The following is a 57671-nucleotide window of genomic DNA, read 5'->3' as shown; positions in this document are numbered from 1 at the left end:
CTCGTCTACCACCACGTCGACACCCGCCGGAGCCGCCTCCCGAATCGAAAAGCAGACATCCGCCGGTTCTTTCGTGCCCGCCGCCAGCTGATGGAGCTGGGTGGACTGGTAGTGGTAGGGGTTCCTATTGATCAGGATGATACGTGCGCCGACCTTGGCATGGGCGAGTTTCCTGGCGGCACGCAGACCTGCATACCCGCCGCCTAATATGGCGATAGTCGTCATTGCTTCCACCTTTGCTCACGCTTCGCTGTCGCAGCAATCCGGCGCACTCCCGTAAGGCCGAGCCTGTACAGAAGCGGCACGGCCACTGTGAATACACACTCAGTATATAAGGAAGTGAAGGTTTTGAACAATGCCATACCCGCCGAAAACCCCGTAAAGCCGCTGTTTTGTGGCATATGCCACATTAGGGAGGGGCCGGCGGGCGAATACGACGAAGCCGCGAGCCCGATATATCAGACTCGCGGCTTCTATCTCCACCGCTGGGGTACCTGGACTCGAACCAAGAATGGATGAACCAGAATCACCTGTGTTGCCAATTACACCATACCCCAAAGGGCTTGTGGTAACCGCTTGGTACGGCTACGCACAGACCGTCGTACCCCCGACCGGATTTGGACCGGTGTTGGCGCCGTGAGAGGGCGTAGTCCTAGACCGCTAGACGACGGGGGCTTACCTATCCGCCGCGCCATGACCCGGTTCAATGGGTCACGAACACAACGAATAGAAGTATATGTTACCCGAGATGCTCACGCAAGTTATTCAGCCGTCGGAGTGTCGTCTCCTTACCGATGATTTCGAGCGATTCGAACAGGGGCGGCGAGACCCGGCGGCCTGAAATGGCCACCCGCACCGGGCCGAAGGCCAGGCGGGGCTTGTATCCGCCGTCGTCCACCAGCGCCTGGGTCAGCACCGAGTGGAGGTGGTCCGTGGACCACTCCCCCTCAGCCAGGGGCGAAAGGGCCCGGACCGCCATATCCAGGACCGCCCCGGCCGAATCCTTGAGCTGCTTACGGGCATCGGGCGCCGGTTCGATGTAACCATCCTCGCTCAGCAAAGCCCCGACCATGCCGGAAACCTCGCCCAGGAGCCTGACCCGGGGCTGGACCAGCGGTGCCGCTGCGGTCAGGATCCGCCGCTCGCGCTCGGTCAACCCCTCCCAGGAGGCCGCGGAGACCACGCCATCGCGCTTGAGGTATGGCAGGGAACGATTCAGGAAGTCCTGGGGCTCCAGCATGCGGATGTGCTCGGCGTTGATGGCCGTGGCCTTGTCGATGTCGAAGTGGGCCGGATTCGCTTTGACGTCGCGGATGTCGAAGCGATCCACCATCTCGTCCATGGAGAAGACATCGCGGTCCGGTCCGATTGACCAGCCCAGCAGGGCCAGATAATTGAGCAGGCCCTCGCGGATGAAGCCATGCTCGCGGTGGAGGAAGAGGTTGGATTCGGGGTCGCGCTTGGACAGCTTCTTCTTGCCTTGCCCCATGACATACGGCATGTGGCCGAAAAGGGGGGTCCCCTTGGCCACGCCCAACTCGGTCAGGTAGCGGTAGAGCACGAGCTGGCGGGGGGTGGAGCTTAGCAGGTCCTCCCCCCGCAGGACCACGTTGATCCTCATCAGCGCATCATCCACCGGATTGGTCAGCGTATAGAGCGGATCACCGTTCGGGCGCACTATGACATAGTCGGGCACCGAACCGGCCTTGAATTCAATGCGGCCGCGGATCAGGTCATCGAAAGCCAGGTCCTCGTCCGGCATCCTGATACGCAGGGCGGGCTTGCGGCCTTCGGCCTTGAAGGCATCCTTCTGCTCCTGCGTCAGACCACGGTCGTAGCCATCGTAGCCGAAGGCCTTGGGGCGGCCGGCGGCCAGGTTCCGGGCCTCTATCTCCTCAGCCGTGGAGTATGACTCATAAGCGTAGCCGGCCTGGAGCAGCTTGGCGGCGACATCTTTGTATATGTCGCCGCGCTCCGACTGGCGGTAGGGTGCATCCGGACCACCCACCTCCACACCCTCATCCCAATCCAGGCCCAACCAGCGCAGGGCATCCAGGATCTGCCGGTAGCTCTCCTCCGAATCGCGGGCGGCGTCGGTGTCCTCGATGCGGAAGACCATCGTCCCATGGCTGTGGCGGGCCTGGGCCCAGTTGAACAGCGCCGTGCGGACCATGCCCACGTGTGGGGTGCCGGTCGGCGAAGGGCAGAACCTGACGCGCAGGTCCTTGGGGAGCTCGGGTTTCGCGTTCTTGTCGTGCTCTTGACTCATAGCCTCCATTGTGCCCCGGCAACCCGACGTTGGCCGCTGCGGACAAACCCGGACTGCGACTCAGCCCCTGGCCTGCTCCTGCTCGCGCTCCTTGCTGTAATGCTCGGGGATAAAGCGGGTCTGGTCATGCAGTTTAGGCCACACCACGATCTCGCCGGTCTCCAGCGAGCGCTGCACGTCGATGATGCGCTGGTTGGCGGATCCACGGAATTGCAGGAGGGAGTTCTTCTCCGTCTCGATATATCGGCCGTCCACCAGTATGTCCACGTACGACAGGAGTTCGGCCTTGTCCGGCGTCTCCCCCGGGCGCATCAATTCCTCCCATGTGTAACCGGTCCAGCACCAGATGTCCTTGCTGTGCCCAAACTCCTGGCGCACCCTCTTGGCCAGCCTGATAAGGGTCGGGGTATTGAGCAGGGGCTCCCCACCCAGGAATGTGATGCCCTGCACGTAGGACAGGGAGAGGTCCTTGACGATCCTGTCCTCCAATTCCTGCGTGTAGGGGTGGCCGGCCTGGAAGTCCCAGATGGAGGCGTTGTAACAGTTCTCGCAGCGGAAAGGGCAGCCGGAGACATAGATGGAGCAGCGTATGCCTTCGCCGTCGGTCATCACCAGTCGCTTGTAATCGGCGACGATGCCCCGGCTCAGCTTGCGCCCGTCCCATTGGCCTGCCTTGGGGTTGTTGGTCAACGGACTTGGCACGCCCGGCCCACGGCCGGTCTCCTCGGGCGCGAAATCCCGATGCCCGCCCGTCGCCGCACCATTCGTCGAGATGAACCCCTGTGACATACAACCTTCTCCCCGCCCCTCACCCGCCGCATCCCGGCCCGGGTTGGGCTGCACATGGTGATCGCGGGCCGCCGTCCCCGGCCGCACCCGCGATCCCTGTTTCCTGAATCATCCTTCGAGCCCAGACCGGCGGTCACCGCCGGGGCCCGTTACGGTGGCGCTCACTCCTCGACGTCGTCGAACCACTCCTTGGTCGAGCCGTCTTTCAACACCACGTGGCCGGTCTGCCCCTCCATGTGCTTGACACGATGGGCAATCTCCTCGTGGCGGCCATGGACCATGGGCCGCTGGACCGGATTGCCCAGATAGCCGCAGGTCCGCTTGGTCACGTTGCACTTCTCGGGATCGTCATTGCCGCATTCAGGGCACTTGAAGCCCTCCTCCGTGGGCTCGAAATCGCCTTCGTAGCCGCAGACGAAGCAGTGGTCGATGGGCGTGTTGGTGCCCAGGTAGCCGATGCCGATGTCGTAGGCGTAGTCCCACACCGCCTCCAAAGCCTTTGGATTGGCCTGCAGGGAGGGGAACTCGCAGTAGTTGATGAACCCGCCAGAAGCCAGGTAGGGGAAGTCGCGCTCGTAGGAAAGCTTCTCCATGGGGGTGGGCCGCAGCCAGACCGGGTAGTGGAAGGAGTTGGTGTAGAAGTCATGGTCGGTCACGCCATCGACCTTGCCGAACTTCTCCTGGTCCAAACGGCAGAAGCGGTCGGTCAGGGACTCGGCCGGGGTGGAATAGACCGAGTAATGGTAGCGCTCGGCCTTCTCCCACTGCTGGCACAGCTGGTTCATGCGGCGCACGATCGAGAGGGCGAATTCCTTGCCTTCGGGGTCCCATGAATGGTCCTGCATCCAGTCCTTGCCATAGAAGACCGAGGTGGCCTCGTACAGGCCGATGTACCCCAGGGAGATGGTCGCCCGGGAGTTACGGAAGAGGGTGTCGACCGAATCCGTGGGCTTCAGGCGGCCGAAGGCACCGTACTGGTACAGGGTGGGAGCATTGATCGGCGTGGCCTGCTTGCAGCGCATGATACGGAACTGGAGGGCGTGATGGGCCACTTCCATCCGCTGGTCGAAGATCTTCCAGAACCGGTCCTTGTCGCCGCGCGACTCCAAGGCGATACGCGGGATGTTGACGGTGACGACGCCCAGGTTCATGCGACCGTCCTCCTCGTCCTCCCCGGTCTCTGGGTTGACCCATCCCTGGAGGAAGGAACGGCAGCCCATGGGAGCCTTGAAGGAACCGGTGATCTTGACCAGGTTCTCGTAGAAGACAACGTCCGGGTACATACGCTTGGTGGAGCACTCGAGCGCCAACTGCTTCATGTCGTAGTTGGGATCGCCATCGTCGGCGTTCAATCCGTGCTTGATCGTGAAGACCAGCTTGGGGAAGATGGCGGTGTGGCGGTCCTTGCCCAGCCCGCGGATGCGAATCAGGAGGATGGCGCGCTGGATCTCGCGGGCGAACCAGGAGGTGCCCAGCCCGAAGCCGACCGTGACGAACGGTGTCTGACCGTTGGATACGCGGTTGGAGTTTATCTGGTATTCCATGGTCTGCATGGCGTCATAGATGGCCTTGCGGGTCAGGATCTTGGCATAGACCTGACGGGCGCGCACAATGGCCGGCGCATCCAGGTCGAAGGGGGCGTCCTCACCCAGGGCGGGACGGTCATCCAGGTGGATCCAGTCGCCTTCGCGGGCCTTGAGCCCCTGTACCACCTCTTTGGCCAGTTCGATGGGCTCCTCGTCGGGCAGGACCGCTTCGGCCATCTTGTAGTTCTTCTCGTAGTCGAGCCTGGCGTACCGCTCCAGCATCTCATCGGCGCGGTTGACGGTCTGGCCTCCATACTGGGAACCGGCGATGTCCTTGATGATCTGCGTGATCTGGGTGGCCGCCGTGCCGATGGACTTGGGCGAATCCATCATCGCGTTGCCCAGCTCGAAGCCATTTGCCAGCATGTCGCCGAAATCGGGCAGGGAGCAGTTGGTCTCGGCGGTGAATGGCGAGTAGTCGGCATCATGGAAGTGGATGTCGCCCTTCAGGTGGGCGTTGGCCACATCCTTGGGAAGCATCTTCAGGGCCGAGGCCTTGGAGACCGCACCGGCCAGCAGGTCGCGCTGGGTGGCGTAGACATTGGCGTCCTTGTTGGCGTTCTCCCGCACCAGGGACTCATCCTTGGAGGTCAGACGGTGCACGGCCTCCGTCACATCCGTTGCCTTGGCGCGGGCGATGTCCCGATTGAGCCGATAGGAGGTGTAGGCGCGGGCGATCTCGTAATAGTGGGCGTTGACGAGGGCATGCTCCACCAGGGTCTGGATGTCCTCGATCTTGACCGGGTTGGTGTAGCGGTCATGAATCTCGGACTGGACCGCGAGGGCCATGTCCCGGATCTCCCGCTTGAGCTTGGGGTCGATTTCGGAGTCCACGTCCTTGAAAGCCGCTTCGACCGCATTCATGATGTTCACAGGATCGAAATCGACGATTCGGCCGTCCCGCTTCTCGACGAGGATGCCGTCGACACCGTCGGACTCCCCTAGGACCTTATCGTCCTGCGTCCGACCCGCCATCACCTGCGTATCCATATCCAGCTCCTCCAAGCGGGGGCCTGGCCCCCGCGCCAGCGAGCGTAACCACACCCGCGTCGTTTCCTTCAACACCCCTAGCCTAACACGAATAAACACAATATCTAGGGGTTTTCCGCAATTCCATCACTACATATAGTTGCATACCCAAAAACTGTGAACTAGCACACACTGATGCATCCGGAGGCCTCCGGCGAAACCGTGCGAAGACGGCGCAAGCCGGCGGCCGAGCCGCCGAGACCCACCTTGTGCGACACGCGAGCGCTCCGACACGCCGTACCCTATGTCGAGACCCCTCCCCTAATTCGGTCTCCGGAGCCTGATGCCGGGGCTGGTCGCCCCGGTCCTACCGCGCCCCTCTTACCACCGGCCTTTTATACTGGTCATCAGCTTCGCGCGGTTGGTGGCAGCAGCCGCGTCATAAGGATCCAGTTGAGGCGGTGGGCAGGTGCATGGCCCCCGCCGGCGATCCGGGTTTCGCGCGGGCTCCTCACCTTCCCGGCCAGCGGCCCGGCATCGCAAGCACGCGCAGCAAGCGCGGAAGGCAAGGTGATGAGCAGATGAGGACACTGAAAAACGCACGGGCCCGGGCGGCCAGCGGCACGACATACGGGAAGGCCGCGGCAAGGCTCCCCAGGCGGACGTTGGCTGCCATCTCCGCCTTGGCGGTGGCCCTGGGGATCGGACTGGCGGGTTGCGGTTCGGGCCATGCCGGTGGCGACAAAACCGGCGACAGCATCTCCTTCATGCTGGACTGGACGCCGAACACCAACCATGTAGGCATCTACGTGGCACAGGAACTGGGTTACTACAAGCAGGCCGGGGTTTCGGTCAGGATCCTGCCCACGGCCCAGGCCGGCGCCGAGACCTCTGTGGAGAACGGGGTGGCCGATGTGGGCTTCTCCAAGCTGAGCAACCTGGCGGCATTCAACACCAAGGGGTCGCACCTCAGGCAGGTCTTCGACATCGGGCAGGAACCCATCGCCCGCTGGTGCGCGCTTGCCTCCCGCACGGACATCAGGACCCCCAGGGATTTCGACGGCAAGACATTCGTCAGCTTCGGCTCCGCCGAACAGACCGCAGTGGTCAGGCAAATGATCAGGAACGCCGGCGGAAACGGCGACTTCAAACGCGCCACCTCCGGCACCTCCACCTTCGCCACCCTGTCCTCCGGCAAGGGCGATTTCGCCGGCTTCTATGTGACCTGGGAGGGGGTGCAGTCCGACCTCAAGGGCCCGAAGCTCAACTGCTTCGTCCAGTCAGACTGGGGGGTGCCCGGAAACCCCGACCAGACCGGGTTCGTGGTCAAGGACGGCTGGCTCAGGGGCCAGGACCACCGGACCGCCCTGCGCAAGTTCGTGCAGGCCAGCAAACGCGGCTACGACTGGGCCTTGGCCCACCCCGACCAGGCCGCCGACATCCTGGTCAGGCAGACCCCCACGGCCCACATCGACCCCGCCCAGGCGCACACCTCCATGGAACGCATCGTCAAGGAAGGGTATTGGACCAAGCAACCCGGCGGCACGAAGCTCACCGGCAAGGTGGACATGGGCGATGCCCAGACCTATCTGGACTTCCAACAGGCCGCCGGCTCCTACCAGGACGCGAAGGGCGCCAAACCGGATCGCGCGCCGCAGGCCAAGGACCTGTGGACCGACGAGTTCGTCAGATGAGCGCCCCCGCATCCTGGACACGCGAGGGCAGGGGCCGGAAGCGCCCGCTCTGGAAGCGAATTCTCCCACCGCTGCTGACCTTCGCAGCCCTGGTCCTCATCTGGCAGTTCGGGGTTGACCTGGGCGGAATCTCCGAGCACGCCCTACCCTCCCCCTGGCTGGTCATACAGTCCACCGCACGCAATTGGGCAGATCTGCTGACGGCCGCACGGATCACGGCCCTGGAGGGTTTCGCGGGATTCCTGCTGGCCGCTGTGATCGGCCTGCTGACCGGCCTTGCGCTCTACTGTTGGAAGCCGGCCCACGACGCCCTCTACCCCTTGGTCGCCGCCGCACAGATGGTGCCATTGATCACCATCGCCCCCCTGTTCATCATCTGGTTCGGCTTCGAGCCGGTCGGCAAGGTGGTGGTGGTCGCTGTGTTCGGCCTCTTTCCCGTCGCCGTCCAAACCTACCGGGGGCTCAAGTCGGTTCCCGGCTTCTATCAGGATGTGGCGCTCACCTGCGGCGCCGGCCGGGCCTGGACCTTGTGGCACGTGAAACTGCGTGTGGCCGCCGGTCAGGTCTTCTCGGGCCTACGGGTCTCGGCCGCCTATGTGTTCGCCACCGCCGCCACCGCGGAATACCTGGGCGCGCGCGATGGCCTGGGCATCTGGCTCCAGTCGGCCTTCAACTCCTTCCAGACACCGCTCATCTTCTCCGCCACCCTGGCGATCATAGCCCTGACCGCCGTTCTGCTGGCCCTGATCGCCCTGGTCGAACGGCTGACGATCGGCGGAAACGACGAGGCGGAGTTCACGGCCGAACTCGGAAGCTGAACCGGCCCGGAACGCAGCCACGGCTTCCATGCCGCAGTGGACGCACCCGGTGCCTTTCTGCCATACTGTAACAGTTGGGAAAACCGCCCGTCGCGAACAGGCCGGCGGCCAAGACGGCGACCGTAAAGGTCGCCAGGCAAGGAAGCGTACACATGACGGAATTCGGAAACGAACCGCAGACGGGAGATGGTGGGGGCCAGCATCCGGGGAACGGGCGGGGACCTTACGTTCCCTCCGGCGAGACGGCCCCCTATGGGGCAGCAGGACAATACAGCCAGGGACAGCCTTACGGGCGGACCGACCCGGACCCATACGGCCCATATGGCCAGCAAAGCCAGCCGGATCAAACACCGCAGGCTCCGCAACCGGTCCAAACGCCCCAACCGGGGTATGGTCAGACGGCCCCCGTCCACAACCAAGGTCCCGGCCAACCCTACGGACAGCAGCCGCAAGCGCCGCAATACGGCCAACCGCAGTACGGACAGCCCCAACCGGGGCAGCAGCAACAGTACGGGCAAACACCTGGACAGCCGCCCTACGGTCAGCCTGCCGGCCCATTCGTCCCCGGGCAGCCCACCCTGCCCCAGACCCCACCTATGTACTCGGGGCAAGCTGGTCCTGGCGGTGAGCCGCCATTGGGCCAACCCTGGTATGGCATCGGATTCGTCGCGGCCATCAAACGATTCTTCACCAAGTACGCCGACTTCTCCGGCCGCGCCTCACGGGGGGAATTCTGGTGGGCCTTCCTCTTCCTTTTCCTGGCCGGAGGTGCAATCAGCCTGCTGACCATGCCCATGGGGTCTGCAGGCACCTACATCGGCTACGTCTGGGACCTTGCCATCCTGATTCCGAACCTGGCCGTGACCGTGCGGCGCCTGCATGACACCAATCTCTCCGGATGCTGGGTGCTCCTGCCGTTCGGGCTGACATACGGGGGCGCCGGCATCGTATTAGCCACCGTGGCCTCCGTCGACACATCCGCCTTGATGTCCGAGGACGCGACCATATTCACCCCTTCCATGGTCATGAATATGGGCTGGGCCCTTATGGCCGTACTCGCCGGCGGCATCGTCTGGCTGGTGCTGACCGTGCGCGCCTCCAACCCGGCGGGCACCCGCTTCGACAAAGGCGGCCAGCCCCGCTGATCACAGCGCCGGCCAGCCGCCTTCGGGCAGAGACCCGGATAAGCCCTTTACAATTCCACGGGGGGCTTGTTCGGGTCTTCCGGTACGTGCGCGAACTTGGCCTTCAGGGCCTCACGGCTCTTCCGCTCATCCTCTTCCTTGGCCTGCCGCTTGGCCTCGTCCGGATCCCAGAGCAGATCCTCACGGTGTGAGTCCCATTCAGCCCGCACCAGTGGGCCGGCCGCCCGGGCCAGAGCCTGCGGCGACGACAAGCCCAACAGCTCCGACAGCTGCCCGGCACTGATATAGGACCGGGGAATCTCCAGGCGTTCATTGAGTTCGTTGGCGAACAGCAGAACAGGCAGAGCCTTGACCGGACGATCGGCACTCGCACCGACGGCCCGGATCAGATCGCCGGCGGCCAGCATGGATCCGGACAGGCGAGAGGCGATGACCTGCGGGTCGGCGGAGGCTTCCAATTCCTGCCCTGGGCACAGCGACGCGAGCGCAGTCTGGACCACTTCGGCGCCAGCATGGACCTCGTCCTCGCTCCATCCGGCATTCAGACGTTCGGCTGCGACCCTCACGCGTTCGAAATCGCCGTCCTGAGCGAAGCCGGACAGACCATCACACGCGTCGTTGGCAGCCAAAAGCGCGTCCACAATCGTTTGGGGACGGCCCGGGATCTGATCGGCGCCTTCGTAGACGAATTCGGCATCGGGGATGGTCACTTCCTCGCCCGTCATCACCTGCGCCAGGGTCTGTGACATTCTGACCTGCAGATTCTCACCGTATTTGGCATCGTTATCCATCTGCATGGCATCTGTCAGCGGCCACAGCCCGATCAGACGAGACCCGGCCTCAGCGGCCTGCACCACTTCGGGCAACACCGCCAGGGCGTCAACCTGCTTGCTGTCAAATGCGTATGCCATCTGCCCTCCTTGGCCTGTTGGACGAATCGGACACGCCGGTCACGGCGACTCCTCTGCCATCATAGGTCATCGGGCCGCCCGGCCCACCTCCGCCGCGGGATCCGCATACGCAATGCCCAGTACGTCACCGCTGACACAGTCGATGGTGATTGACGTGACCGAGGCCAGCGCCGTGCCGCGCAGCAGCATGTTGTGCTCCGGGTGTCCGGTCTCCAGCAGATGCCGGTAGGTCCAGATGGGCGACTCGTGGCTCACCACCACGATCTGCTCACCCGGCCGGTCCCTCACTTGCTCCTGGACGAAAGCGGCCATGCGCTCGGCGATGGAACGGTAGGACTCACCCCAGGATGGCTCCATCAGGTCGGTCAGCAGCCGCCAGTTGCTTCGACGCCACAAGGAGCCCTCTCCCCTGCCTATCCGCTTGCCCCGGAACTCATTGCCGGCCTCGATCAGGCGGGTGTCCAGCTCCAGCTTCAGAGGCTGCCCTCCGCGCTCGGCACGCTCGCGATTGAGGCGGTCGAGGATGATTCCTGCGGTCTCCCGTGCACGCTCCAAGGGTGAGGAATAGATGGCGGAGACACCCTGCGTGGCCGGGTTCAGCGCCAGGAAACGGGCGGTGGCCGCAGCCATCCGCGCCCCACGCTTGGACAGGTGGAAGCCGGGAAGCCGCTCGTACAGCACATGATCGGGGTTGTACACCTTCCCATGGCGGACGAAGTGAATCGTGGTCGCTGGCAAAATCGTGCCTCCTGCCGCCGCCCCGGAGCAGGGCAGCCATGGCGTGTCGTCAACTATGTCCACTAAAGTTTGACACGGAACGCCAGCTGCCACAAGTCGCCCGGACGGACCGTCAAACCCCACCCCATCTCTCGCAGTTTCACATACACAGAGGAAGCCCGATGCCTCAGCAGATCACCGCAGCCATCAGGGAAGCAGGCCGCCGCATCCTTGGAGGATACGCCGAACTCCTGCGCATGCCGGGCACGGCCCGCTTTGCAATAGGCGCCGTGATCGCCTCCATGCCCTTCCCCATGGTGGGCATGACCATCACCATCTCGGTCCAGCATTACTACGGCTCTTACTCATTGGCCGGGGCCCTGACCGCCACGCAGGCCATCTCACTGGCGGTCATGAGCCCGGTCCTGGGAAAACTGGTCGACAAGTTCGGCCAGCGCCAGGTTTCGATTCCCACAATTGCGGTGTGGGTCGTCGCAGCGGTCAGTCTGATCAGCGCCATCAGCGCCCATGCTCCGGCCTGGGTCCTATACTGCATCACCCCATTCATGGCAGCGATCCCACCGTGGGGCGCCATGAGCCGTCGGCGGTGGACCCTGTTACTCAAGGGCGACCATGTGCGCACCGAACGGGCCCTGTCCCTGTCCGGGGTGTTCGACGAAGCCATGTGGGTGGTGGGCAACCCTTTGGCCTCCATCCTGGCCGTCGCCTCAGGGGTTCTGGCCTTCTCGTTCACCGGCGTGTGCGTCATCATCGGTGCGCTGATGTTTCTGACCGAACTGTCCACCGAGCCGCCGTCGCAGACCGCACTCGCCCGGCAGGAGGGCGTCTCCCGCAAGGACTACCGCCGCAGGCAGGCCGAGCTCCAAGCACAGTTGGGCGGAGGGGGCGTCTCCTCGGGCTTCTGGAGCGCAGGCCTGATCGCGGTATGTGTCACCTGGTTCGGTTTGGGCGCCTTCCAATCCGCCGCCTCCATCTCCATCATCTCCTTCGCCAGCGAGCAGGGCATGAAGCAGATGACCGGGTTCGTCTTCGCTTGCTTCTCCTTCTCCTCGCTGATCGGCGCCCTCCTCTACGGCGCCAAGAGCTGGACCATCCCCCTATGGAAGCGCTTCTACTTCTGCCTATTGGTGGTCAATCTGGGTATCGCCTCCTTCATGTTCGCCCGCAACATCTGGACGATCATGGCCATCTATCTGGTCATCGGTGTCTGCCAGGCACCCACCTGGATCAACGGGAACCAGCTCATGCTCCACCTGGTCCCACCCATCCGCTTCACCGAAGGCATGGCCTGGCTGAACGCCATGAACTCCATCGGCTCCTCGGCCGGCTCGGCCATCGCCGGTGTCTTCATCGACCGCTACGGCTCCCGGGGCGGGTTCGGCGTAGTCACCGCCCTGGCCCTGACCAGCCTGGCCATCGCCTTCATCGGTTTCCGTCAGATCAAGGATTCCACCGAACGCCCGGACCTGACTGTCATGGCCACCTGATCCGTCCGAGCGCAGGAATAGGTATCGGTGATCGGGCGAACATCCGGCGGCGGGCTTCGGTCTGCCGTGGAATCGGGCCGGGCCATGCTGTATGGTTTCACTGTGCGAAAATTGATTGAGCAAGTGGCCAAGTTCGGTGTCGTGGGTATCATCGCCTTCCTCATCGACATCGGCGTGATGAACCTCCTTCTTCACTTCCACATCAACAATCTGGCGGCCTCCACGGCATCCTTCCTGATATCGCTGGCTTTCAACTACCTGGCGAGCATGAAGTATGTCTTCACCCATCGCGACGACATGGCCCGTTGGATGGAGATCCTGGTGTTCTTCGTCTCCGCCGCCATCGGCCTGGGCATCAACGAGCTCATCATCTGGGCCGGCACCTCCACGCTGCCAGCCGACGCGGCAACGGCCATGCACGCCAAGTACGTGCTTTACACCAACGCCAGCAAAATCGTGGCCACTGTCGTGGTCTCCATCTGGAACTTCATCATCCGCAAGTGGCTCCTGGACGCACCCGCTTCAGGCAGGCCCAAGGCGAAAGACTCCCTTGCCTGCCGCCTGGGCGCCTTCTCCCTGACCCACCGACCATTCGGCTGGCGGTAAGGACGGACCAGGACTATCCTGGAAGAACTATCGACCGGCTGCGGCGTCCCTGTTGGAGATGACAGGCCATTGCAGCAACCGGGGGACTTTTCCAGGAGGGATTCCATGCCTGTCATCCATACACACGTCTCAACCCCGCTCAGCGCCGAACAGCGTGAGCATATCAAGGCCGCGTACGGCCAAGCCATCACGGCGGTCCCCGGCAAATCGGAGGGCTGGCTCATGTGCCCGTTCGAATCGGACATGCCGATCTACTTCGGCGGCGACGATTCGAAGCCCGCCGCATATGTCGAGGTCAATGTCTTCGGCTCCGATGTGCCCCGCTCGTCCTGGGAGCAACTGACGGAATCCATCATGAAGGTCCTCGACCAGGAGCTGGGCATCCCTAACGACCGCACCTACATCCGCTATACAGCCACCACCGACTGGGGTTGGAACGGCTCCAACTTCTAACCCCATCGCCCGGGTCGCCCGGCTGCCGCAGGCAAGCAGGCATGGCGGGCCACCACGTGCACGTATAGGGAAAGGCTCCCGAACCCTTGCGGGTCGGGAGCCTTTCCCCTGTCCAGGAACGGTCTGGACCGTCCCTGAATCAGTTCATCACTTGTCTCCGGTCACCTTGACTGTGAAGGAGGCGGAAATCTCCGGGTGGAGGGCCACGGTGGCCGGATAATCGCCGGGCGTCTTGATGGTATCGACCGAAATGGTGCGCGGCTCTACCGCAGCCTTTGAGGACAGGGCCTCGGCGATCGCATCCAGGGAAACGGAGCCGAAGAGCTTGCCGGATTCGGAGACCTTCGCCTTGATCTCGACGACGGTACCCTCGATGGCTGCCTTGGCTGCAACGGCGTCCTCACGGGTCGCCATGAGCTTGGCCCGGCGGGCGCGGCGCATGGACTCGATCTGAGAGGCGGCACCCTTGGTCCAGGCGAAGGCCAGACCCTTGGGCAGCAGGAAGTTGCGTGCGTAGCCGGGCTTGACCTCGACCACATCGCCTGAGTTGCCCAGGTCGCCCACGGTCTTTGTCAGAATGACTTTGCTAGTCTTTGCCATTGTCTTGTCTCCCCTCAGCGACCGGTGGTCTGGTAAGGCAGGAGGGCCATCTCGCGGGCATTCTTGATGGCCTTGGAGATCTGACGCTGCTGCTGGACGGTGACACCGGTGATACGGCGGGAACGAATCTTGCCCCGGTCGGAAATGAACTTGCGCAGCAGGGCGACATCCTTGTAGTCGATTTCGTGAACCTTGGCTACGCTCAGCGGATTCGGCTTCTTCTTGATCGGCTTGACCGGCGCTTGCGGCCTTTTGCGTGACATATGTACTCCTTACAACACATTACGAATGATTGCGATTGGGGGGTCCGACCAGGAGCCGGACCACGGTGCTCAGAACTCCGGCTCGTCCCCGGAGCCACCGAAGTCGTCGGAGGAACCGAAAGAACCGAAGGAGTTGCCCGAGGAGGCCGGGGTGGACCATGGATCCTGGGCCGGGGCCTGCTGCTGCCGTGGGGCAGCCTGCTGGCCGCCCTGGGGCTGCCCGCCGGTGGCCGGGGCCGAAGCACCACCCTGGTAACCGCCTTGATAACCGCCGCCCTGGGAAGAGCCGGCGAAACCTCCGCGACCGCCACCACCGCCGTTGCCGCCACCCGAGTTGCGGGTGACCTGTGCGGTGTTGCGGGTCAGGGCCGGACCGATTTCGTCGACGCGCATCTCCATGACCGTACGATTATTGCCTTCACGGTCCTGGTAGGAACGTTGGGTCAGACGACCCTGGGCGATGACGCGCATGCCCTTGGTCAGGCTGGCCTGGATGTTCGAAGCCATCGGCGCATAGGTGGAATCCCAGGCCGAGCAACGTAGGAAGAGGGCTTCGCCGTCCTCCCACTGCCCCGAGTTGCGGTTGTACTGCCGCGGTGTCGAGGCGATCGTGAAATTGGCTACCGTACCGCCGTTGCCGGTGGTGCGCACCTCCGGGTCGGCGGTGAGATTACCCACCACCGTGATGATCGTATCCCCTGCCATCTTCGTGCCTTTCCCTGGTTGACCCCCGAATGAAATCCTGCGCGGCTCAACGTGGCCCGCTGGGGCTTACTTGACGTCCTTACGAAGGATCTTGGTCCTGATGATCGACTCGCTCAGGTTCAAGACGCGGTCAAGCTCGTCCGAAACGGCGGGTTCGCAGGTGTAGTTGATCACCGCGTAGTTTCCCTCGGTGTTGCCATCGATCTCGTATGCCAGCTTGCGACGACCCCAGAAATCGGTCTTGTCGATGGAGCCGCCTTCTTTTGTGACAATCTCCAGATACTGCTGGGCCATCTTTTCCAGGGCTCGTTCGTCGAGGGACGGATCAGCGATGAACATCAATTCATACTTGTGCGCAGACATCACCCACCTCCTTTGGACATGTCGGTCGCGGACCTTCCGCGACAGGAGGGTGTAGCACATCGCCCGCGGACCTCCCCTTCATGGGGAAGCCACATCAGACAAGTTTTAATGTTATCGCTCCCAGCCGACTTCTCACAAGCTCATCGAATCACGACCGCAAACTTGCGAGCATTATAGATGGTCTCGAAGGTGCTCCGGCTCAGCCAATAAGAGCCCGAGATTGGATCGGAAACATGGACCTGGCCCCCCGGGATGTTGTAGCCGTCCAGAGTAACGGCGTGGTTGTTGTTGACCGCCGCGCCGAAGCTCCACATGCCCCAGCGAGCGGTCTGAAAGTTGATGGTCACCCAGGTCACCACTGGATTGCCTGCCCTCACCTCATTAATCAGGGCGTCCATGGACGAACCGGTGATGTTACTTACGTTACCGTAGGCCTGCCCCCATGAGGCCAGCGGACCTGGATAGATGGCGGAGTACACATTCGGGCTCTCCGTATAGGGAGGGCCGACGAAGCCGTTGTTGGGACCGCCATTGCTGGAGTGCGGCATGGTGTCGAGGAACTGCCGCAGGCTCCAACCGCCCAGCCGGCCCTTGTATTGCAAGGCCTGGAGCAGGGAGGCACCTTCACATCCGCTTGGGGCTCCGGCAGCGTACTGGTTGTAGTTGGGCACGTTAAGCTGGCGTATGTCGTCGTATGATTCCTCGGCGGAGCCGACACCGAACCAGGAGACCCCCTCGTACCGCCAACCCACCGATTGGAGCTGGTCGCGCTCGTAGCTGTTGAGGGTGAAATGATGGGCACCAGGTCTGCGGTCGTGAGGGTTATAGAGCCGGTAGACCGGATAGCCGTTGGAGCCGGCCGCCTTCCATCCCACGCCCTCATACCGCCAGCCTTTCGAAACCACCATGTCGCGCTCATAGCTGTTCAGGCTGTAGAAGTGTTCGCCAGAGTTGGGATTATACATTCTGTAGACCGGAGCGCCTTCCAGGGGTACCCTCCAGCCCACGCCTTCGTAGTTCCAGCCTTTGCCGCGCAGAAAGTCCCGCTCGCAGCTGTTCTCAGTGTAGAACTGCTCGCCGGTGTTGTGGTTGTACATGCGAAAGAGATCGGCAGCGGGTTCTTCGGAGCGCAGTAGCTGGGACCGGTCAAGCTTCAGCTCCTCCTTGGGGAGCCCGGGTGGAGTCATCTTCTGCCTTGCCGGCCTTTTGAGGGGGCTTCCAAGGGCACTTCCTGCCCGTTGACGACCGTAGTGTCGGCGGAGGTCCCGTTCAGCGCGAGCGCCGTACCCGGCCACACCAACGCTGCCACCAACGTGGCACCGACCATCGAAATTCTGGCTTTCATGCTTATTTCTCCTAGCTGTTCCCTCCGTTCGCCGACAGTTCGACGACACTGCTGGCACCTGACCGGCACCGCTCATGGTACGACTCATCAAGCCCGCGCCCAGCCCATACATGTCTGATTTCCATCCTCTCGCCACAAGAGCGGAAAAGGCCCGCCAGGCCAGGGGGAACTCGCGTCCAACAGTTATGATGGTGGCATGCTTCCCCAGAACTCTCCGCAACAGCTGGTCTCTGTCATCGTCCCGGTCTACAACGCCGAGCGTTACCTGCCCGCCTGTCTGGACTCCATAGTCCATCAGACCTACACCGATTTGCAGGTGATTCTGGTGGACGATGGTTCCCGGGACGGCTCCGGCGCAATCTGTGACGAATATGCGGCTCGGGATGGCCGAATCAGCGTAATCCATCAGAGCAATGGGGGCATAGCCAAGGCCCAAAACGCCGGACTGGACGCAATTCTGGGGCGGTTCATCGCCTTCGTCGACAATGACGACATACTCGACAGCCGCAATATCGAGCTCCTCCTCCACGCCCTGGAGACCACCGGGGCCGACATGAGCAAGGGCCGCTGGCGGCAGTTCGGCGTCTCCCAGCTCGATGCGGTCGCCAAGCAGGCCGCAGTCGGAGCGCAGGCGCCGGGCCATATCACGGTCTTCAAGGACCCGCTCAAGGCCTACCAGAGTGTATTTTGTAAGAGCCTGCGCCTACTGGGGGACCGCCTGGGCCGCAAGAGCGAGGCCCGCTACTTCAACGAAGCCAACTGGTGCCGTCTCTACCGGGCCGAGCTGTGGGAGGGTGTGCGCTTCCCCGAGGGTAAATTCGCTCAGGATGTGATGGTCGCCGGTCAGCTCTATTCAGGCATGACCATGGTCGCTGACCTCGACGTCAACCTCTACAACTGGCTTCAGTCCCCCAGCTCGGTCACCCACGCCGAACGCAGCCTCGGCTTTTACCAGGACAACGCCAGGGCCGGCATGGCCAACTTCCGGCTGGCTCTTGAGCATGGCCTGATTCCCATGCGCAGCTACTACACCATGGCCGATGCCCTGGCTTCGGAGCGCGCACTCACCAAACGGGAACCAGCCTTAACCGACGACTACAAGGCCGACCGGCGGAACTGCAGGGCTCTCTTCCGTGCCCTAAGCTTTTGGCAACGGGCCGACTGCCAGGTCCACCGACTGATCCGCCTGGCCGAAAAACACTGCTACGATCGCCGAATCAAGTACATGCGTTGAGCGCACTCACCACTTGCGCACCCAGAAGTTCCCTGATGTCCGTGAGAGGTTGGGGTTGTAGTAGGGGTCGTCCTCAATCAATGCACTGTAGCGGGATTTGAAGGCTTCGGCCTCCCGTGTCAGCCGTTCTTTCTTCTCCTTGCTCGTGGTGTCGTAGCCGCGGGTGACCGACTCGTAATGGTAGAGTTCAGCTTCATGCGCCCAAACGTTATCACGGCCGAGCTGCTGGGAAACCCGCAAGCACAGGTCCACATCGTTATAGGCCACCGCCAGGTCCGCATCGAAACCACCGACGGCTTCGAAGTCCTCGGCCTTGACCATGCAGCAGGCTGCGGTGACCGCTGAGTAGTTGACATTTTCCACCAACCGCCCGAAATAGCCCAGATAGCTCCTAGGCGACCCGATCATGATGTGTCCTGCAGGCCCGCCCATACCAAGGACAATACCGGCGTGCTGTATGGTCTCATCAGGATAATAGAGTTTGGCACCCACCACTCCCACCCGATCCAGTTGGGCAAACGAGACCATGCGGGTCATCCAAGAGGCGCTGATGACTTCCGTGTCGTCGTTGAGGAAGAGCAGGTACTTGCCCTTGGCCTTCGCGGCGGCTATGTTGTTAATTAGTGAGAAGTTGAAGGGGATGTCAATCTTCTCAGCCCGGAAACGCTCTCCCAGCTTCCCCTCATACTCCCGGTAGAGGTCCCACATGTGCGGATTGCTACTGCCGTTGTCCGCGATAATGACTTCGTAATTAGGGTAATCGGTGCGCTCAATGAGGGAGTCCATGCAACGCTTGACGTTGTCGTAGCCGTTCTTAGTCGGAATGATGACCGAGACCAGGGCGGGGTCGTTCACTTGATAATGAACATCATAGATACCCGCAGGACCCTCGGAGACCACTTCCGCCGGTATCCTTCTCCGCTCCATGGCCGCTTGCAAGGCCCGTAGGCCCGCATCGGAAGCGTAGTCCTTGGCACTGCCGGAGGAGGCTGTGGATGTCGGCAGAGTACGCCAATGGTAGAGCACCTTTGCAATGTGCCTAATTCTGCGGGAATCGGTGCATTCGGTAAAGCGCAAGACCAAATCGTAGTCCTGGGAGCCCTCATAGCCCACCCGGAATCCGCCAATCTCCCGCACGATTGACGTTCGATAGAGCCCGAAGTGACTGATGTAGTTGGTGCTCAGGAGAAGGTCGGGGGCGTAGTCCGGCTTAAAATGTGGATCGGTACGGCATCCGCGCTCGTCAATCTTGTCTTCGTCACTGTAGATCAGGTCGGTGTCGGGGTGCTCATTTAGACATTTGACCATCTCGTACAAAGCCTGTGGGGCCAGCTCATCATCGTTGTCCAGAAGACCAACGAAATCTCCCTCAGCGACTTCCAACGCGGAATTGGTGGCCCTGGAGATGTGACCGTTTTCCTGGCGGAAGACCACTGTAATCCGCTCATCACTGGCTGCCAGTTCCTCCAGCAGCGGCTTGACATGCGGCTGCGAGGAGTGGTCATCCGCCAGACACAGCTGCCAGTTATCGTAGTACTGGCTCTTAATGGAGTCCACGCAAGCTTTAAGCCAGGTGGCATCGACATTGTAGACCGGTACCAGCAAAGAAATCAAGGGCTGCCAAGCAAACGAATTAATGTCCGCCTTTACGGCCGACAGCTGATAACGCTCTGTACGGTGTATCAGCTTTCGGTAGTCATGCTTTTGCAGGCGGGGTGAAATATACTTGTCAATCAGCCGCTTCAGCGTGCTCCTCGGATGGCGCAGGAGAGCTATTTTACGCAGAATATCCTTCAGTTTACCATACTCCTTGCCTTGCTGCCGAGGGTAACTTAGCTTTTCCCGATCTTGGGATGTTGAGACCAGCAGGACAGGCAACTGAGCGGACGGCCCTTCCTCACCGACAGCCAGTGATATCGATGCTTCAAAACCTAGGCGGGCATCGGCCGGAACAGGAAACATTCGGTTTACGTCAGGTCGAGAGAGGCGCTTGACTTTATCAAGTGTTGCTACGGACGAATCCGCCAACCCGATGTTGACCTCTTCATCTGCTTGCATATCGACGGCCCAGCCTGAGACCACCACGTTCTTGCCATCCGATGAGCCGGTGACCTCGTCTATAGCCGCCTCAATATAGGCCTCCTGGTCCATATTCGGAGGGAAGCACACCGAGGCAAAAGGATCGCTCAGGTCCTTGTGCTGCCTCAGATATTGGAAAATCATAGGCCGCAACATGATGAGCGGGTGACGTTTCGTATCCACAAACACGGAATATGGTTGCCATAGAGGCCTGCCCCCTACCTGGCGGAGCACCCTCTGGGAGAAGTCAACCCCCCTGATCCCTGCCGCCAGTTGCTCATTGAACCCCCCCAAGGTCACGAAAACCTTGCGATCGACCAGCATGCAGTCCTCTGTCACAGCGAACATATCCCGGGGCAGAATGTCGCGGAAATAATACCCTATGCCTTGGTCTGTCTGCCCCCGCATTTCGAAGGGCTCATGCCCACGCAAGGCCCGCAGGGTGATGCCAACGTTGACGACCCGATCGTGGCGGTCGAAGATCTTCCCTCCGACGACGCCCACGCCGGCGCCACGGCTGGCATTGACCATCTCCAGCAACCAGGAGGGGTCCTTAGGCAGAAGACCGTCCAGAAACACCAACTTATCCTCGCCACGCTCCTGGGCCACCTGATTGAGTGTTTCCTCCGTGACGGGCACGAACGCCACATCAGGATATTGAGTCGACTCCTGAAGCTTTCGCAGACGCCCAGCGCTGTATGAGGAGGCCAGGACGGCGATCGATGGCAACTTGCCTTCGTACTCAATCTTATAGGTGCCCAGGTTGTCTTGCATCTGCACCGAGCCGGCCAGCTGCCGCCGTTCCAGGGCCGCCTCCAGGGCCTTGCGCCCCGCTTCGTAAGCGTACATCTTGCTAGTCGGATCACCAGCCACCGAAGACGCCAGCGTACGCCAGTGGTAGAGGATCCTACCGATATGGTGGATTCGCACGGCCCGCTCGGTCGCTCGCAGGACGAAGTCATAATCCTGGCTACCGTCAAACTCCGGACGCAGGGGCCCCACCTTGGCCAGTAGCTCCTTGGAAACAACCACAAAATGAGTGATGTAGTTGTGGGCAAGTAAGAGGTCAGGCGAGAAACCGGGCTTGAAAAAGGGGTCGAAGCGGACCCCGTCCTCGCTCATCTTGTCCTCGTCAGTGTAGATGAGGTCGATGGTCGGATCCTCGTTCAGGACCTGGACCACGTGGAAGAGGGCATTCGGAGCCAACTCGTCGTCGTTGTCCATGAACCCGATGTAATCACCGGAGGCCTCGGTCAGGGCCGAATTCGTGGCTGCCGATATGCCGCCATTCTCCTCGCGGAACACGACCTTGATACGCTCGTCACTTGCAGCCAGTTCCTCTAGCAGGGGGCGCACATGCTCCGAGTGTGAATGGTCGTCGGCCAGGCATAGTTGCCACTTGGAATACCACTGGGCCTGTATCGACGCCACGCATTTACGCAGCCACTTCTCTTCCACGTCATATACAGGGATAACGATCGAAATCAAGGGGCGCTTGCTGAAGCCTCCCAACTGAGCGACGGCAGCGGGCTCAGACAGCACTTCGTGTTGAGCAATCCACTCCTGGTAATGGTCCTGCTCAGGGGACACGCGCCGCTTGGCGGCTGCTTTGAGGGCCCTAAAACCGGAGGGTGTCCCGGCATGAGTCAGGTAGCGCATCCGCTCTTTGCTTCGCTTGCGCCTGAAGTCCTTGCCGAGCCCGGCCACCAACTCATCGATACCAACCGTCCTGCTGATGGCCTCTCCATCCTGGGAGAGGTGGATAATCAACGTCCGGCAGCACGCAGGCAAGGTGATGGTGAAGCCTGCTTTGGCACCCGTATCCAGACCGAGCATGCTGGTGAGATCGCCCCGGCAGCTACGCTTGATCTCGGCACCCTCGCTACGAACGCTGAAGTCGAGGGCCTTTCTGGCGGAAGTATCCACGGCCCATCCCGATATAATCCGTACCGGGTCTGCCCCACTGCGACTTTCAATGACGCTGTCTATCTCGATGTGGCATTTCTCGTTCTTGATAAGCTCCAAAGCCCGACCTCACTCGTATGAACTGTTAATCTGTGAGCGGCGCTGATCTGGCGGCACATGCCTGAAGGGCAGGTGCAACAGCGCCCGAAGTCACTGCAATGTCATGCTGATCCTGGGGTGGGTCATACTCTCATCGAATCGCAGCGCATTCCTGATTTGGAATTGGTAGATGCCAATCTGTTTGAACAGCATCTTCTCGCCGGATTCTATGGCGGCATCGACGCGGTAGTCGCCGGAGGCGAAGATGTTCTCGATGTCGAAGACCATCCGATGCTCACCCTTAGTAAAAACCCTCTTTTCACCATCTAACGTGCTTGCCATAGCCAGGCTCAGCCGCCCTTGTCCGTCTATCAGGCTGAAGGAGAGCACTCCGTCCTCAATATCATGGTCACATTCGAAGGAAAAAGCCAGAGAGAAGTCCTGGTTGATAGCGAGCTGGATGTTCTTCACTCCTTCCACCTGCGTCTCCACATCAGTCAGTCTGACACCATCGCCGAGTTCCAGTCTGATAGCTTCGTTCTCCTTCTCCAGTTGCTTACCCTCCTGCTCAGCGAAAGAGCCGGAGTATGCATCCGCGACCTCATTGGGGGAACCGAATTCCGCGATGACACCATCCTGGATCAGCATGGCCTTGTTACAGAAACGGCGCACATCAGCCATGGAGTGGGTGACCAGAATGACGGTTTTCTTTTCACGCTTAGCCTGGAAGAAGTAATCCTGGCACTTTTTCTGGAAAGCTTCATCACCAACGGCCAGAACCTCATCCAGGACGAGAATGTCACCCTGGGATTTGATGGCCACTGAAAAAGCCAAACGTACCTGCATGCCGGAAGAGTAGTTCTTGAGCTTCTGTTCCATGAAGTCGCCGATTTCCGCGAAATCGACGATATCGTCGTACATACCATCAATTTCTGACTTGGTAAAGCCCAGCATGGCACCGTTCAGGTAGACATTTTCCCGGCCGGTGAGCTCAGGGTTGAAACCGACACCCAGCTCAATGAAGGGAACGAGCTTACCGTTGACCTCGACCGTACCCTGGTTCGGCGAATAAATCTGGGAGATGATTTTCAGGAGGGTCGATTTGCCCGAGCCGTTCTTGCCGACAATACCGAAAAAGTCGCCCTTTTTGATTTCGAAGGAGATGTCCTTGAGCACATGCTGCGTGGTGAAACCAGTTTTGTTATGACGCAATACATTAAAGAGGGCTCCCTTCAGGCTGCTGACCCGTTCGGTCGGCAAACGGAAGTCCTTGGAGACATGGCTCACCCGTAAAGCGACGTTGTCAGGCAACTCCTGCTTCGAATTGATGCTCATCTTCACTTAAATCAGCTCCGCGAAATACTGTGACTTAGTCGTGAAATACCAGACGCCACCAAGGAATATCAGAATGGTGACCATCACCGGCCAGCAAGCCAAAAAGAAGTTGCTCTCCCACTGCCACAGTGTGGGATTAGCCGGGGTTATCAGTACGTGCCGGGCATCTTGGATAATCTGGGCCATAGGGTTGAGCATCAGGTCAAGCTTGGCCAACAAAGGGCCATAGGCGCCGGCCCTACTGGAAATCATACTGATGGGATAGATGATGGGAGTGGCATAGAAACCTGCCTGCATGACCACTTCCCAAATCGGGTTGAGGTCGCGCAGGTTCACGTAAATCGCAGCCAGAAAGAAAGCAATGCCAAGTCCCAGCACATACAGCTGCAACACTATCGGGAAAATCAAGAGGTTCGACCATGATGGCCGGACCCCATTCACCAAGGCGAAGATGACGACCACAACAAAATTGAAGCCGAAGTTGATCAGAGCGCTCATGGAAGAGGCGATGACTACTACATACTTCGAGAAATGAATCTTCCTCAGGAGATCACCATGGCCGACAATCGACATCATGCCGCCGGTGGTCGTCTCATTGAAAAAGTTCCACAGAATTGTACCCAGCAATAGGGAAACAGCGAAATGAGGCACATCAGCCCCGAACCGCAGAAAGCGGATGAAGACCACATACATGACTGAAAACAGCAGCAGAGGCTTCAGAACCGACCATAAATGCCCCAGAACCGACTGCTGGTAGCGTAGTTTAAAATCAGTGCTAACCATTGCTCTGAGCAACAGACGATTCTTTTTGGTAAAGACCTCTGCGATTTCCAACGACGGCTCCTACTATAGGCAAACGACTCACAAATATTACCAGGACAGGCTTAAAGCAGTTAATCGCCCACAGTATAAGTCTTGAGCAATATTTTATTGTTGGCCACATCACGCAGATGCTGACCGTAAGGTGATTTGCCGAATTTTTCCGCCGCGCAGAGCAGCTGCTCACGGGTAATCCACCCGTTTTCGAAGGCGATTTCCTCGGCGACCGCAATGGGCAGCCCCTGCGCCCGCTGCACAGTGCGGACGAACTCACCCGCTTCAAACAGCGAATCCATGGTACCGGTATCCAACCATGCGTAACCACGCCCCAGCGTCTGGACGTTCAGGCTGCCGTCTTCCAGATACATGCGGTTCAAATCGGTGATCTCCAATTCACCCCTGGGCGACGGTTGGACCTGCTTGGCAAAGTCAGTGACTCTGTTGTCATAGAGATACAGGCCGGTCACCGCATAATTGCTCGCCGGATGTGCAGGTTTTTCATGAATGGATATCGCCCGGTGCCTATCATCGAACTCGACAACGCCATAGCGTTCGGGATCGTCGACGTAATAGCCGAAGACGGTGGCGCCCCGACCGACTTGGGCCGCCTTGCGTAGGGTACGCCCCAGTCCGTTGCCGAAGAAGATGTTGTCGCCCAGAACCAAGGCGCAGGGCTCACCCTCTATGAAACTCTCCCCCAGAATGAAAGCTTGGGCCAGACCATCAGGGCTGGGCTGCACCTTGTAGGAAAAGCTGACACCGTACTGCGAGCCGTCGCCCAGGAGTCGCTCGAAGTTGGGCAGATCATGCGGGGTGGAGATGATCAGGATGTCGCGGATGCCGGCCATCATCAGCACGCTGAGCGGATAGTAGATCATCGGCTTGTCGTAGACCGGCAGCAGCTGCTTGGAAGTGACTGTGGTCAGAGGGTAAAGCCTCGTGCCCGACCCCCCCGCAAGTATGATTCCCTTCATGGCTTGAGCCACCTGCCTTTCACATCACTATGGTCAAGACGTATACAACCTAGTCGCACTGAGCGGCCGATACGGGGATTGGGCACTTTCTCCTCCGTTTCCCCGCATCCGCCTAGCGGCTTATGCTTCCCTGCCGGCGGCGGTCACATACGCCGCCAAGCTATCCTCCCAATCCGCCGGCCGGTAACCGACCGCTTCGATTCTGTCCAGATTCAGCGCGCTGTAGGTGGGCCGGGGGGCGATCGGACCGTCGGCACTGGCGTAGTACTCCCGGGTTGAGACCGGCAGGACCTTGTCCCCGTTGCCGTTCGTCTGATCGAACACGCTTTTGGCGATATCCGCCCAGGATTTCACGGCCCCGGAACCGGTCAGGTTGTAGATGCCATATGGCGCACGCGTATCGAGCAGGTGGAAAATCGCCTCCGCCATGTCATCGGTGAAGGTGAGCCGACCATACTGATCATCGACCACGGTCACCTGGGCGAGATTGTCGGCCGGATCGGCGACACGATTCGACAGACCCATCATGGTCTTGACGAAGTTATGCCCTTTGCCGATCACCCAGCTGGAGCGCAGGATGTAGTGCCGGGGAGCATCGGCCACGGCGATGTCGCCCGCTGCTTTGGTCTGCCCGTACACACTAAGCGGGGCGAAGGGCTCATCCTCGCGGTGTTCCTCTTCGCTGCCATCTAAGACGTAGTCGCTGGAGATGTGCACCAGGGTCAGCTGATGCTCACTGGCGACCCGGGCCAAGAGGGCCGGCCCCTGGGCGTTGGCCTTCCATGCCGCCCGACGTCCCTGCTTGGTTTCAGCCTTGTCCACAGCCGTATAGGCACCGGCGTTGATGATGGTCCCATACAGGCTCCAATCGAACCTGTCGTATGCAGCCGGATCCGAGAAGTCGAACCCGTCGATGTCCTCGAACTCGAATCCTTCGAGCCCGTGAACCTCGACATACCGCCTGAGCGCCTGACCCAGCTGTCCGCGCGCGCCGGTCACCAAAGTCCGTTTGGGGGCCATGGGCTTGGCCTCCTTGAGCATGGGATGGTGGAGGTCGGCCTCACTGCGCTCGCTCTCCCCCAGGGGAATCGGCCACTCGATACCCAATTCGGGATCGGCCAGGTTGACGAAGGTGTACGTCTTCTTCTGCTCCAGGGACCAGTGGGCGTTGACCAAGTAGGTGTACACCGTGCCGTCCTGGAGGGCCTGGAAGCTGTTGCCTACGCCTCGGGGCACGTAGATGGCCTTGGAAGGGTCCAGCCGGGTGGTGTATACCTGACCGAAACTCTCACCCGGCCGTAGATCGACCCAGGCGCCGAAGATCTCACCCGAGGCGATGGAAATGTACTTGTCCCAGGGTTCGGCGTGTATACCCCGGGTCACGCCTTTCTTGGCGTTGAAGGAGATGTTGTTCTGCACCGGACCGAAATCCGGAAGCCCAAGGGCCGTCATCTTGGCCCGCTGCCAGTTCTCCTTGAACCAACCGCGGTTGTCGCCGTGGACCGGCAGGTCGAAGACCAGCAGACCAGGGATGTTGGTCCGCTCGACCCGCAGGTCCTTTTCAAAATCGAAAGTCATATCTTCCTTATTCCCCTAACTGGTTGCTGCACACTCGCATACAGGACTCGGGCGATGCCCGATCATTGTCCTTGCCGCTGGTACTTGGCTTCAGTCGCGGCCTTGGCCGGCTCCCACCAGTCACGGTTCTGCTTGTACCACTCTATGGTTTGGCGCAAGCCACTCTCGAAGTCCGTATGCTTCGGCTCCCATCCCAGCTCCGTACGCAGCTTGGTGGAGTCAATGGCGTACCGGCGGTCATGGCCCGGCCGATCCTTGACGTGGTCGAAATCATCCTCATCGCGCCCCATCACACGCAGGATGTCGCGCAGGACGGTGATGTTGTCACGCTCGCCGTTGGCGCCGATCAAGTAGGTCTGCCCCAGGCGACCTTTGGTCAGGATGGTCCAGACGGCTGACGAGTGGTCCTCGGTGTGAATCCAATCACGCACATTGAGCCCATCGCCGTAGAGCTTGGGCCTGATGCCTTCCAGAATGTTGGTGATCTGCCGGGGAATGAACTTCTCCACATGCTGATAGGGACCATAATTATTGGAACAGTTGGAGATGGTCATTCGCACGCCGAAGGTCCTGAACCAAGCACGCACCAGCAAGTCAGACGCAGCCTTGGTGGAAGAGTACGGGGATGAGGGCTTGTAAGGCGTTTCCTCCGTGAACTTGGCCGGATCATCCAGGGCCAGGTCACCGTAGACCTCGTCAGTGCTCACGTGATGGTAGCGCACGTCATACTTGCGAGCCGCCTCCAACAGACGGAAAGTGCCCTCCACGTTGGTCTTGACGAAGGGCTCGGGATTCTCGATGGAATTGTCGTTGTGGGATTCGGCGGCATAGTGCACAATCGCGTCATGACCGGGCACGATCTTGTCCAGAAGCTCGGCGTCACAGATGTCGCCGTGAATGAACTCCACCCGGTCCTCGGGCAGGCCCTTAATGTTGTCGATGTTGCCGGCGTATGTCAGCGCATCGAGCACAGTCACATGCGTCTGCGGATGATGATCCACCACATAGTGCACGAAATTCGATCCGATAAATCCGCACCCACCGGTCACAATGATGTTCTTAGGAGCAAAGTTTTCCGTCATATGGTTTATAGTACTTCGTATCGTGGAAAACCACTTAATTCACGACATTAATACCGCCCAACCGTTACCGGCCCAGAAACACTTGTGATTGGCAACCTGTGCACTAAGTATCGAGCGACGTCAGTTCACCCGGAACCCGGACCGTTCCAGAATTTCTGATGAATGGAACTCGTCATCGTGAAGATGCAAAACGATTTTTGGCAATCCACCAAGCATGGCCTAGACCAGTGCGTACATAGTTTTGCTTGGTCTGCCCATAACGCTTAAGCTGATGAATCTTGACTTCAGCAGCCTTCTTACCCAAAACGGAGAACGCATTAAGCTTAATTTGTGGAGAGAGGTTCCAGTCTCCTGCGCTTAAGCGCAAATCGGGTACCACAGACTTTTTGAATACCCACATGCCGGAAAGCGAATCCTGGATCCTGTACCCATATAACAGACGAATCTCTGCATTCAGCAACTTCACCCCGAGTTGGAGCATAGGCGCGATTCCAGAATCGGGGTATCTGCAACAGGAGACAAAAGACAGGCCCTGCTTATCCATGATGTCGACAATAAGCGCCACATCCTCTACAGGATAGGTCCCGTCACAATCAGCACATACAATTATTTCTCCAGTCGCTGCAGCGATACCAGTCATATGTGCATAGCCATAACCGATACCACCTATGGCTCTGTCATCTTGAAGCATTCGGAAGCACGGAATTTCCTTCTCGAGCACTGCTCCTACCTCCAAGGTGTTGTCCGTGGAACAATTGCTGACGCAGATTATCTCATCAAAGTCCTGGGGGGAGGGGGGTGAAACAATCTTCCTGATTAAACCGCTCAGGTGCTTACCCTCATTGCGGCACGGCATCACCAGAGATACGGACTTCCCTCTGAGAGCCATCGCCATTCCTTTTCCACGCTCTGTATGACAGAGGGTTCTTAAACTAATGCAACAATACGAACTATACCAAGTCTGTAAACTATCGCCGTTAGGTTAACATGCTGTCATGACCTCGATTGCGACCATAACCATCATAAGTTTTAAACACTTTCCTAAAACTAGGCAAGCTCTGCGGTTTATAATCGCTATGGCGCTTGTTGCAATTACAGCCGGACGCCTCGTCATGTCCCTGACTTTACATATGTGGTACCCGTTCACCCAGCGTGCCGATGACGCCCTCCTGATGAGTTACTCATTCCCGGAATATCCGAATTCGTCCGACCGTTATAAACTCGCCAAAAATCAAGGGTATGGCTGGTTTCTGCGCGCTGTCGGCTGGAGCCGCATCAATATTGACACAGTTTATTTTCTGTTATGGTTCCTGGCGGCAGTACTTGTAGCTTTCGCCACCTATCGCTTCTTCCACCGCACCTGGCTGGCTTTGTCCACTTATATATATGTCCTATGGAATCCACTGGCTTTCGAAAATTGGCAAGGCACCAGGGTATATCGTAATTCAATTTTTGCACCAACCTTGTTCATCCTTCTTGCCCTGCTTATGCTTTTCCTGACCTCCACACCCCCAAAGTCCAAATGCGTTCATGGCTCCACCCCCGGCCTTACAGCTGCACAGATACTGGCCTGGCTGGGAATGGGTTGCTTCTACTGTGTTCTCGGTCTTGTGTTCACAATAATTTATGACATGAAAGAGGACTCGATCTGGCTGGTCCCCATGTTCATCTTCGTTCTATCTTTGAAAGTCATCACAGTTGTGCGCAGCCATTCGGATATCATACGAAAAACACTCGCGGCGTCCCTGTGTCTGCTGCCCCTGATCAGTGCATACTCAGGCCTGGAGGCCATAAAGTCATACAATGCTCGGAACTTCGGCGTCCACATGCTCAATACCAGAACAACCGGTGAAATCGCTGGATTCATCTCCCGCATATACAAAATCAAGAGTCTCCACCAAACACCTGAAATCTGGTCACCGGCTGACTCCATAGTCGCTGCGGAGAAAGCCTCCCCGACCTTGCAAACCCAGCCCGGCATCATCGACTACGTTACCCATAGTGATTTTGCCGCACCTGACATTCTGGTCAAGCCCCTGACCGGTGACTACATTTCATGGCAGATGCTGGCTGCAATCGACGAAACTATCGGCATGGAAGACGAAAACGCTGTACAGCAGTTTTTCCGTAAGGTCAACATGGAAATCGATGCTGCTTTTTCCGATGGCAGTTTAACCAAAACCGATAAGATTTCAGTCTCTTCATCTCTGGTGCCTCGAAGCAAACACGAAATCATCGAGTTATTCGATCCGGCCTCGGATGTGTTCTCTGATACTTTTACGTTGCAGAGGTACTACCAGGTTTCCCACAATGTCAACATACCCGCAACCGGCAAGTACAATATCGTCAATAAACGCGGGCTCCAACAGCTGAACATTGATCCCCGCAACCCCAACCCGCGAATCTTTCCCCTATTTTCCTACCACAATGCCCAGGAAGTAGCAAGTACCGTAGTGACCATCTATATGATCGTGAATATACTGCTGCTGATAGTGCTGCTGATTAATCTGTTCTGCTGCGTGCGCGACCTGCACCACCGTAAGTGGATTCGGCCAGCCTTCACCGCTCTCAGCCTATGCCTTTTCCTCTATGCATATGCCTATGCCTTCTTCGCCATGTGGTATGCCCAATATTTGAAGAACACCTATGTACAGTTCTTTTACACCGCAGGTTTGCTTACGCCATTTGTGGCAATCGGACTCATTCTTGGCTTAGGTGCATTTTGCAGCGACGGCCATTATTGGGAAAGCCTGTTCGCTCGATTGAAAGAGTACCAAGCAAACAGGCTTTCCCCACCTCAAGAAGCCGTTAGCTTACATGACCAAAGATCTCAGTAACGGGCCGCATACCACGCAGTGCCTTCGTTCCGCCAGCCAAGCCCAACCAGATGATTGCGCTCATTACTGTTGATGGTAAAGAGGTGCTGGCCGGAGTTGGGGTTGTACACACGATAGACAGGGACGGCTCCGCCTGACCGCCAGCTCATTCCTTCCTGACGCCACCTATACCGCGTAAGTACGTTGTATTCATAGCTATTCATCGTGTATAGGTGATATCCCTCGTTCAGAGAGTACAAGCGGTATACAGGAGCACCGTCAGCAGGAGACACCCATGCTACCCCCTCGGCGTTCCAACCCCGCGCGGAAAGCTGATGGTACTCGACAGGATTGGAAGTCAGGAAGTGTTCGCCGGAATTGGGGTTGTAGACCCGGTAAATGTGTAGCTCGCCATTGGACGCGGTGGTTGCAACCCCACAGGCGTTCACATCCACATTACCGGATATGCCCTTCACCTGCCCATTATTCGCATACTGCCAGCAGCGATCGTTATTGGGGAAGGAAAACAGCGGCGTGGGGCCGTAGCTGGCCACCCAGTTCGTGCGCGAATGTATACCGCCCGTGTTGAGGGCCGTGTTCAGATAGTAGGGGAAGGAGTATACGGAGAGGTTGAGGTAGCCGGCGGCCTGGAGTTCGGTGTCCCAGGCGTTCACGATGCCGTCGTATACGACGGGGGTGGTCGGGTGTGCATGCCCTCTCCACACCCAGGGCTCGAGGTCGTAGTAGACCGGGTAGCTCAGGTCGGCAGGGCGTATCCCCGCCCTTTTGAGGAGGTCTACGGTCCCGCGCCCCTCTGCGCTGGCGGTGCCGGCATCGTAGGCGTAGGAGTAGAGGTAGATGCCAAAGGGGATGCCCAGGCGCTTGCATTCATTGATATTGCGGATGGCTTGGGTATCGAAGCCGTTGCCCCAGCCGTATCCGATGCGGATGATGGCGCCTTCGACGCCCGAGTTGCGGGCCGCCTCCCAGTTGATGTTGCCCTGCCACTGGGAGACATCGACGACGCCCTTGGCCTGCTGGGCGAACAGGGTGCCATCGGCCTGGAAGAAGGCCTGCGTACCGCTATAGGTGCCCCAGTGGGCCCCATACTGGCTGCTTTGCAGTGCCACGCTCCGCACGGGGGCAGCATTTGTACCCTGGCCGAGGGTTCCTCCCGCTTCCAGGTACCGTCCCGACTCGGTACGGGCACGGACCTGGTCATGACCGAAGCCGCGCAAGGTGGACTGTCTGGCGAATCCTTCACGCCCAGTTATGCCTGCGGAATCGGAATCCTTGCCTTCCACCTGCTGCTTGGCCTGGCTTTTGACTTCGCTCATCGGGGCGGGGATGAAGGAGCGGCCGTCCGTCTTGACCAACGGGTCGGCGGGCTTGCTGTCTGTGCCTATCACATTGGAGTCGGCGACGGTGCGCCCGGTCTTGACGTCCTTGGCTTCACCGGAATCGGTGACAGCGAGATCCTTGGACACCAATGTCGCGCTATCGGGAATCGCGTCAGAGACCGTATCCGGCAGTTTATCTGCGGACAAGCGCTCATCCGAAGAATCAGACGACGTGAATGCTCGACTGCCCTGCGTTACTGGAACGAGCGTATCGTTTAACGTCCCAGCCCAGACGGGATTCGCCTCAACACCCAGCAAGCACATACATACGGCAGCAGCCAACGCGCCAAATCTTCGTACAGCACTCATAGTTTCCTACACATTCCTCGGCCCAGCGGGCTCACTGATTATTGGGTTCCCCTTTGCACACTGTAATCGGCGCATACCCCGATATCACCAAGGAAGCGACATGAACCACACTTTTACCATAAGCCGTTCATACGATGGGCTTAACCTCGCCGTCATGTGCAGAAAGCCTTGATCGGAGCAATAAACAGTCATAATCTACCGGCAAGCGAATCGGTAGAGGGACCAAGATTGGTCCCTGGAAATCAATGAGTTGTAATCCTTTACCTTGATCAGGGTGCCAGAGTGTTCGTAGCTGTCTATAAGACTGCGATCATGGAAGGGATAGTACTGGGCCTTGTAGGTGAACATCTGCAGGCTCGGAGCCTGGGGGCCCATGGTCAGGAAGTACTTGGGGCTGGGAGTCCGACCGTCTGGGCGGGGGGCGTAGGTGGTTTCGACCGGGCAGACTGTATGCAGCAACAGGTCCGCGTCGCCGGAGGCGAAGGCACGCTCGACATCGCCGAACACCTTGCCCTTTTTCGTATCCATCGGATTGTAGACCGGGTAAAGCATGTCCATGCCATAGAGCGCCGAACCGTACATTGACCCGTTCATGGGGTCGGAGATGATCACCGCATCAGGCTCAACGCGCCGCTTCACATCCGTGAGCACCTGATACTTGGCCCGGGTCAGCTGTTCGCGCGGGTCCGCTTGGTCCAGCGACACGTTGGACTCGATGGTGGATGTCAACGCAGCACGGGTGGGGTCAGCGGTATTGGCCAACACTGCGAGCGCCGCCAGCACGCAGATCCCAGCAACAGCAATCACCCGCCGGAGCGAAGCGTTGGTACTTTGCCGGTATTCCTTCCATGCACTCGCATGCGCACACAAAGCCGCACCCGTATCTCCCCCGCCGTCATCCACTGTCTTGCCTGGAAGCATGCAAGACGCACCAAAGGCCAGGAGCGGTACGACCGCCAGCGGGATCATCGTGAGAGGCCGGGTCTCCCCCCGGTACCAGGCGGCGGTCACGATATTCGCGAATGGTCCCGTCACCGCTGCGCTGCACACAAACACCAGGCCGGTCAGCAAGTAGGAAGCCAGGAGAGCGATGCCGTCCTTGCGCCGATCCCCGCTCAGCAGGATGGTCGCTAGGACCGCCGCCACAATGCAAATCGCCATGATCACCCCGGGCAGGCCAGGCAGAAAATCCGTGACGACCACCCGCAGGGCGTCAGGAACGCTGCGGGTGGGCTCGAAGGTATGGAACCAGCTGGACGGGTTGAAGTAGTCCTTGCCGTGGTCCCTGCGCATCACATATGCCGCGAACATCAGGACGGCCAGGCACAGGGCGCCGGCGGCGGATGCGATGACCTTCCACGGCAGCTTGAGGATGATGAAGAAAGCGATGAACACCAGGTAGGTGAAAGCGATACGCGGATGGGCGAACAGGACCAGGAGGCCCAGTGCAATATTAACGAGCGCCCAGCATACGGCCGACCGGGGTGAACGCTCTTCCGGCTTGACCAAGGCATCAATCAGCCGCAGGCTCGCATACATAAGGTATGGCAGTAGGGAGGTGGCCAGTCCGTAGGCGATGAGCGGGCCGGCTGCCAGCATCCAGAAGGGATGAGCCGCACAGGACACTGCCAGCACCGGCAGTATGACAGAGAGGGCGGCCCGGTAAGGTGCGGCAACGCCGCGCAGGAAATAGGAGCACCACAGGAGCATGCCGGCTGGGAAGGCAATCCCCGAAGAGATGATCCACACGATGTTGAGACCGGTGAAGATGTTGAGTGTAAGCCCAAACAAGCCGCAGGCCTTGATCAGGAGACAGACCAGCAGATGGAAGAGCGGTGGGTAGTAGCTGTCGTTGGGGAGTAGGTGAAGGGCCGCCGGCAGGCCGTGTTTCAGGAGCTTGCGAATCGAATAGTAATGCGAGGGAGCGTCGATCTGGTGAATGGGTAGGGTCCACATGTCCTTCCCCCTGGGGAACCAGACAAGCACGATCGTGAAAGCCAAGGCGATGCCGAGCGCGGCGCAAGCGCGAAGCATCCACTTGGAGCAGGTAGCCGATTGCGTCGCTATCGACGGATGCCGCCCGGCGGCCTGGTGTGAATCGGCGGCACCTACAGCAGCGCTCACTGCCGACACTTGATGGGCTTTATCACTGTTACTTACGGCTTTGGGCATTCTGTTTCATCCTTATACTCGAATCGGCAACGCCAGGACTCATTTCGAGGGTACTCACCGCTGGAGAGCCACCCATCTGCCCGGCTGCCGGCGCTGCTGCGGAACGCGCAGCACATTAAGCCCTTGCAACGATCCGACAGACCCTGACCCGCTCGGCAGCCGCCGGTCCGAGCGCCAGGTCCGGGCTCACGGAAGCCTCGCCAGCCTCGTCCACCAACCGGACCATGACTGCATCGGAGTATGGCGCCTGGGGGCATACACGCAGGAGGGAACCGACGTGGATCTGCTCGCTCTGGAGGTAGCGCAGCATCTCGGAATCCTCGTCGGAGACGCGGTCCACACGCACCAAAGCGTCTTGCGGAGCCTGGGAGAGCGGGATCGAATCCGTCCGGTCGGGCAGGTCGCCTGTAGGTGTGGGGATCGAATCGCCGTGGGGATCGCGGTCGGGGTGACCCAGCAGTGCATCGATCCGGTCCACCAGGGTATCCGAGACCGCGTGCTCCAGGTTCTCCGCCTCCTCGTGCACCTCGTCCCAGCCATAGTTCAACGTCTTCACCAGGAAGGTCTCCAACAGCCGGTGGCGGCGGACCATCCGGACCGCGTATTGACGCCCCTGCACCGTCAAATCCACCCCCCCATAGGGTCGGTGCTCCACCAGGCCGGCGGCACCCAGGCGGTTCATGGCGCCTGACACAGTGGACAGTTTCACACCGGCCCTTTTAGCCAGGGCCGAAGGCTGCACCGGGCTATGTTCCCACTCCTGCAGGTCCCAAATCATTTTCAGGTAATCCTGTGAGTTCGCCGATAAGTCCTCCAAAGCCATAGGCCAAGTCTAGCAAGGCGCCGGAGGACCCGTATGCGTATGCCACCAGGGATCCAACGCATCCCCGCTGACCTTCGGCCGGCAATCTTCACATTTGGACAATGGAAATGCAACACAGGAACCACTAGACTTCGATGTATCGAAGATTGTTGTTTGATGGCTTACACCAAACGGCGGTCTGCGCAACAGAACCCGACACCGAGAGACGCACAGGAAGCGGAGCCGAAAACAGCATGCCGAGCACAGCACCAGCCGAATCCATGGTCGGACGGCCAATGAGCACGGCAGGGACCCATTCGACCAGACATGCTGAACCGCCGAACCGCTGGAACGTGCGCCCCCGCGCCACACAGGAAGCAGGCAGACAGCAGATATGACCGCCAGCACCGGCGCCGAACCGATCGCCACAGCCACCGGCAGCGTGAACCCGACCATCCACCACCGCAGATCCGCCCCGCTGATCCAGACCGCCAACGGCCGTTCGCTTGAGGAGGTCAACGCCTCAATCACAGTGCCGAAAGACAAGGCGCCCTTCTGGAAGAACCTGGCCGCCTTCTCCGGGCCGGGCGCATTGGTAGCCGTGGGCTATATGGACCCAGGCAATTGGATCACCTCGATCGGCGGGGGCGCGCAGTATGGTTACCTGCTCATGTCAGTGGTGCTCATCTCGTCCCTGATCGCGATGATGCTCCAATACATGTCCGCCAAACTTGGAATTGTCACCGGTCTGGACCTGGCACAGGCCACCCGCCTGCACGTTGGCCGCAAACCAGGCTTCGTCCTCTGGATCTGCACCGAGTTGGCGGTCATGGCGACGGACATCGCCGAAGTGATAGGTGGGGCCATAGCCCTGAAGCTCCTGTTCGGCATCCCGCTGATTGTGGGTGTGGCCCTGACCGTACTGGACGTGCTGATCCTCCTGCTCCTGACACACGTAGGCTTCCGCCGGATCGAAGCGATCGTCTCCGCACTGATCCTGATCATCATGGCGGTCTTCGTCTACGAAGTCGTGCTCGCCCGTCCGGACGTGCCTGCCGTGTTCGCCGGTTTTCTGCCGAACAAGCAGATACTGGGCAACGGACAGCTGACCATGGCCCTGGGAATCGTAGGGGCCACGGTCATGCCCCACAACCTCTATCTGCACTCCTCGATTGTGCAGACGCGCGACTTCGACCGCAAGGACGACAAGCAAGTGGCCAATGCCGTCCGTTTCGCCACTTGGGATTCCAACCTCCAACTGTCCGCAGCGTTCGTCGTCAACTGCCTGCTACTGGTATTGGGCGCCGCCATGTTCTTCGGCCATGGCGATGGTCTGGACACCTTCACGGCCCTCTACAACGCACTGGGCGACCAGAAGGTCGCGGGACCGGTCGCATCCGGCCTCCTAAGCACCCTCTTCGCCGTTGCCCTGCTCGCCTCCGGCCAGAATTCAACGATCACCGGCACCCTGACCGGGCAGATCGTGATGGAGGGATTCATCCGCATGCGCATCCCCATCTGGCTGCGCCGCTTGGTCACCCGCATCATCTCGATCATCCCGGTGCTGGCCTGCGCCATCATCTTCGGTGGTAAGGAGTCGGCCCTGGACAGCCTCCTGGTCTACTCGCAGGTCTTCCTGTGTGTGGCCCTGCCCATCTCGATGATCCCCCTGGTCTGGTTCACCTCGTCGCGCAAGATCATGGGCAAATACGCCAACGCCCGCTGGCTGGCCATCCTGGCCTGGATTGTCGTGGCGGCCCTGACGGGGCTCAACGCACAGCTGCTCATACAGGATGTGGGCGAGCTGGTCGCGCTCATCTGAATTCCGAACGGTTCATGGAGTCCTGCCATAGACGCCGCCTAGCCTGCGGGAAGCGGCCACTACGCTCTGAGGTGCGGAACATACCCCTGCCGCCCCAACGATGTTAGGGTCGGAAGTGAAGGCACATGGGAAGGTTTCCCATCAAACCGCGACAACACCGGCTCCGAACCGGACGTGGACGTCCGAGGCCAGCAAGAGCGGCGGCGATGCCCCCAGAAAGCGTGAATACGCCATGGATACCAGACTCACCACCGACCAGGGCCAGCCCTGGGGCGACAACACCCACAGTCAGACCGCAGGCACACGCGGCCCCATCCTCATGCAGGACTACCAGCTTCTGGAGAAACTGGCCCACTTCAATCGCGAGCGCATCCCCGAACGTGTGGTCCACGCCAAGGGGGCCGGCGCCAAAGGCAGTTTCAAGCTCACCCGCGACATGAGCCCGTACACCAAAGCCGACGTGTTCAACGGCGCCGGCAAGGAGACACCGGTTCTGATCCGCTTCTCCCAAGTGGCCGGCGAAACGGGCTACCCTGATACAATGCGCGACGTTCGCGGTTTCGCCCTGCGCTTCTACACGCAAGAGGGCAACTATGACGTGGTGGGCAACAACACGCCGGTGTTCTTCGTCAACGACCCGCTCAAGTTCCCCGACTTCATCCATTCGCAGAAACGTGATCCCGCAACCCACCTGCGCACCCAGGAAATGCAGTGGGACTTCTGGTCGCACTCGCCCGAGTCCGTCCACCAAGTCACCTACCTGATGGGCGACAGGGGCAACCCGGCCTCCTACCGCACCATGAACGGCTACGGATCGCACACTTTCAAGTGGGTCAACGCCTCCGGCGAACAGTTCTGGGTCAAATACCACTTCGTCAGCGCCCAGGGTGTCAGGAACATGACCAACGAGCAGGCCGCCAGGGCCGCCAGCGAGGACACGGACTACCTGCTCCACGACCTATATGACGCCATCGACCAAGGGAACCACCCCTCCTGGAAGGTCTGCGTGCAGATACTGCCCTACGACGAGGGACTGCACTACAGGACCGACATCTTCGACGTGACCAAGACCGTCTCCAAGAAGGACTACCCGCGCATCGAAATCGGCGAATTCACCCTCGACCGGAACCCGGACAACTACTTCGACGAGGTGGAGGAGGCGGCCTTCTCACCCGCCAACTTCGTGCCGGGCATCGAACCTTCGCCCGACAAACTCCTCCAGGGTCGCCTCTTCGGCTACAAGGACGCCGAACGCTACCGGCTGGGTGTCAACTATGAGAGCCTGCCTATCAACCGGCCGGTGAGCGAGGTGCATAATTACGAGCGCGACGGTTCCATGAGCCAGGGGCAGGACGGCTCCGTCAACTACGAGCCCAACTCCCACGACGGCCCGCTTGAGGACCATCAGGCAAGGATGCACGGCGATGCCGTGGAAGGCGAGACCGAGTATTCGCAACCCTACGAGGTCGACCACTTCTCCCAGGCCGGCGACCTTTACCGGCTGATGAGCCCGGAGGAGAAGGACCGTCTGATCGATACCATCGCAGGCACCCTGGGCACGGTGGATAGCCGCGAAATCAAGGTCCTGCAGACCAGGATCTTCTACCATGCCGACCACGGGTACGGCGAGCGCGTGGCCCAGGCCCTGGGATTGAGCATGGACGCGATCCTCTGATTGCATCCTGCCGCATCCCATTCTGACCGGACCGTCCTTCTGACCGGACCGTCCTTCGGGACGGACTGGCCATCCGGAGTTCTGGTCATGACACGCTGACCCTGTCACCAGCCCGCAAAGCGGCCACTGTGTGCTATTATGAAGCAGTTGTGACCTGGAGGATTCGCCTAGTGGTCTATGGCGCACGCTTGGAAAGCGTGTTGGGTTCACGCCCTCACGAGTTCGAATCTCGTATCCTCCGCCAGCTCAGACCCCTCACTGTTGAGGGGTTTCGTCATAATTGAGCCCAATCACTCTTGCACTAATGCAGCCAATACGCTGTCGACACCAGTCTGCCTGCAAACCGACCGGATGACGGGACCGCTCCTCCCCACCCGCATCGTACGAGACCCGGCTGTATCCTGGATCCAGGCGAGCGCGGAAAGCGAGGAATGCCATGGCACAGAACCACAGCGATCGGTGTTAAGGCATACGGTGGTTGGCACCGTGATAGTCAGCGATGGCGCGGTTCTGTGCGCCCAACGAGGAGCGGCACAATCACTCTCGGCGGGTATTGGTAGTTCCGCTGGATGCGGGAGGGCGCAGGAGAGCCGTCCTGGGAGGACAGCCACTTCATACCGGTCTTTGTGATGCGCAGGGAGGAGTCCCGAGCAGCCAGGTACTACTACGTCGGTCGGGTAGCGTCATTCGATGACTCGCGGCTGGTGGAGCGGACCGCGTCCAACACCAGCACGGGCATGAAAGCCACCGTCACCGACATACGTCTGGCCAAACCCGTGGACAGTGGACTATACCGGCACCTGACGGGGAACTCCGGCCTGTGAACCATACGATGGGGGGGGGGGCACAATCCAGCCTTTCGCCGTTTGACAGCGCGACGGCCGGCCGCACGGACGGATACGGCTATAATCGGCTAACAGGCAGGCACTGAAGTGCAAACCCCCAAGATATGGTGAATGGATAGATGGCATTATGCGCAATGGAGTGAGTGCCGGCAGCGTTACGAACGCCCGAAAAACCGCCGTTGCAGGGGATTGCAAGGTACGGCCGGGCATGGGGCTCAAATCCTGGCTGGACAGAATCCGGGCCTTTACTCCTTTGCTGATGGCTGTGTGTTCACTACTGGCCGGCTGCTTTTTCATCGCAACGACCAAGCCCGGGCACACCCCGGATGTATGGTCCCATGTCTACCGAATCAGCGGGATGACCAACGGTGATTGGCTGGCGAAGCCGGTCGGCTCCAGAAGCTTCCTGCACAACACCACCGGGAACGTCGGCGGGGATGTGGACCGCGCCTGGCTGGACTATTCCTGGCAGGTGTTCGACGGTTACGACTCATCCATAGCCCTGCCCGATTCCATCAGCCCCAGCGACCAGGGGAAAGCGACTGTTGCACTGCCATACAACAACACCGCCACGAATTCACCTGTCGCTTACCTACCGCAGCTGTTGGTCTTCGGATTCGGCAAGTTGGCGGGCCTGTCGGCCAACGCCACATTCTATGCGGCCGAAGTCGCCATGCTGCTGGTCTTCACCCTCTGCCTGCTCATGAGCCTGAGCGTCCTCCCCCGCTGGCGCATCGCCATGGGGCTGCTCCTATTGGTCCCCGTCCTGGCCTTCCACATGCGCACGGCTTTCACCATCTCTGCGGACTCGATGACTCAGGCCATCGCCCCCCTCTTCCTCTGCCTGGTCTTCAGTTCGCTCATCCAGCCGCCAACCAAACGCCGTTGCGCTTCCACCGCGGCAGTGGGACTCCTGCTCGCCATGTGCAAGTTCATATACGCCCCACTGGTCGCGCTGCTCCTGCTGCTCCCCCTGGCGCGGAAGGCAGGGAGGACAGCACCCGAAAACGGCGGCCGCGACCGGTTCGTACCTGCTGTATCCATCGCAGGGGTGGGGGCCTCCGCGGCCTGGCTCCTGGCCTGGATGAAACTGAATGGTTGGTACGCCACGGCTCCCATGTTCGTGTCGTATGACGCCATGCTTGCGAAGAAGCATGACCTGCTCACCAGGCCGGCGACCATCGCCGCTGTGCTGCGTTCCATCGCATGGTCCATAAGCCACGGGCAGACCAACAACAGCAGCCAGGGAGGCTCCCGCGCCCTTATCACCGTCTGGCTGGGGCTGACGCTCCTGTTTGCCCTCCTGCTGCTCGCCACGGCCGTACGCACCCTTGGCCGCTCCGAACTGTTGTTCTGCTGGTCCTCCTACCTGCTCAACCTCCTCATAATCCTGCTGACATATCTGGCCCTGTGGCTGCAGTACACCGGATCCGGTGCGGTCGGCGTCCTGGGCATGCAGTTGCGCTATTTCCTGCCTCTGGTGGCAGGCTGGGGCCTGTGCGCTCTCACCTGCATGCAGGCGCTATGGGACAGATGGCGAACCACGGGACAGATGCCCCCCTTCAGCCCATCCCACCACTGACACATCCAGCACCGCTGCCGGGGGAACGGCACGCCGCTTGGCTTCGCGGGTATTTGCACGAAGCGGAACAAAGGACACACTTCACCGTTTGCGCCGCGGCATACCTAGACTGGAAGCGATGGTACATAGGAGGCCGATCATGGTAGACAAGAACGATAAGACACCTTCGCCGCATGGTGACGCCAAACAGGACCCGCACCCGGGGGACGGTCAGGACCCACAGCCCAGGACCGAAGCGACCAAAACCAGGAACCGCAATCCGGGCAGCGGCCGGAAGCACGGCGGCGAACAAGCCGAGCACCGCACCCCAACCACCCATTCCAAGGCCAGCGATACCACTCAGAAGGACCGCACCGGAACCAAGGAAGGTGGCCGGCGCAAGGAGAAGGCATCCACAGCCCAATCCGACCACGGCAAGAGCCAGGACGGTCCATCCGTGGCGGAGCAGGCAGGACATCTGGCGGGCACGGCCATGCGGAACGTCAAGGAGCACAGTCGTTACAGCCCGCTCTACCTGGGCTTCGCCGTGGCTTTCGCGGTGGCCTCGCTGGGTTTGGCTTTCTCCACCTTCCCCATCTTCCTCTCCCTGCCGGTGGCGGGCGTCCTGCTGGGTGTGTCGGTCTGGCTCCTGGGGCACGTGGGCGTCATCAAGCTGGGCGGCGGTGAGGGCGAAGGTAACCGTGCCAAGCAACACCGCAAGTCGGTCAGACTGACCGTCATCAGCAGCCTGGTTGGCCTGCAGATAGCCGTCACCGACATCTTCCTGTTCACCCGCCTGGGCTCCGTAGGTCCCAGACAGAGCGGGATCGTAGTCGCCTGGCTGATCGCGACGGCCTTGGAAGCATTGGGGGCAGCGGTCATCGTCGCCGCCGACCTTCACCACCGTCGCTGATCCGAACCATTCCACACGGCTCCCCCCCCCCCCCACGTTCCGGGGCGGGAGACGGGCCTTGTATTGTCACACCTGACATCAGCGACCGTACGCGATGGACGACCATGGGCCAGCCTGTCGAACTCTCCCTCATGGGGGCAGCTGGTCTGTTCCAAGGTCCGCTTCCACAGCGGGTCCTTAATTCGTCGACATCTGCGGGGCTGGCGACAGCGGAAGCCCGATACGGTTTACCTCTCCTCTGTGAGCAAAATAACAAATGCCGGTCACTGTGCGTTTCTGTGAGATTCTGGTAGCGACAGGAGGCCGGGCAAACGGCGATTTCCCTGATCAGCAATCCCGCAATCACGCGGCAAAGCGAACACAAGCGGAAGCGACAGCACACCTGTTTCGATGATAGATTATGAGTACGGATGCACCGCGGTACCGTATGGCTCCACGGCCGCACACGGCGCCCCAGCGGGCGGCAGACGGGGATTACAGGCTGACCGGCAGCGATGCCGGCAGCAGGGTTCATAGGAAGGAACACGCATATGGCGAATCAGAAGGAAGACGATGCAATCGTTGTGGACGGCTCGCTCTTCGAAGAGGATGCCGAGACGAAGACCCGCGAGGCCAACAAGGTGGCCAAACGTTTCGGAATCAGCGATGAGGCCCTGCAGGGGGTCGAGGACTTCAAGAAGCAGCTGACCGAGCACAAGGCCTGGGACCTGCCGTTCATGGGATATGTGAACGAGGACGGCTACGGCTATGCCTATGTGCCTGACCAGGCGGTTGCACCCGGCGGTTGGGACGCGCACAAGGCTTTCGAGGAGCTGCCACCGGACGTGCAGACCGCTTTCGCCATCCGCATGCTCTTCACCCACCGCGACGTGGACCGTTATGGCGCCAATATGTTCCTGCACTATGATCGCGGACTGAATGTACGATTCAACATCCCCGTCTCCCAGAGCTACTGAGGCTCCCATCCCTGCCAGCACCCATTCAGAGATCCTGGCAGGATAAGGCCCAAGGGCCCCGTCCGGGTTGCTGCCGGCGGGGCCTTTCCGTTATCGTTCCGTCATGCGGTAGCTGCGGGCACCGGCACTTGCGTGTTCATCAGCGGGTAAGGCGGCCCCGCATATCCACCCAATCCAGCGGCTTCAGCCCATGCGAGGCGGCGAGCCCGGCCGCCCGGTCGAATCCGGCATGCCAGTTCCCCGCCGGGTGGCAGTCGGATCCCAGGCAGACCGGTACCGGCCGCCCACCGTCGTCCCGACCGGCGATGGTCTCAAGCAGCAAGTCGTAGAAGGTCTCCCTGCCGTATGTATACATGCTCTTGGTGTTCAGCTCCACCACCAGCCCCTGTCGGTCGCAAGCGTCGATGATGGCCCGGATGCGCCCGCCGAAGCGCCGGAATAACACGCGGCTGTCGATGGAGGGTCGGTAGCGGAAGGGGTAATCCAGGTGGGCCAGCACTTGCGCCTGCCCGCCCAGCCGTTCCACTCCCTCCAGCACCAGGTCGAAGTACGCCTTGGCATAGTCGTCATCCCCCATCGAAGCATGCGCCTCGGTCTCGATCCAGTCATGGCCCTGGTAGGCGTGGAAGCTCAGCAGCCGCAGGGCGATGCCGTCCGTGGCCACAAGCTCCTCCAACCGCCCCAGGTGCTCCCTGCAGTAGCCCACCTCGGCCCCCACGACCGTTTCGAGCCCAGCATCCCCGGACTCCTGGCGGATGAACTCCATCTGCCGGGCAATCTCAGCGAAGTCGGGAACATCATCGCGCCCGTCGTCAACCGAGTTCGCCAGTTCAAGATGGTCAGTCGTCAGCAGCAGGTGGTTCTCGCGGTCCAGATAGGCCGACAAGGGTGAATCGCTGTCGAACGAGTAGCTGGAATGCACATGGAAATCAGCCGGCATACCGCTCTCTTCCCCGTCCTGGGCTAATTGATGAGGCCGCCAAACAGGACGATCAGGATGGCGGCCAACTCGATCACGAAGAACATGGTCAGGGCCGACCAGGAATGGGTCAGTGTGTTGAGTGGCGAGTCCTTCCTGACACCGATCAGGATGGCCACGAACAGGACCGCAAAGACCGCGACGGACAGTCCGGCGGCAAGGATGCCCAGGTTGGCTGCGTTGGCCAGCACCGAGGACTGCTGGTAGATGACATAGGTCCCGTACCAGAAGTTGAATTTGAGAAGGCAAAGCCCGGCGATCAGCTGTTCTGCCGCTATGCCTACCACGAAGAGCACCCTCCAGAACCAGGATGAGGATTCGATGATCGACATGCCCAGGCCCACGAACGCCACCAGAGTGACTGTCCAGGCAATCAGGGCGATGCCACGCGGATCGAGACCCGAGACCAGCCGCAACACGCCAGCGGTATGGTGGATGGCCAGTGTCCGTCCCAGGCCATAGGGCACGACGATTGCCAGCAAAGCGGCCAGGATGAAGACCACCCAACGCATCGGCTTGGCCTGCTTGCGCTGGATGTCCGCCAGGGAGTATTCGGAGTCGGCAATCGTGGCCTCGGGATGGGCCGACACTTCCCGCCGTTTCATCGACCGCTCCCCCTGCGCCTCTACACCCGAACGGTAACGCGTGTCCGTCAATCCATGAACTCCCGGCCGTTGGCGTCCTGATGCCAGAAGGAGCCAGGATGCGAGCACAGGATCAGGATGCCCTCCACCAGGGCCCAGATGGAGGAGATGACCGGACCCACGATGACGATCCAGCCGACGACTGTCAGTACAAGCTGGCAGACGCCACGGCTGGTCCTGCCGAGATAGAAGTTATGGATGCCGAGACTGCCCAGGAAAATCGCCAGCAGGCCGGCCGCGACCTTGGACTTGGGCGAAACGACCTGCGGAGCCTGTTGGCCATATGGCCCGTACTGGCCATATGATCCTTGCCCGTAGGCACCATTCTGCCCGTACTGCTGCTGTCCGGGCTGGCCGTACTGCTGATAGGCGGCCTGTGCCTGGGTCCCTCCATAGGGTTCCTGGTACTGCCCCTGGTATTGATTCTGCTGGCCGGGACCGTAGGCCTGCCCGTTGTTCTGCGGAACGGCGGCTGGTTGAGCACTGTAGCCCTGGCCGTCATACTGCTGCCCACCGTAGGCCCCGCCGCCGTATCCCGCCTCCCCCGGCACCTGGTACTGCCCCTGGTAGGGAGCACCCTGGTAACCCGGCTGCGCAGCTCCTTGGCCGACCTGGCCGTAATCCGCCTGCCCGGCACCCTGCACCTGCTGCTGCTGGTCGTTATCCATCGCATCTCCCTAACCGAGCCTCGCGCCCCCCGCCACCGCTCATCCGAAGCGGAACCGATTGAATGCAGACGCTATGTGACACCAGTATATTCGATGAGCCAGCCAAGAGCTGGTTCACCCGCCATTGCCGCGTTTGTGGCAGCTGCGGGCTAGAATCATAGCGATGACCACCCGAACCTCCTCTCCCGCCCGAACCGGCCAGCCAGGTGCCGTGCACCAGGGCGCAACCAGCTATAGCGGCAAAAGCGGCAGGCTTTCACGGTGGGCGGGATGGATCCTGACCACGCTGGCCTGCACCTGGATGGCCCTATGCATAGCAGTAGGCCCGATTTACCGGGCCGATGGCGGCATCGCCGACTTCGGCCCCTTCAATTACGCACTTCTGCTGGCCTCGTTCGTGCTCACCATGGGTCTGGCCATCGGTTTCTCACGCCGGCCCGGTCATGGTCCAGGCACCCACCCGCTCACAGCCCAAGCGAGCGGACGGGGCCTTGCCCGGCTGATGGCCCGCTTGCATGACTGGCCCTGCCTGCGCCCGCTCCGACGCCTTCTGTGGCGGCTGACGCGGGGTTGGAAGCCGCTCCTGCTCCTTCTGCTGGCCGGCTGGTCCTGGATCTGGGTCACCCTACTGGCGGCTTATGGTGCCGATTTGGTCTCACAGACCCAGGAGGTCGCCTCATGGCTGGCTGAGCGGGGCGGGGCCCGGCTGCCCTACCTGCAGGGGCCTACCATCATGGATGTCTACCCCACGGCCCACTACCTGTGGCCGCAGACCCCGACCTACCTGACCGACCAGCACAACCTGCCGCTCACCCTGCTCTACGGCAGCTCGATAGCGCTCTCCCGGCGGCTGACCGGCGCCGGCGACCTGGCCGTCATCCTGCTGGCCGGACTCCAACTGGTGTTCGCGGCCTTCTGTTGCGCCGTCACCGCCGACCGTTTCTTCCAACCGGCCCGCGCCTGCCACCTGACCGCGCACCCCGAAGCCCAGGGCCTGCCCGAGGCGGGCACAATGGCCCGGGTGCTGACCCTGCTGGCTTTCCTGGCCGGGCCTCTGGCCATCCTCAGCACCATATCCCTGACAAAATCCCCGCTGTTCGCCTGGGCCTTCCTCTGGTGGACGGGCCTGGCCTACGAGCTGAGGGCCACGCGTCAAGCCGGCCTGCCCCTGCGCTGGCGAGCCCGGATGGCGTTTATGGTCTCCACACTCGTCATGCTTTGCTCAGCAAAATACGCGGTCTATATCGTTGCCATCCAGCTTCTGGTCCTGCTCCTGAGTGACCGGCGGCGCTGGAGGCTCCATCTCCTATGCCTCCTGACCCCGCTCCTCGTTTTTGAGGCGACCATGGGTATGCTGACCGGCTCCGGGACGGTGATCAAGGGGGATCCCATCGAAGGCAAGGGCATCCAGCTCCAGCAGATCGCCCGCGTGGCCCAGCGCAACCCGTCCGGCATCCCCGCAGACGCCAGGGCCGACCTGGTCCCGATCATGGACTTGGACGCAGCCGGTTTCGCCTACACCCCCAAGGACGCGGACAGGGTCAAATCCTCCGGCCCCGAAGGCAAGATCGTGGTCTACCGCTGGAAGACGGTCAGTGCATCGGACATGCGCGGCTTCAACAGGGCATGGGCACGGATCGGTGAACGGAATCCGGTCATCTACCTGGACGCCTTCCTGGCCAAGTCCTACGGCTATTTCGACCCGGCCGACCACGCCTATGTGCCGATGGCCTACTACGTCAACAACGGCTATGTGCAGGAGGACTCCGCCTGGATCCGTTACTGGTGCCACGGTTGGCGGGACTGGGTGGCCTGGTTCGCCCGGGCCTGGGCGGCCGTGCCGGTGCTTGGCTGGCCCGCCTCCGGCAACTGCTGGGTGCTGGCCGCGCTTATCCTCCTGTGCTGTGAGGCCTTGCGAGGCCGCTGGGGGGACATCCTGGACCAGCTGCCCCTGCTCCTCCTGATGGGCGTCATGATCGCTGCGCCCGCCAACAATTTCGAGCGTCACATGCTCCCCGTCGTCTTCGCCCTCCCCTTCCTCCTGATTGCCTTCCACCGCCGCAGTGTTGAGGAGGCAGCCCTATCGCCCGCCCGACAGCGGTAGGTCGGACCTGTCCCCACGCGAGGCAGGCCAACCTCTGCCGGCCGCAGTGATACGGCCTACCGCACCTCACTCAAGGCACGCGAAAGGGCCCGTCGCCAACCGAATCGGTTGTGCGACGGGCCCTCAATGGCTCCAGACAATCAGAGCATGGCCAGGTCCAGGGGGACACCCGGGCTCATAGTCGAGGCGACCGTGGCCTTGGTGATGTAACGGCCCTTGACCGTCGCCGGCTTCAGACGCTTGATCTCCTCGCTCACGGCGTGGAAGTTCTCGGCCAGCGCCTTCTCCTCGAAGGACGCCTTGCCGATCAGGAAGGACAGGTTGCCGTTCTTGTCGACACGGAACTCGATCCTGCCGCCCTTGATCTCCTTGACGGCCTTGGCGACATCCATGGTCACCGTGCCGGTCTTGGGGTTGGGCATGAGGCCACGCGGACCCAGGACACGACCCAGACGACCGACCTTGCCCATCATGTCGGGCGTGGCGACGACGGCATCGAAGTCCAGGTAGCCGCCGGCCACCTTGGTCACCAGATCGTCGTCACCGACCTCATCGGCTCCGGCCTCGGCGGCCGCCGTGGCCTGGGGGCCGCGGGCGAAGACCAGGACCTTGACGGTCTTGCCGGTGCCGTTGGGCAGGTTGACGGTGCCACGGATGAGCTGGTCCGCCTTACGCGGGTCCACGCTCAGCCGGTAGACGGCCTCGACGCTCTCATCGAATCCATACTTGGGCATGGACTTGATCAGGGCGATGGCCTCCTCCGGGGTGTAGAGGTTCGAGCGGTCGATCTTCTCGAGCGCTTCGCGGTACTTCTTGGAACGCTTTGTCATCTGCTTCTCCTATCAGCAGTCGCGGTGCGGGCTAGCGTCGCCCTGCCGCAGAACTTTCAGTCGGTGACGGTGATGCCCATGGAACGGGCGGTGCCTTCGACGATCTTCATGCCGGCCTCGACGTCACGCGCCGAAAGGTCGGGCATCTTGGTCTCGGCGATCTCACGCACCTGGGCCTTGGTGACCGAACCGACCTTGGTGGTCAGCGGGTTGCCGGCGCCCTTCTTGACGCCAGCGGCCTTGCGAAGCAGATCCGCAGCGGGAGGAGTCTTGGTGATGAAGGTGAAGGAGCGATCCTCGAAGACGGTGATCTCGACAGGGATGACCTGCCCCATCTTGTCCTTGGTCGCGTCGTTGTAGGCCTTGCAGAAGTCCATGATGTTGACGCCATGGGAACCCAGGGCCGGGCCCAGCGGCGGGGCCGGGTTGGCCTTGCCGGCCTCGATCTGCAGCTTGATCAGCGCAGTGACTTTCTTCTTCTTTTGAGGCATTGCTGCTTCTTCTTTCTACGAAGCGGTTCTCTCGAAAGCCCAGGGCCTTCTCCCGCAACTGTTATTTCCGGTGACGGGGACAAGCCCCGAACACCAAGCCTTCTCAGTATGCCACCCCAACCGGACGGGCGCGCAGGAATGGTCAGACGATCTTCTCGACCTGGTCGAAGCCCAGCTCCACGGGTGTGTCACGCCCGAAGATGGAGACCAGGACCGTGAGCTTCTGGGTGGTCGGTTCCACCTCGGACACGGCGGCGGCCATGGTGGCGAAGGGGCCCTCGGTGACGGTGACCTGGTCGCCCACCTGGTAGGACACCTCGACGGAACGCCGCTTGGCGGCCGCCGGCTTGTCGCCTGCAGCCTTGAGCGCCTCCGAGGCGATCATCGGTGCCATCATCTTGACGACTTCCTTGCGCGACAGGGGGGCAGGATCCTTGGTGGGCCCGACGAAGCCGGTCACACCCTCGGTGTCCTTGACGATGCGGCGGGCGTTCTCGTCCGGCCACATGCGAATGAGCACATATCCCGGGACGCGTACGCGGGACACGATCTTCTTGCCCTTGTCGGTATGCTTCTCGACTTCCTCCATCGGCACCTCGACCTGGAAGATCTGATCCTCCAGCCCGAAGGAGACGATGCGTGACTCGACGTTCGCCTTGACGCGCTTCTCATAACCCGAGTAGGTGTGGAGCACGTACCAGTTGCCCTCCAGCGTGCGCAGCTGCTTGGAGAACTCGTCCACGGCCTTCTGCCCGGCGTCCTGCTCTTCGGGCTCGTCCTGCCCGCTGCCTTCGGATCCCGCGGCACCCGATGCCGATGCATCCTCGGCGACCACCTCATCCGCTTCCGCCTGGTCGGCCTGCACCGCTTCGTCGGTGGCCTCGGCCGCAGCCTGTGCGACCTGTTCGCCTGAAGGGGCGCTGTCTCCGGCCTGGGGCGCGTGGTCCTGGACGGAGTCAGCCTGGCTGGAGGATTCCTGCTGGGCAGAGGTGCCCTGCCCGGCCGCCTCGGCTGCGCCAGCGACGGGGACCTGCTCGGTCGACGCCTCGTTCATCGCATCCGCCATCTGATCATCACTCATGTACAGAGCCACCTTCTCGCAAATGTAAGAACAACTACCAATCAGCCGAAGACCAGCATGACCAGCTTGCCCAGGCCGAAGTCCAGGGCTGTGACCAGGACCATCAGGAAGAGGACGAAGATGAAGACCGCCACGGACCAGCCGAGGAGCTCCCCGCCGGTCGGCGCGACCACTTTGCGAATCTCATCGATCACCTGCTTGATGAACATGCCGATACGCTTGAAGATGTTGGGCCTCTTCTGCTCAAGGGCCTGAGCCTTCTTAGCCATATCCGTCCTTCATTCGATCCTGGAACCAACCATTGGCAGGGAAGGCGGGACTCGAACCCACAACCTACGGTTTTGGAGACCGTTGCGCTACCAATTGCGCCACTTCCCTAGGAGATACCTGCCCACTGTACTCGCTCCGGTGGATACCGGAGGGTCGGCAGGACAGACCGCCAGGTTTTTACTCTAGCCCAAGGGGCCGATTCCGTCCACCCATCGGCTCCGTCGGTGTCGCACCCCCCAGGAAGCGCGCAGAAGGCCCGGCCGCCGACCTGGTCGGCCGATCGCCAACATCAGCGCACACGGATTCATAGGAGGACCAGGTCGTCGCGGTGGACGAAGGGGTGGGCGTACTGGTGGCCATAGCTGCGCGACAGCTCGGTAGTGGTGCGCCCCATCAGCCTGACCGCCTCCTCGGCGTCGTAGGCCGAGACCCCCTTGCCCAGGACTCGGCCCGTCTGATCCCGGATCCAGACCGGGTCTCCGGCGGAGAAGTCGCCTTCGACCCCGGTGACGCCGGCCGGGAGCAGGCTCGCCCTGCCGCCGGACACCGCTGTGGCGGCCCCGGGATCGGCTTCGTAGGAACCGCGCGGCGCGGAGGCGAACTTGATCCACAGCCGCCGGGCACTCCCCCGGTGCCTGACGGGGGCGAACACCGTGCCCACCGGGTCGCCGAACAGCGCAGGTCCAGCCAGCCCGGCCTTGGTCATCAGTACCGGAATCCCTGATACCGCGCCGATCCTGGCTGCCTCCAGCTTGGTGGTCATCCCTCCGGTGCCCACGCCGGATGTGGACCCCTCCGCGTCTATCGACTCCATGGCCTGGACCACGTTCGGCACGAAGGAGATCCGCCGGGCGCCCGGCCGCGAGGGCGGCTCGGAGTAGAGGGCGTCCACATCGGTGAGGAGCACCAGCGCATCGGCGCGCACGATGTTGGACACCAGGGCCGAGAGACGGTCATTGTCGCCGAAGCGGATCTCGTTGGAGGCCAGGGCGTCGTTCTCGTTGACAATCGGCACCACACCCAGGTCGAGCAAGCGCCCCAAGGTGCGGCGGGCGTTGCGGTATTGGGCCGCCTGGCGGGTGTCCTGCGCGGTCAGCAGGATCTGCCCCACCTTCAGGCCGTATACGGCGAATGCGGACTCGTAATGGGCCATCAGAATCCCTTGGCCCACGGATGCGGTGGCCTGCTTGGTCGCCACATCCTCCGGCCGCGCATCGAAGCCCAGGGAGCCGAAGCCCGCCGCGATCGCGCCCGAGGAGACCAGGACCAGCCGCGCACCTTGGAGACGGACCCGCGACAGGGCCCCGACCAGGGCCTGCAGGCGGTCCAGTCGCAGGTGGCCGCTGGCGGAGGTCAATGAGGAAGAACCGACCTTGACGACCACTGTGCCCGCCTGGGCCACCGACCGCCTTACCTCTTGCTCATCCATTCCGGCCATGACGCCCCTCCCGAAGCCTCGTCCGCCAGCTGCCGCCGACCGTCCAAACCGGCCCGCAGCAGGGTCAGCCCCTATCGGCCTTGTCGTCTGCCGCACCGTCCTCGTCATCGGACCGGCCGGCGTGGAGGGCCTTGCCGACCAGCCCCTCCCGATCCTCGGGGTCGTCGTCCACGGACGGATCGGCCCAATGCCCGGCCTCACGTTCGGCGGCCATGGCCTGGCGCACCGCCTGGCGGGCATCCATCATCCGGTGGTATTCGGCCCGCCGCTCGCTGTTGGTCCGCCGGTGGGTCCTGGTCTCGACCTCCTCCAGGCGCAGGTCCTTGCCGCGCGAAGCCATCGGCGTACCGTCCAGCATCTCGGCGCCTGCGGCGATGGTCGGATCCCAGTCGAAGGCCACCTGATCGCGTCCCGTCCCGATGCGCACCTCGTCACCGGCCCGGGCACCGACCTTGCGCAGCTCGTCCTCCACGCCAAGCTTGGCCAGGCGGTCGGCCAGGTAGCCCACGGCCTCGTCATTGTCGAAGTTGGTCTGGCGCACCCACCGCTCGGGTTTGGCGCCGGTGACCACGAACCAGCGGCCGCCGGCCTGGTCCTGCTGACGCTCCACATGGAAGGCGCCGGTGAAATCGTCGCGACGACGGCGCCGGGACCGGTCCTCCAGGGGGCGGATCACGACCCTCCCCTCCTCCTCGGCGGCCGCTTGGGCCTCTATACGCGCCCGCAGGCGTCCGACGAGCTCCGCAAGGTGGAAGCCCAGTTCCTTGAGCCCAGCGTGCGAGGCCGTGGAGACGATGAAGACCTGGTGCCCCATCCGTTCGAACTCGGGACGCACGAACTCGGCCAGTTCCCGGGCTTCGGGCACATCGGCCTTGTTCAGGACGATCACCCGCGGGCGCTCGGCTATGGGGATTGCGCCTAGGGGCAGCTCAAGCCTGTCGGCGTATCGGGCCAGCTCGGCCTCGATGGCCCGGTAGTCGCTCAGGGGGTCTCGGCCCGGTTCCAGGGTGGCGCAGTCAATCACATGGGCCACGACCTCGGTGCGTTCGATGTGGCGCAGAAACTCCAAACCAAGCCCCTTGCCCTGGGACGCCCCGGGGATCAGGCCGGGCACATCGGCCATGGTGAAACGCTCGGCCCCAGCCTGGACCACACCCAGGTTGGGCACCAGGGTGGTGAAGGGGTAGTCGGCGATCTTGGGCTTGGCCGAGCTCATGGCCGCGACCAGGGAGGACTTCCCGGCCGACGGGAAGCCGACCAGGGCCACGTCGGCTATGGATTTGAGCTCCAACATCACGTCGCGTTCCTCGCCCGGCTCTCCCAGGAGCGCAAAGCCGGGCGCCCGCCGGGTCCTGTTGGCCAGGGAGCGGTTGCCGAGCCCACCGGCGCCGCCTTGGGCCACGACGAAGCGGTCACCCGGATGGTTCAGGTCGGCCAGGCGCTCCCCCCGCTTCTTGGGCTCGCCCTCGCGTCCCACCGCGGCGAAGACTACCGTACCCACGGGCACCGGCAGCGTCAGGTCGGCGCCCCTGGACCCGTCCTTGTCGCCGCCCAGGCCCATGGTTCCCGCGCCCGCCGAGCGGTGCGGGGCGAACCGGTAGTCCAGCAGGCTGTTGGCGTTGGGGTCGGCCACCATGATCACGGATCCGCCGTCCCCGCCATCACCGCCGTCCGGGCCGGCCAGTGGCTTGTACTTCTCCCGCTTGATCGAGGAGGCGCCGTTGCCGCCGTCCCCGCCTTTGACGTGGACGGTCACGCGATCGACGAATGCGCTCATTGCTATCTACTCCCCCCGCATCCACCGGCCGGACGGATGCGGATCACTTACGGAAAAAGCCGCGTCCGGACGGGGCGCGGCTCTATTGAAAAGTTCGTTCTGGCTGTTCGCTCAGTCCGAGACGACGTCGACGACCTTACGGTCCCGGCGAACGCCGAACCTGACGCTGCCGTCGGTCAGGGCGAACAGGGTGAAGTCCTTGCCCAGGCCGACGTTCCTGCCGGGGTGGAACTTGGTGCCGCGCTGACGGACCAGGATGTTGCCCGCGACGACGGACTCGCCGCCGAACTTCTTAACACCCAGGTACTGCGCGTTGGAATCACGACCGTTGCGCGAGCTGGACGCGCCCTTCTTGTGTGCCATGTCTTAGTCCTTTCCCGACTGGAAGCTGTAGCGACCGACGCTCAGGCGATCGCGGTGATCTTGACCGTGCTCAGCTGCTGGCGGTGGCCCTTCTTGCGTGCCACGCCGGTCTTGTTCTTGAACTTCTGGATGCGGATCTTCGGGCCCTTGAGTCCGTCGTCGACGACCTCGCCCTTGGCGGAGACCTTGGCCAGGTCCTTCGCCGCCAGCGTCACCTTGGCGCCGTCCACGACGAGCGCGACCGGAAACTCGACCGACTCGCCCTTCTTGGCCGCCAGTCGGTTGACCGTGATGACGTCGCCGACCTCGACCTTCTCCTGATGGCCACCGGCCTTAACAATCGCGTACATAGCCCTACCTTGTCTGCCTCTCAAAGCTGCCCGCGCCTGAAGCCCGTCCCCGCCTAAGGGCGGGCGAGTCAGACACCAGCTAATCAGTATATAAGCAAGCGCGCCACCTCGTCAAATGGCAGCGCGCCGACGAAACACGCCCAGTCTATGCCTCCTGGACGACATCATCCCGGTCGTCCAGCCGGGAACCCGCGCCTTCGTCCTCCTGCCCCTCGGACGCCTTCTCGGCGGCGGCGGCGATCTGAGCCAGCTTCGCCTTCACGTCCGGGGAGGATCCCTTGGGCGCCGGCGCCTCCTTGGAAGCCTTGGAGCCATGCCCGTGCTTGTTGGTCTTGACGAACGGATCGCCGCCCTTGACCGCGTAGGGGTCGTCGTACTTGGCCGAGATGGTGGGCTGGTCGTGCAGGATGAAGCCGCGCCCATGGCAGGACGGGCACTCCTCGGAGAAGGCCTCGACCAGGCCCTGGCCCACGCGCTTGCGGGTCATCTGCACCAGCCCCAGTGACGTGACCTCGGCCACCTGGTGCTTGGTGCGGTCACGCGCCAGGCATTCCACCAGCCGGCGCAGGACCAGGTCGCGGTTGGCGGGCAGCACCATGTCCACGAAGTCGATCATGACCATGCCGCCGATGTCACGCAAACGCAGCTGGCGGGCGATCTCCTCGGCCGCCTCCAGGTTGCAGCGGGTGACGGTCTCCTCCAGGGACTTGCCTTTGCCGATGAAACGGCCCGTGTTCACGTCGATCGTGGTCATGGCCTCGGTGCGGTCGATCACCAACGAGCCGCCGGAGGGCAGGTAGACCTGGCGCTCCATGCCCTTGCGCAGCTGGCTGTCGATCTGCCACTTGTCGAACACGTCCTTGCCCTGGTGCTCGGCCGGATCCCAGCGCTCCAACTTGTCCTTCAGATCCGGGGCCATGGTGTCCAAATAATGTTCGATGTGCCCGTAGACGCGCTCACCCTGCACGACCAACCGGTTGAAGTCGTCGTTGAAGATGTCCCGCACCACGCGGATGGCGACGTCGGGCTCACCCTGGAGCAGCTTGGGGCGCTTGCCGTGCCAGAACTCCTGGCGCTTGGCCTCCACGTCCTCCCACTGCCGCTGCAGGTTCCCCAGGTCCTTCTCGATGGCCTCCTCGGAGGCTCCCTCGGCGGCGGTGCGGATGATCACACCCATGTCCTTGGGCGCGATCCTGGAGACAATGGACTTGAGCCGTGCGCGCTCCTTGTCGGGCAGCTTGCGGGAGACGCCGGTCATGCCGCCGGAGGGCACGAGGACCAGGAAGCGCCCGGCCAGCGTGATCTGCGCGGTCAGACGGGCGCCCTTGTGCCCGATCGGGTCCTTCGTCACCTGCACCAGCACCGGATCGCCGGACTTGAAGGCCAGCTCGATCCTCCTCGGCTGCCCCTCCAGGCGGGTGGCGTCCCAGTTGACCTCGCCGGCGTACAGCACGCCGTTGCGGGCCTGCCCGACGTCCACGAACGCGGCCTCCATGCTCGGCAGCACGTTCTGCACTCGCCCCAGGTAGATGTTGCCCACGGAGGAGACCTCGTCGATGTCGGAGACATAGTGCTCCACCAGGATCCCGTCCTCGATCACCGACACCTGGGTGTGGTGCTCCTTCTCCCGCACGACCATCTGCCGGTCCACGTTCTCACGGCGGGCCAGGAAGTCCTGCTCCACCAGCTGGGTCTGCCGGCTGCGCTCGCGGCGGTTGTCGCGCCGGCGCTGCTTCTTGGCCTCCAGGCGGGTGGACCCCTCAATGTCGGTGATCTCATCCACGTACTGCTGGCGGCGGGAGCGGCGGGCCGGCTCCTCATCGGCGTCCTTGGCCCCCCGGCGGCGGCGCCGGCGACGGGTCAGGCCTCCCTCATCCTCCTCTGCTTCCTCGCCCTTGCGCTTGCGGCGGCGGCCGCCGCGCTCACTGCGCTCGGAAGCGGGTTCATCCTCATCCTTGTCCTGGGACCTGCGGCGGCGGCGTGTGCGTTTGGGTTCCTCGTCCTCCTCGGACTCATCGTTCACGAACCGGATGTCGTCCTCGTGCAGGTCCTGCTCGATCTGCCCCACCTCGTCGGCGGCGCGGCGTTCCTCGGCGTTGAGCCTGCGGCGGCGGCGCGGGCGCTCCTCCCCGTCCTCATCCCGGCGTTCGTCGGCGTCGTCGTGCTCAGCGGCATGGTTGCCGCCCGAACGGGTCTTGCGGACGCGGCTGCGGCGGGCGGGCGCGTGGCGGCCGGAACCCGTCTCCTCCTCGTCTTCCTCAGCCTCGTCCTCGGCTACGGCAGCGGCGGGGATGACAGGCTCCTGGAAGAGCAGGGAGGTCATGGGCCGGGCCGGTGACTGGGTGCGGCCGCTCCTCCCCCGTGCGCTCTTGGCGGGCTTGGTCTCCTTGGTTTCAGCATCGGCGTTGTCCTCGCCGCTGTCGGCCTCCTGGGCCTGGCGGCTGCGCGCGCCGGCTGAGCGGGTGCCGACTGAGCGGCCTGACTGCACCCGGTGACGCCCCCTGCGGGGGCTGCCGGAGCCTTCATCCTCGCCCCCGTCTTCGGCCTGCTCGTCACGCCCGGAGCGACCGCTGCGACCGGTCTCCTCCCCTGCCTTGCGACGGACGGACCTGCGGCGGACGGGCCGTTCCTCGGCCTCCTCGGACCGGCGATCCCGGCTGTCTTCGCCATCCGTCTCGCCTGCGGCGGCCTCACCGGATCGGCTGGACCGGCGTGCACGGCTGCGGCTGGCGGCACCCTCCCCGGAGGCGGCAGCCTGCCCACGGGTGGTGCGCCGGCGGCTGGTCTTGCGGGCCGGCTTACGCTCGCCCTCGGAATCGGCGCCATCCACGGTAGGGGTGGGGGTGTCGGCATCCTCGGCGGTCGAGGCGGCGCGTGTACGGCGCCGGGTATGGACCTGCTCCCTCTCCTTGGCCTCCACCTGCACCGGCACCGGTGCGTCGGCAGCTCCGGTCCCGCGCACCACCCGGCGTCCGCCCCTGCGGCGGCGGGTCGCGTTCCCGGCGGCTTTCTGGCTCTCGCCCTGCTCGCTATGTTCGATGTTCTGCGAGGACTCGCGTTCGGCGCTGTCCTCTGGTGTTCTGTTCGGCACAATGGCTCCTTGCGACGCGCTGCACCGGGTCGCGCTCACGGCGGCGACGACTGCTCACACCGCGCTCTCACCGCGGCCGCGCACTGCGTGCGCATCGTCTGGACGCCTTCATAAAAGTCTTCCGGGGCGTAAACGGACACCGTCGCCTGCATTCGCACGAAGCGATCCATGCAAGGGGATCGACGCCTACGCTTCACGGTGGCCATGCAGGACCACCACTCCTCCAGTATGGCACACTTTCCCCGACCCCGCTCGGCCGCCTTCCCCGTACAGGCCCCGGCCTACCTACGGGCCACGGCTATGTTCCACCATGGGCGAACCGGGGCCTGGCCCCTATACACATCTCCGAGCCCACGAGAACGAGGCTGAACTCGTATGCCGCCTCCTGCCCCGCCTGAAGACCAGATAAGAGAGAAGACGACCCACCACACACGACGATCCACAGTCCACTACCGCACACAACACCCG

At 61.7% G+C, this 57671-nt stretch carries 49 protein-coding genes and 4 tRNA genes (1 of these 53 running past the window's edge); 16 read left to right on the top strand and 37 right to left on the bottom strand.

Going from position 1 to position 57671, the window contains the following annotated elements; translation table 11 throughout:
• From CRD59_RS05650 to nrdD, 6 genes are all read right to left on the bottom strand, one after another.
• A protein-coding gene (locus CRD59_RS05650) for an NAD(P)/FAD-dependent oxidoreductase (protein ID WP_113853711.1) crosses the window boundary here: on the bottom strand, nt 1-225 show its start. It extends 951 nt beyond the left edge of the window; 225 of the gene's 1176 nt are visible here — the first part of the coding sequence; the start codon lies at nt 223-225; its stop codon lies off the left edge, out of view.
• 260 nt (nt 226-485) lie between these two features.
• Nucleotides 486-557 (bottom strand) — tRNA-Gln (locus CRD59_RS05645).
• 45 nt (nt 558-602) lie between these two features.
• A tRNA-Glu gene (locus CRD59_RS05640) sits at nt 603-675 on the bottom strand.
• Between the two features lie 64 nt (nt 676-739).
• Nucleotides 740-2269: a glutamate--tRNA ligase gene (gene gltX / locus CRD59_RS05635; protein ID WP_407923119.1), complete on the bottom strand. Its 1530-nt coding sequence runs from the start codon at nt 2267-2269 to the stop codon at nt 740-742.
• Between the two features lie 60 nt (nt 2270-2329).
• On the bottom strand, nt 2330-3058 hold the full coding sequence (nrdG, locus tag CRD59_RS05630) for an anaerobic ribonucleoside-triphosphate reductase activating protein (RefSeq protein WP_113853709.1): 729 nt from the start codon (nt 3056-3058) through the stop codon (nt 2330-2332).
• A 161-nt stretch (nt 3059-3219) separates the two neighbouring features.
• Nucleotides 3220-5619: an anaerobic ribonucleoside-triphosphate reductase gene (gene nrdD, locus CRD59_RS05625; protein ID WP_236632757.1), complete on the bottom strand. Its 2400-nt coding sequence runs from the start codon at nt 5617-5619 to the stop codon at nt 3220-3222.
• A 575-nt stretch (nt 5620-6194) separates the two neighbouring features.
• On the opposite strand from nrdD, the gene CRD59_RS05620 reads away from it, so the two are divergent.
• The 3 genes from CRD59_RS05620 (at nt 6195) to CRD59_RS07960 (ending at nt 9270) form a co-directional block, all read left to right on the top strand.
• Nucleotides 6195-7307 carry an ABC transporter substrate-binding protein gene (locus CRD59_RS05620; RefSeq protein WP_113853721.1) on the top strand — a complete coding sequence of 371 codons (1113 nt, stop codon included), beginning with the start codon at nt 6195-6197 and terminating at the stop codon, nt 7305-7307.
• The gene (locus CRD59_RS05615) at nt 7304-8125 is read left to right on the top strand and encodes an ABC transporter permease (protein WP_113853707.1); all 822 of its coding nucleotides are present in this window, start codon (nt 7304-7306) and stop codon (nt 8123-8125) included. Before CRD59_RS05620 ends, CRD59_RS05615 begins: the two co-directional genes overlap by 4 nt.
• Before the next feature lie 596 nt (nt 8126-8721).
• Nucleotides 8722-9270: a DUF805 domain-containing protein gene (locus tag CRD59_RS07960; protein ID WP_161522286.1), complete on the top strand. Its 549-nt coding sequence runs from the start codon at nt 8722-8724 to the stop codon at nt 9268-9270.
• A 47-nt stretch (nt 9271-9317) separates the two neighbouring features.
• On the opposite strand, the gene CRD59_RS05605 is transcribed toward CRD59_RS07960, so the two are convergent.
• Together CRD59_RS05605 and CRD59_RS05600 are read right to left on the bottom strand one after the other, a co-directional pair.
• A complete protein-coding gene (locus CRD59_RS05605; protein ID WP_113853705.1) occupies nt 9318-10181 on the bottom strand; it encodes a hypothetical protein in 864 nt (287 codons plus the stop codon).
• A gap of 66 nt (nt 10182-10247) precedes the next feature.
• A complete protein-coding gene (locus CRD59_RS05600; protein WP_113853704.1) occupies nt 10248-10919 on the bottom strand; it encodes a histidine phosphatase family protein in 672 nt (223 codons plus the stop codon).
• Between the two features lie 161 nt (nt 10920-11080).
• On the opposite strand from CRD59_RS05600, the gene CRD59_RS05595 reads away from it, so the two are divergent.
• The 3 genes from CRD59_RS05595 to CRD59_RS05585 all read left to right on the top strand — a co-directional run bounded on the left by CRD59_RS05595 (nt 11081) and on the right by CRD59_RS05585 (nt 13465).
• Complete coding sequence (locus CRD59_RS05595; RefSeq protein ID WP_113853703.1) at nt 11081-12406, top strand: MFS transporter; 1326 nt, start codon at nt 11081-11083, stop codon at nt 12404-12406.
• A gap of 102 nt (nt 12407-12508) precedes the next feature.
• On the top strand, nt 12509-13012 hold the full coding sequence (locus tag CRD59_RS05590) for a GtrA family protein (protein ID WP_113853720.1): 504 nt from the start codon (nt 12509-12511) through the stop codon (nt 13010-13012).
• 105 nt (nt 13013-13117) lie between these two features.
• Nucleotides 13118-13465: a phenylpyruvate tautomerase MIF-related protein gene (locus CRD59_RS05585; protein ID WP_113853702.1), complete on the top strand. Its 348-nt coding sequence runs from the start codon at nt 13118-13120 to the stop codon at nt 13463-13465.
• 147 nt (nt 13466-13612) lie between these two features.
• Here CRD59_RS05585 and rplI read toward each other — a convergent pair whose 3' ends face one another.
• The 6 genes from rplI to CRD59_RS08095 form a co-directional block, all read right to left on the bottom strand.
• Entirely contained in the window at nt 13613-14065 is a 453-nt protein-coding gene (rplI, locus tag CRD59_RS05580; RefSeq protein ID WP_113853701.1) for a 50S ribosomal protein L9, read from the bottom strand.
• A gap of 14 nt (nt 14066-14079) precedes the next feature.
• Nucleotides 14080-14328, bottom strand: a complete 249-nt coding sequence (rpsR, locus tag CRD59_RS05575; RefSeq protein ID WP_113853700.1) for a 30S ribosomal protein S18 — start codon at nt 14326-14328, stop codon at nt 14080-14082.
• A 69-nt stretch (nt 14329-14397) separates the two neighbouring features.
• Nucleotides 14398-15033, bottom strand: coding sequence for a single-stranded DNA-binding protein (locus CRD59_RS05570; RefSeq protein ID WP_113853699.1), 636 nt, complete (start codon nt 15031-15033; stop codon nt 14398-14400).
• Between the two features lie 66 nt (nt 15034-15099).
• A complete protein-coding gene (gene rpsF, locus CRD59_RS05565; protein WP_113853698.1) occupies nt 15100-15396 on the bottom strand; it encodes a 30S ribosomal protein S6 in 297 nt (98 codons plus the stop codon).
• A gap of 140 nt (nt 15397-15536) precedes the next feature.
• Nucleotides 15537-16583, bottom strand: coding sequence for a C39 family peptidase (locus CRD59_RS05560; protein ID WP_201736563.1), 1047 nt, complete (start codon nt 16581-16583; stop codon nt 15537-15539).
• Nucleotides 16580-16741, bottom strand: a complete 162-nt coding sequence (locus CRD59_RS08095; protein WP_201736562.1) for a hypothetical protein — start codon at nt 16739-16741, stop codon at nt 16580-16582. Before CRD59_RS08095 ends, CRD59_RS05560 begins: the two co-directional genes overlap by 4 nt.
• Nucleotides 16742-16937: 196 nt before the next feature.
• On the opposite strand from CRD59_RS08095, the gene CRD59_RS05555 reads away from it, so the two are divergent.
• Nucleotides 16938-17975 (top strand): glycosyltransferase, encoded by a 1038-nt coding sequence (locus CRD59_RS05555; protein ID WP_113853697.1) that lies wholly within the window; start codon nt 16938-16940, stop codon nt 17973-17975.
• Between the two features lie 6 nt (nt 17976-17981).
• Here the strand turns inward: CRD59_RS05555 and CRD59_RS05550 are convergent, their stop codons facing one another.
• The 7 genes from CRD59_RS05550 to CRD59_RS05520 form a co-directional block, all read right to left on the bottom strand.
• Nucleotides 17982-21890 (bottom strand): glycosyltransferase family 2 protein, encoded by a 3909-nt coding sequence (locus CRD59_RS05550; RefSeq protein WP_236632750.1) that lies wholly within the window; start codon nt 21888-21890, stop codon nt 17982-17984.
• Nucleotides 21891-22169: 279 nt separating this feature from the next.
• Nucleotides 22170-23393 carry an ABC transporter ATP-binding protein gene (locus CRD59_RS05545; protein WP_113853696.1) on the bottom strand — a complete coding sequence of 408 codons (1224 nt, stop codon included), beginning with the start codon at nt 23391-23393 and terminating at the stop codon, nt 22170-22172.
• Nucleotides 23394-23399: 6 nt separating this feature from the next.
• Nucleotides 23400-24227: an ABC transporter permease gene (locus tag CRD59_RS05540; protein ID WP_113853695.1), complete on the bottom strand. Its 828-nt coding sequence runs from the start codon at nt 24225-24227 to the stop codon at nt 23400-23402.
• 59 nt (nt 24228-24286) lie between these two features.
• The gene (gene rfbA / locus CRD59_RS05535) at nt 24287-25186 is read right to left on the bottom strand and encodes a glucose-1-phosphate thymidylyltransferase RfbA (RefSeq protein WP_113853694.1); all 900 of its coding nucleotides are present in this window, start codon (nt 25184-25186) and stop codon (nt 24287-24289) included.
• A 120-nt stretch (nt 25187-25306) separates the two neighbouring features.
• The gene (locus CRD59_RS05530) at nt 25307-26764 is read right to left on the bottom strand and encodes a sugar nucleotide-binding protein (RefSeq protein WP_113853693.1); all 1458 of its coding nucleotides are present in this window, start codon (nt 26762-26764) and stop codon (nt 25307-25309) included.
• Nucleotides 26765-26826: 62 nt separating this feature from the next.
• Complete coding sequence (rfbB, locus tag CRD59_RS05525; protein WP_113853692.1) at nt 26827-27846, bottom strand: dTDP-glucose 4,6-dehydratase; 1020 nt, start codon at nt 27844-27846, stop codon at nt 26827-26829.
• 172 nt (nt 27847-28018) lie between these two features.
• Nucleotides 28019-28702, bottom strand: a complete 684-nt coding sequence (locus CRD59_RS05520) for a glycosyltransferase family 2 protein (RefSeq protein ID WP_236632756.1) — start codon at nt 28700-28702, stop codon at nt 28019-28021.
• Between the two features lie 220 nt (nt 28703-28922).
• Here CRD59_RS05520 and CRD59_RS05515 point away from each other — a divergent pair, with 220 nt between their 5' ends.
• Nucleotides 28923-30683: a hypothetical protein gene (locus CRD59_RS05515; protein WP_127920945.1), complete on the top strand. Its 1761-nt coding sequence runs from the start codon at nt 28923-28925 to the stop codon at nt 30681-30683.
• Here CRD59_RS05515 and CRD59_RS05510 read toward each other — a convergent pair.
• The 3 genes from CRD59_RS05510 to CRD59_RS05495 all read right to left on the bottom strand — a co-directional run bounded on the left by CRD59_RS05510 (nt 30677) and on the right by CRD59_RS05495 (nt 35366).
• On the bottom strand, nt 30677-32209 hold the full coding sequence (locus tag CRD59_RS05510; RefSeq protein ID WP_236632749.1) for a glycoside hydrolase family 25 protein: 1533 nt from the start codon (nt 32207-32209) through the stop codon (nt 30677-30679). The two genes, CRD59_RS05515 and CRD59_RS05510, sit on opposite strands and share 7 nt — an antisense overlap.
• 357 nt (nt 32210-32566) lie before the next feature.
• On the bottom strand, nt 32567-34495 hold the full coding sequence (locus CRD59_RS05505; RefSeq protein ID WP_127920944.1) for a DUF6541 family protein: 1929 nt from the start codon (nt 34493-34495) through the stop codon (nt 32567-32569).
• Nucleotides 34496-34658: 163 nt separating this feature from the next.
• Nucleotides 34659-35366: a metal-dependent transcriptional regulator gene (locus CRD59_RS05495; RefSeq protein WP_113853687.1), complete on the bottom strand. Its 708-nt coding sequence runs from the start codon at nt 35364-35366 to the stop codon at nt 34659-34661.
• Nucleotides 35367-35739: 373 nt separating this feature from the next.
• Here CRD59_RS05495 and CRD59_RS05490 point away from each other — a divergent pair, with 373 nt between their 5' ends.
• From CRD59_RS05490 to CRD59_RS05460, 7 genes are all read left to right on the top strand, one after another.
• On the top strand, nt 35740-37167 hold the full coding sequence (locus CRD59_RS05490) for an Nramp family divalent metal transporter (RefSeq protein ID WP_201736560.1): 1428 nt from the start codon (nt 35740-35742) through the stop codon (nt 37165-37167).
• A 232-nt stretch (nt 37168-37399) separates the two neighbouring features.
• Entirely contained in the window at nt 37400-38842 is a 1443-nt protein-coding gene (locus CRD59_RS05485; RefSeq protein WP_113853686.1) for a catalase, read from the top strand.
• Nucleotides 38843-38998: 156 nt separating this feature from the next.
• Nucleotides 38999-39086 (top strand) — tRNA-Ser (locus CRD59_RS05480).
• A 325-nt stretch (nt 39087-39411) separates the two neighbouring features.
• The gene (locus CRD59_RS05475) at nt 39412-39666 is read left to right on the top strand and encodes a DUF3427 domain-containing protein (RefSeq protein ID WP_113853685.1); all 255 of its coding nucleotides are present in this window, start codon (nt 39412-39414) and stop codon (nt 39664-39666) included.
• Between the two features lie 229 nt (nt 39667-39895).
• Nucleotides 39896-41269 carry a DUF2142 domain-containing protein gene (locus CRD59_RS05470; protein WP_161522284.1) on the top strand — a complete coding sequence of 458 codons (1374 nt, stop codon included), beginning with the start codon at nt 39896-39898 and terminating at the stop codon, nt 41267-41269.
• Between the two features lie 139 nt (nt 41270-41408).
• Nucleotides 41409-42161 carry a hypothetical protein gene (locus CRD59_RS05465; RefSeq protein WP_113853683.1) on the top strand — a complete coding sequence of 251 codons (753 nt, stop codon included), beginning with the start codon at nt 41409-41411 and terminating at the stop codon, nt 42159-42161.
• A 530-nt stretch (nt 42162-42691) separates the two neighbouring features.
• Nucleotides 42692-43117, top strand: a complete 426-nt coding sequence (locus CRD59_RS05460; protein WP_113853682.1) for a glycerophosphodiester phosphodiesterase — start codon at nt 42692-42694, stop codon at nt 43115-43117.
• 139 nt (nt 43118-43256) lie between these two features.
• Here the strand turns inward: CRD59_RS05460 and CRD59_RS05455 are convergent, their stop codons facing one another.
• Genes CRD59_RS05455 through CRD59_RS08280 form a run of 3 tightly spaced genes read right to left on the bottom strand, consistent with a single transcriptional unit; the run spans nt 43257 to nt 45408 of the window.
• Nucleotides 43257-44057: a PHP domain-containing protein gene (locus CRD59_RS05455; protein ID WP_113853681.1), complete on the bottom strand. Its 801-nt coding sequence runs from the start codon at nt 44055-44057 to the stop codon at nt 43257-43259.
• Nucleotides 44058-44080: 23 nt separating this feature from the next.
• Nucleotides 44081-44701 carry a hypothetical protein gene (locus tag CRD59_RS05450; RefSeq protein WP_236632748.1) on the bottom strand — a complete coding sequence of 207 codons (621 nt, stop codon included), beginning with the start codon at nt 44699-44701 and terminating at the stop codon, nt 44081-44083.
• Nucleotides 44702-44748: 47 nt separating this feature from the next.
• Nucleotides 44749-45408, bottom strand: coding sequence for a TM2 domain-containing protein (locus CRD59_RS08280; RefSeq protein ID WP_161522283.1), 660 nt, complete (start codon nt 45406-45408; stop codon nt 44749-44751).
• A 163-nt stretch (nt 45409-45571) separates the two neighbouring features.
• On the opposite strand from CRD59_RS08280, the gene CRD59_RS05440 reads away from it, so the two are divergent.
• Nucleotides 45572-47512, top strand: coding sequence for a DUF6020 family protein (locus CRD59_RS05440; RefSeq protein ID WP_113853679.1), 1941 nt, complete (start codon nt 45572-45574; stop codon nt 47510-47512).
• 140 nt (nt 47513-47652) lie between these two features.
• On the opposite strand, the gene rplA is transcribed toward CRD59_RS05440, so the two are convergent.
• From rplA to CRD59_RS05390, 10 genes are all read right to left on the bottom strand, one after another.
• The gene (gene rplA, locus CRD59_RS05435) at nt 47653-48342 is read right to left on the bottom strand and encodes a 50S ribosomal protein L1 (RefSeq protein ID WP_113853678.1); all 690 of its coding nucleotides are present in this window, start codon (nt 48340-48342) and stop codon (nt 47653-47655) included.
• Between the two features lie 56 nt (nt 48343-48398).
• Nucleotides 48399-48833 carry a 50S ribosomal protein L11 gene (rplK, locus tag CRD59_RS05430; protein WP_113853677.1) on the bottom strand — a complete coding sequence of 145 codons (435 nt, stop codon included), beginning with the start codon at nt 48831-48833 and terminating at the stop codon, nt 48399-48401.
• A 142-nt stretch (nt 48834-48975) separates the two neighbouring features.
• A complete protein-coding gene (nusG, locus tag CRD59_RS05425; RefSeq protein WP_407923120.1) occupies nt 48976-49899 on the bottom strand; it encodes a transcription termination/antitermination protein NusG in 924 nt (307 codons plus the stop codon).
• A gap of 56 nt (nt 49900-49955) precedes the next feature.
• Nucleotides 49956-50183: a preprotein translocase subunit SecE gene (gene secE / locus CRD59_RS05420; RefSeq protein WP_113853676.1), complete on the bottom strand. Its 228-nt coding sequence runs from the start codon at nt 50181-50183 to the stop codon at nt 49956-49958.
• Nucleotides 50184-50216: 33 nt separating this feature from the next.
• Nucleotides 50217-50292, bottom strand: a tRNA-Trp gene (locus tag CRD59_RS05415).
• A gap of 196 nt (nt 50293-50488) precedes the next feature.
• Complete coding sequence (proB, locus tag CRD59_RS05410; protein WP_113853675.1) at nt 50489-51622, bottom strand: glutamate 5-kinase; 1134 nt, start codon at nt 51620-51622, stop codon at nt 50489-50491.
• Nucleotides 51623-51686: 64 nt separating this feature from the next.
• Complete coding sequence (gene obgE / locus CRD59_RS05405) at nt 51687-53399, bottom strand: GTPase ObgE (RefSeq protein ID WP_113853674.1); 1713 nt, start codon at nt 53397-53399, stop codon at nt 51687-51689.
• Between the two features lie 111 nt (nt 53400-53510).
• On the bottom strand, nt 53511-53762 hold the full coding sequence (rpmA, locus tag CRD59_RS05400; protein ID WP_113853673.1) for a 50S ribosomal protein L27: 252 nt from the start codon (nt 53760-53762) through the stop codon (nt 53511-53513).
• Nucleotides 53763-53803: 41 nt separating this feature from the next.
• Nucleotides 53804-54112 (bottom strand): 50S ribosomal protein L21, encoded by a 309-nt coding sequence (gene rplU, locus CRD59_RS05395; RefSeq protein WP_113853672.1) that lies wholly within the window; start codon nt 54110-54112, stop codon nt 53804-53806.
• 145 nt (nt 54113-54257) lie between these two features.
• Nucleotides 54258-57203 (bottom strand): Rne/Rng family ribonuclease, encoded by a 2946-nt coding sequence (locus CRD59_RS05390; RefSeq protein WP_407923118.1) that lies wholly within the window; start codon nt 57201-57203, stop codon nt 54258-54260.
• Nucleotides 57204-57671: the final 468 nt, after the last annotated feature.

It is taken from the genome of Bifidobacterium xylocopae, assembly GCF_003315615.1.
In the GTDB taxonomy this organism is placed as follows: domain Bacteria; phylum Actinomycetota; class Actinomycetes; order Actinomycetales; family Bifidobacteriaceae; genus Bombiscardovia; species Bombiscardovia xylocopae.
Note: the sequence above shows the minus strand (reverse complement) of the source record. Positions and strands in the feature narration are given on the sequence as shown.

What these genes read in the sequence shown, in the direction of transcription:
- gltX (WP_407923119.1), bottom strand. Translation starts at nt 2,269, where the DNA reads ATGAGTCAAGAGCACGACAAGAACGCGAAACCCGAGCTCCCCAAGGAC.
- nrdG (WP_113853709.1), bottom strand. Translation starts at nt 3,058, where the DNA reads ATGTCACAGGGGTTCATCTCGACGAATGGTGCGGCGACGGGCGGGCAT.
- nrdD (WP_236632757.1), bottom strand. Translation starts at nt 5,619, where the DNA reads ATGGCGGGTCGGACGCAGGACGATAAGGTCCTAGGGGAGTCCGACGGT.
- CRD59_RS05620 (WP_113853721.1), top strand. Translation starts at nt 6,195, where the DNA reads ATGAGGACACTGAAAAACGCACGGGCCCGGGCGGCCAGCGGCACGACA.
- CRD59_RS05615 (WP_113853707.1), top strand. Translation starts at nt 7,304, where the DNA reads ATGAGCGCCCCCGCATCCTGGACACGCGAGGGCAGGGGCCGGAAGCGC.
- CRD59_RS07960 (WP_161522286.1), top strand. Translation starts at nt 8,722, where the DNA reads ATGTACTCGGGGCAAGCTGGTCCTGGCGGTGAGCCGCCATTGGGCCAA.
- CRD59_RS05605 (WP_113853705.1), bottom strand. Translation starts at nt 10,181, where the DNA reads ATGGCATACGCATTTGACAGCAAGCAGGTTGACGCCCTGGCGGTGTTG.
- CRD59_RS05595 (WP_113853703.1), top strand. Translation starts at nt 11,081, where the DNA reads ATGCCTCAGCAGATCACCGCAGCCATCAGGGAAGCAGGCCGCCGCATC.
- CRD59_RS05585 (WP_113853702.1), top strand. Translation starts at nt 13,118, where the DNA reads ATGCCTGTCATCCATACACACGTCTCAACCCCGCTCAGCGCCGAACAG.
- rplI (WP_113853701.1), bottom strand. Translation starts at nt 14,065, where the DNA reads ATGGCAAAGACTAGCAAAGTCATTCTGACAAAGACCGTGGGCGACCTG.
- rpsR (WP_113853700.1), bottom strand. Translation starts at nt 14,328, where the DNA reads ATGTCACGCAAAAGGCCGCAAGCGCCGGTCAAGCCGATCAAGAAGAAG.
- CRD59_RS05570 (WP_113853699.1), bottom strand. Translation starts at nt 15,033, where the DNA reads ATGGCAGGGGATACGATCATCACGGTGGTGGGTAATCTCACCGCCGAC.
- rpsF (WP_113853698.1), bottom strand. Translation starts at nt 15,396, where the DNA reads ATGTCTGCGCACAAGTATGAATTGATGTTCATCGCTGATCCGTCCCTC.
- CRD59_RS05560 (WP_201736563.1), bottom strand. Translation starts at nt 16,583, where the DNA reads ATGACTCCACCCGGGCTCCCCAAGGAGGAGCTGAAGCTTGACCGGTCC.
- CRD59_RS08095 (WP_201736562.1), bottom strand. Translation starts at nt 16,741, where the DNA reads ATGAAAGCCAGAATTTCGATGGTCGGTGCCACGTTGGTGGCAGCGTTG.
- CRD59_RS05555 (WP_113853697.1), top strand. Translation starts at nt 16,938, where the DNA reads ATGCTTCCCCAGAACTCTCCGCAACAGCTGGTCTCTGTCATCGTCCCG.
- CRD59_RS05550 (WP_236632750.1), bottom strand. Translation starts at nt 21,890, where the DNA reads ATGCTCGGTCTGGATACGGGTGCCAAAGCAGGCTTCACCATCACCTTG.
- CRD59_RS05545 (WP_113853696.1), bottom strand. Translation starts at nt 23,393, where the DNA reads ATGAGCATCAATTCGAAGCAGGAGTTGCCTGACAACGTCGCTTTACGG.
- rfbA (WP_113853694.1), bottom strand. Translation starts at nt 25,186, where the DNA reads ATGAAGGGAATCATACTTGCGGGGGGGTCGGGCACGAGGCTTTACCCT.
- CRD59_RS05530 (WP_113853693.1), bottom strand. Translation starts at nt 26,764, where the DNA reads ATGACTTTCGATTTTGAAAAGGACCTGCGGGTCGAGCGGACCAACATC.
- rfbB (WP_113853692.1), bottom strand. Translation starts at nt 27,846, where the DNA reads ATGACGGAAAACTTTGCTCCTAAGAACATCATTGTGACCGGTGGGTGC.
- CRD59_RS05520 (WP_236632756.1), bottom strand. Translation starts at nt 28,702, where the DNA reads ATGCCGTGCCGCAATGAGGGTAAGCACCTGAGCGGTTTAATCAGGAAG.
- CRD59_RS05515 (WP_127920945.1), top strand. Translation starts at nt 28,923, where the DNA reads ATGGCGCTTGTTGCAATTACAGCCGGACGCCTCGTCATGTCCCTGACT.
- CRD59_RS05495 (WP_113853687.1), bottom strand. Translation starts at nt 35,366, where the DNA reads ATGGCTTTGGAGGACTTATCGGCGAACTCACAGGATTACCTGAAAATG.
- CRD59_RS05490 (WP_201736560.1), top strand. Translation starts at nt 35,740, where the DNA reads ATGACCGCCAGCACCGGCGCCGAACCGATCGCCACAGCCACCGGCAGC.
- CRD59_RS05485 (WP_113853686.1), top strand. Translation starts at nt 37,400, where the DNA reads ATGGATACCAGACTCACCACCGACCAGGGCCAGCCCTGGGGCGACAAC.
- CRD59_RS05475 (WP_113853685.1), top strand. Translation starts at nt 39,412, where the DNA reads ATGCGGGAGGGCGCAGGAGAGCCGTCCTGGGAGGACAGCCACTTCATA.
- CRD59_RS05470 (WP_161522284.1), top strand. Translation starts at nt 39,896, where the DNA reads ATGGGGCTCAAATCCTGGCTGGACAGAATCCGGGCCTTTACTCCTTTG.
- CRD59_RS05465 (WP_113853683.1), top strand. Translation starts at nt 41,409, where the DNA reads ATGGTAGACAAGAACGATAAGACACCTTCGCCGCATGGTGACGCCAAA.
- CRD59_RS05460 (WP_113853682.1), top strand. Translation starts at nt 42,692, where the DNA reads ATGGCGAATCAGAAGGAAGACGATGCAATCGTTGTGGACGGCTCGCTC.
- CRD59_RS05455 (WP_113853681.1), bottom strand. Translation starts at nt 44,057, where the DNA reads ATGCCGGCTGATTTCCATGTGCATTCCAGCTACTCGTTCGACAGCGAT.
- CRD59_RS05450 (WP_236632748.1), bottom strand. Translation starts at nt 44,701, where the DNA reads ATGAAACGGCGGGAAGTGTCGGCCCATCCCGAGGCCACGATTGCCGAC.
- CRD59_RS08280 (WP_161522283.1), bottom strand. Translation starts at nt 45,408, where the DNA reads ATGGATAACGACCAGCAGCAGCAGGTGCAGGGTGCCGGGCAGGCGGAT.
- CRD59_RS05440 (WP_113853679.1), top strand. Translation starts at nt 45,572, where the DNA reads ATGACCACCCGAACCTCCTCTCCCGCCCGAACCGGCCAGCCAGGTGCC.
- rplA (WP_113853678.1), bottom strand. Translation starts at nt 48,342, where the DNA reads ATGACAAAGCGTTCCAAGAAGTACCGCGAAGCGCTCGAGAAGATCGAC.
- rplK (WP_113853677.1), bottom strand. Translation starts at nt 48,833, where the DNA reads ATGCCTCAAAAGAAGAAGAAAGTCACTGCGCTGATCAAGCTGCAGATC.
- nusG (WP_407923120.1), bottom strand. Translation starts at nt 49,899, where the DNA reads ATGGCGGATGCGATGAACGAGGCGTCGACCGAGCAGGTCCCCGTCGCT.
- secE (WP_113853676.1), bottom strand. Translation starts at nt 50,183, where the DNA reads ATGGCTAAGAAGGCTCAGGCCCTTGAGCAGAAGAGGCCCAACATCTTC.
- proB (WP_113853675.1), bottom strand. Translation starts at nt 51,622, where the DNA reads ATGGCCGGAATGGATGAGCAAGAGGTAAGGCGGTCGGTGGCCCAGGCG.
- obgE (WP_113853674.1), bottom strand. Translation starts at nt 53,399, where the DNA reads ATGAGCGCATTCGTCGATCGCGTGACCGTCCACGTCAAAGGCGGGGAC.
- rpmA (WP_113853673.1), bottom strand. Translation starts at nt 53,762, where the DNA reads ATGGCACACAAGAAGGGCGCGTCCAGCTCGCGCAACGGTCGTGATTCC.
- rplU (WP_113853672.1), bottom strand. Translation starts at nt 54,112, where the DNA reads ATGTACGCGATTGTTAAGGCCGGTGGCCATCAGGAGAAGGTCGAGGTC.